Origin of the sequence: Vibrio tapetis subsp. tapetis (genome assembly GCF_900233005.1) — a bacterium.
GTDB lineage: Bacteria > Pseudomonadota > Gammaproteobacteria > Enterobacterales > Vibrionaceae > Vibrio > Vibrio tapetis.
On sequence record NZ_LT960611.1, the window covers coordinates 2,133,606 to 2,191,276 of the forward strand.

Here is a 57,671-nt window from a genome sequence, read left to right on the forward strand (position 1 = left end):
CGATATATAGCCATTCATCTGCAGCCAATTCAATTTGTACCACTAATATTGGTGGATTGATCGGCTGTAAAGTTAATGTATGGTGAGCCCATGACTTGGGTAAATCACTTAAATAAATGTCATTTTTCAGTATTCTTAACTTATCTGGCCGAGAGAATTCCACACTAATGTGATGCGCTTTTGGCAACTTCTGAGCCAGGACCGTTTTTACCGCACCGATTGAAGCCTCTTTTAGAGGTGAACTTTTAATCGGCTCGATCGTAAGGTGTTCATCATTAAATGAAACGAAAAAGCGCGTTCCGCCCATATTACGGATCTGATCCAAGACTATGTGACGATACTCAAGAGGCAGTGATTGGAAGAAGTTCACGGTGGAGGCAAACATAGTCGCCATACTTGAAGACGCAGAGCGGATACCTTCAAGTTCACGACTTTTCGATTGTGAGTACCAAATCATCGTCGCTATCCCCTGAGCGACCGCAACCGCCAGCAAGGTCAGCCAAAGCGTTCGACCAACCAATGAGCGAGGCCAGCGCAATTTAAGCATTATTTAATGCTCAAAGGTAACTAACGCGGTAAACATATAGCCATTACCGCGCATCGTTTTAATGAATTTGCTGCCATCATTACCAAAACGATGTCGTAATCGGCTAAGTTGCACATCAATACCGCGCTCAAACGGCATCGCCTCACGGCCGCGAGTGGCATGTGAAATGGTGTCTCGATCTAGGATTTCATTAGGGTGAGATAAAAACAACATCAACAAAGTAAAGTCACTACCCGAGAGCTCTACCACTTCGTCAGACTCACTGTTAATGGCTTGGTGAGATAACGTATCGAGTTGCCAATGACCAAACAAAACTCGTCGAGGTAGGCCCGAGTTCGGCTCTTCTTCATTGACATGCACCCGACGTAATAGCGCTTTTATTCTAGCAATGAGCTGCCGCGGGCTAAAAGGTTTAGCAATGTAATCGTCTGCCCCAATTTCGAGACCAATGATTTGATCCGTTTCTTCAGAAACAGCGGTGAGCATGATAATAGGGACATTGGAGTGTTTACGAATTTTCTGACACAGAGCAAAGCCATCTTCACCCGGTAACATCACATCAAGTAAGATTAAATCCGGATAACTATGCTCGGCTATATGAAGATCAAGCGCCACTCCATCTTCAACCGTAGAGACACGAAAGCCCAATTTAGACAAATATTCTTCTAGAAGTTCTCGAATTTCACTGTCGTCATCTACCACTAAGATATGGGTTTTTGCCTGCATAACCGATCCTTTCGTTATTCACAGCCGATTGAAGATTGGCCCAATACTAGCGTCTTAGCGAAAGCATAAGGTATTTTTATAGGCAAACTTTGAAGTCGTTATCAGCAAAAGAAAAAGTGTGACCTAAGCCAATATGCAAACTAGGCATGTTCGGCCAGTTTCTCTAATAAGAACTCCTTTTTGAATGGCTTGGCTACGTAGTCGTCCATACCCGAGGTAAAGCACTTTTCTATATCTTGGTCTAATACACTGGCGGTCAATGCGATGATTGGAGTTCGAGAAAACCCTTGTTCTTTTTCCCAGCCTCTCATGAGCTCAGTGGCGGTAAAACCATCCATAATTGGCATCATGCAATCCATCAAGATCGCACAATATCGCCCTCCTTGCTGTAGCATCACTAATGCTTCTTTACCATGATTAGCTATTTCAAAGGTATAACCGGCTCTGTCCAATACCAAGGATACTACCTGTTGGTTTACTTTGTTGTCTTCCACAACCAAAACACACCCTTTATTGTTTGTGGATATCGCCAATTCTTGCGTGATCGATCTTTGCGTGGGTGACAAGTGTGCATCATTGTTAACTGAGGAGTGATCGGGTGTCTGCGTAGACGACAAACTCGTTAGGTCATCGTCTACCGCCTGAATGCTCTCGAAGGCATTCACTAAAATATTTCGAAGCCGATGGCCAAATAAAGGTGTCGTAATGATGCCGACAACCAATTTATCCAACTTACTGACGCCGGATCGATTGTTGGTGCAGATGAAAATGGTGCTGTTTAATGGTAAGTCAGCACGCACTTGGTGAATCATACCGTCGGCGTCATCCCTCTGGCATATAATCACGCCATCATAGCAACTTAGATCCAATGAGGGCGAATACGTTGCAGCTTGAACAACCGAAATCCCTTGATAGTTCAGCTCCGAGAGCAATAAATCGGCATACGGCAAGCCATTATCAAACATTAAAAATTTCATTCCGACCAAACAGGTTAGCTGTTGTCGAGCCTTCACTACCTCAACATCGATCAGAAAACTAAACGTACTACCGACGTCTTTTTCTGATTTAACAACCAAGCTGCCATTCATCATTTCAACCAACTGATGTGAGATTGAAAGCCCCAAGCCAGTACCGCCAAAATCTCTGGTTATCGAGCCATCTTCTTGAGTAAATGGAGTAAAAATTGCCGTTTGTTTGTCGGCATCTATTCCTATCCCCGTATCACTGATTGCACAATATAATTGGCCTTTACTTTCATCTATAGGGTCATACTTCAACATTGCTTTAATTGAACCATTCAAGGTGAATTTAACCGCATTGCCTAATAGGTTCAGTAGTATCTGCCGCAGCCTGTGCTCGTCTAATTTCACTTGGGGTAACAAGTTCGGGTCGATATCAACGTTTAAGGCTAATCCTTTCTCTTGCGCTTTAGGCATCACAATCGAAAGTGTGTCGTACAGCAACTCTTTGACATTGCAATCGCTTTTGACCAGGACCAAATTACCAGATTCGATTTTAGACAGGTCTAACACGTCATTAATGAGCATTAACAAAGTTTGAGATGAGGTTTCAATGGTTTGTAAATATTCAATCTGAGCGGGGTCGAGTTTGGTATCGGCCAAAATCGAAGACATCCCGATCACACCATTAAGAGGAGTACGAATTTCATGGGACATATTGGCTAAAAAGGCACTCTTGGCAATATTCGCTCTCTCTGCTTCCTCTTTGGCCAAGACTAAGCCATCGTGATTTCGTTGCCGATCACTTAACAAAATATTGAGTTGAGTACTGAATATCGTTAACTCATCATTACCATTCATCGGCACTCTCAGGGCATTATTTTGGGTTGCCTCAACCTTGCCTAAGGTATGAATAACCAATGAAAGATAATTAATAATTCGTCTGGATACGTTCACACCGAGATAACTAAAAACCAATAATGAAAAAATAATGACAATCGATAAAACCAACACCATTGTGTTTTTAGTTTCTATTCGTTTATCGATATCTTCAATTAAGCTTTTGGACACTTTATTGACTACAAACTGTATTTTTTCATACCGCTTATCAAATGCAGAAAGCCCTGTTTCAATGAGTTTTTCCGTAATTTTCCCATCTAAAATGGCTTGTCGTAATTGATAACTCTGGATAAAAGCGGGATCAGAAAATGCGTCCCTTAATAGTTTTATTTGTTCGGCATCTGCATTGATAGATATAAACCGTTCAATAGTAAATTGCTGTCGCTCAGCTACAGACACCAACTGCGTCAATTTATCTTGGTCTGTAGGCGTATTTAATAACTGCCTCACGTGGCCATTTTCTTGCTTAGACCATAACGAAAGCCATTGTAATTGATAGAGAACATCGAGTTTTTGTTCAATATTGATATCTTCGATATCTAGCCAAGACTTTTCCAACAACGTAATGAGATGCTCATTGCTTTCATTGATCCAAATAGACCATTCGCTCAACTCCTCAACGCTCAGGTCGGGATACTCACCAACGGTTTCTGCAAGCTCATTGATCGCTTGGGTAACGTCATCTTGTGATTCTCGTTTAAACGCCAACGGTACCAACTCTTCCAATGCCGCTAGTTCTCGCTGCAAGCCTTGTTCAATGCGTCGATAATCATTCGATTTAGATGAAGGGCTATTGACACTGAGAGCGTGAGTTTGTGACGAATATGATGATACGCCACTCAAAAGAGAGATCCGGTTAGACACCAAATTAAGCTCTTGAATGTACTGATACGATTTATGAATTTCTAAGCCAGCCAAAACGCTACTGATTGCTAACGGGAGGATCACCAAAACTAACATCTTAGTTTTGATTGATATCCTGTCTATCAGGCTCATACACGCTCCTTTATTGTGAACATGAGCAGATTTTTTATTATTGTATTTGTGGTTCTAATATTTAGATCTAGTCTTAATACTAGAACTAATCATGATGGCTGGAAAGAAATTAAATGCCAATGGACTTTCGCACCTTAACTCTATCTATTGGTAGATATTTTATAATATCCCTTTGGTTACTATTGTTCCCGACGAAATTGTTAGCTGACGACATTCAAGATATTGAATTTGCAGTCTTTTCAATGAATGGAGAAATACCACAACTCAGTAAGAATACCGCTAAGATGATATATAAAGGGCGAACAAAAAAACTCAATGGCAGTATTAAAATCGTTCTTGTTGATTTACCAGAGTCATCCATTCACAGAGAAGAATTCTATAAAATGCTATTAGGCCGCTCAATATCGCAAATGAATGGCTATTGGGCCAGCCGCTCATTTTCAGGTAAAGGACACCCACCCGAAGAGCTTGATAGTGACGATATTAAAGCCATTATCCAATGGCTTAATCAGAACCCAAATGGGATCGCCTATGCGCCTGTCGATAAAGTACCCGAAAATGCCAATATTTTGGTGACTATTTTGCAAGGAGGTAAGCAATGAAATTACGCTACCTTTCTTTTGCGGTCATGACAGCAAGCTTGCCGACTCACGCTGCGATAGAACTGGCTGATGGTTTAACCTTAAGCGGCTTTGGTTCTACCTCCATCACTCGTAGTGATAACGAAAACGCCTTGTTCGTTAATCGCCAAATAGGCGATAGCACATGCTACGACTGCGACACAATCTTTGGTCTTCAGGTTGATTATAATGCCACCGATGAACTGCGCTTTTCCACTCAAGTAGTGAAGCGCCCACAAGACGAATGGTCAGAACCTGAGTTGGAATGGCTATATGCTAGTTATGAATACAACAATCTAACGGGCCATATCGGCCGTCAACGTTTACCGCTATTTTTGGCATCCGAGTACTACTTTGTTGGCCATGCTTATCTTTGGGCAAGGCCACCGCAAGACGTCTATGACAGTATTTTAGGGTTTACATCTTATGATGGCATTTCTATCGACTGGCAAACCTTCTTGTCTGACTCACTCGAATTAATTGTGACCCCTTTCTATGGCATTTCCTCTGTTGAGACCATCCCTTATGGTCTAGTACAGCTCGAATTAGAGAGTGATTATTCTGTCGGTCTCGCCATCGACTTAACAGGGGTAGATTTTCGAGTACATAGCGCAATTATGCACAATCAATACCAAATTCAGAAAAGGCCCACCGAGCAGCTGACGATCTACACACTTGGCGGCACTTACTCATTGCAACAATGGCAGATAATTGCAGAAATAGAACACGATGACCAACAGACCGCGTGGAATACTAGCCTAGCTTATCATTATGATGATTGGTCGCCTTATATCACCTATGGCGAAAGCCACCATAGACGCAAAGCTAACAATACGATCATTGGTATAAGACACTATTTAACGCCGCAGGTATCCATCAATGCTGAATGGCAAACCGTAAGGATGACTCAAGAGGCATACCAAGACGGGCATAATGGCCACTTCGGGTTCCCTCCTATTTACTCCGGTTCAGACAAAGACGCCAGCTTATATACCGTCATGGCAAACTTTGTTTTCTAGCGTTCATTGACACATCAAACTTATATTCTGGTTTTACCTGAGTATTGCCTTTCGAAAGTGATGTTTCTATTCAATTGCGTCACCTAATAACGAAAAAAAGCGGCTCTTCACATACGATGAAGGGCCGCGCTACTTAGATACTCTTTGTTAGATATTCTTTGAAACTCAATTAAGGCAATCGCGTAATGATTGCTTACGCCTTAAACTGGCCTAACAATCCACTGACTTCCGTACCAACACGATTAAGCTGCTCGGCTGATTCTGTCGTCTCGATCGATTGCGTCAATGTTTTATCTGAAATATCAGACATTGTATTAACGTTAATGCTTACTTCATCTGCAGCTGTTGCTTGCTGACCTGCTGCACTGGAGATATGTCCAATCGAATCATTGATTTGTGCAATAAACCCATCGATAGAGGTCAGTGACTCCTCTGCTGATTGCACCTGAGCAGCCGTTTCTTCCGCACTTGCACGGCTCTTCGTCATGGCTTGACTGGCGCTTTCAGACCGCTGCTGTAAGCTAACAATGATGTTTTGAATTTCCTGTGTCGACTCTTGAGTTCGTGAAGCTAATGAGCGAACCTCATCTGCTACGACCGCAAATCCACGCCCTTGTTCACCTGCCCGAGCGGCTTCAATTGCAGCATTCAAAGCAAGTAAATTGGTTTGTTCGGCGATACTGCGTATAACATCCAACACGGAACCAATTTGTTCACTATCAGCGCGTAGCTGCTCAACGGTATCACTCGCATCCGATATTTGTTCAGACAAGCTTTGCATCGACGTCGCCGCCTCTACCACTACTTTTGTTCCCTCACTTGCCGCATTTGCGGTTGACTGAGAAAGCTCTGATGCTTGAACGGCGCTATTACTCACTTCTTGTGCACTGGCCGACATTTGCGTCATGGCGGAAGCGGCGAGTTGCGCCTGAGATTGCTGCTCTCGTACTTCTTCTTGTGTGCTATTGGCTTTATCGGTTAGCTCTCGCGCTGACGTTAACATACTGCCCGATGCCGTGTTTAATTTCGCAATCGTGTTTTGCAATTTGTCCGCGAAGGTATTGTAGTTTTTCGCTAATAGAGCGAGCTCATCACGCCCGTGCTCTGGAATTCGTATCGTCAAATCGCCTTCACCTTGGGCAATGTCAGCCAAGACGCTATTAGTGCCTGCAAGTTTCGTTACAATCGCTTTAGTTACCATGAACGAGACCACAACCCCCAATAGAATGGCACCAGCAGCCACGGTAAAGAGCATGGATGTCGACTCTTCTGTGTGCTTTTGAGAAGTGGTGGCGGCCAGTTTCATCGACGCACTGATTGAGGCTCTTAAATCCGCTATTTTGACGGCAATTTGAGGACCAATGGTATCGAGGGTGTTAATCCCTTCGTTACGATCATAAATCATTGTGGCTACGCTGTTTGAAGCCAATTCATATTGATTAAGTAGCGTTTTTGCTTCTTCGGTTAATCGACGTCGACCTGGGTTTTCTAAGGTACTCAATAATGTTTCCATTTCCGCTTCAGAAGCAGCAAACTCTTTATTGAAACGGTCGACTTGTGCAGGCTGGTTCTCTACCAAGAATTTAGATACGTAAAGACGAGAAAGTAGTAAAGCACGAACCGCTCGCCCTGCATGATAAGCTGCGACCACATCGCCATCTCGCTTTGCTGAATCCATAACCTGAGTTAGCTTACGCTCGATTTCGGGACCGTTTATATTGAGTGTCCCTTGAACCAACTCATTACGGCTACGCATATTTGAGATGACGGTTCCGGTAAACGTATTCAAATATTCCGTTTTCATGCCTTCTATCGACTTCAACAAAGCCACACGTTCTGGGTTTTGAATTTCTTTGAAAGCTTGTTCTAAGTCTTTAGTCCACAAAGCCGCTTGTTCATTAAACGTACCAATGAACTTTTCATCACCTGTTTTAATGTAATTTTTTACCGTCAATCTCAGTCCATATACCGCATCAGTTAATTCTGCGGCCAATTCAGTATCCGGCGCTAAATCAAACGATATTTTTTTTATATCGTCGGATAGGTTACCCAACAAATTTGAACTGATGACAGCCATTGCAATCAAAATTGCGATTAATACCGCAGGGGGAAATTGATAGCTTCTTGGATATTGAGATATTGTCCAAACCCATTATATTCACTCCGTTAACGAGAAAGCCTTTTTATTGTTGTCTTTTAAAAGTAGCAAAGAATCTCGTTTATACAGCTGATTAGTGACAAAAACATTAATTGAGCGATAACAATGTTAACCCTGCCATAACAGCAGTCACTTTACTGGTTGATTTATAATAGATTTGAAATAATAACTGCCAACCCATTTAGCCCCTTACTCCAGTCTCCCTGCTCAGTAAAATTAGCGGTACTAAACCGAATACAATGGTCAAACTGATTCTGAGATCCAAACATGGATCCGGGTAAGATGCTGATCCCTTTTTCCTTACATAACCGACAGGCTTCATGGCTATTAAAACCTTCGGGAAGCGTAAGCCACATCAAAAAAGAACCTTCGGGCTGTGTTAAGTGATAGCGACCAATCAGGTTTTCATGTTGATTAAGAGCACAACTTAGCATGAGATTAAATCGTCGTTGGTTCTGCTGATAAACTCGCCTCACTCGGCTAAGATGAGTTTTGTACTTTCCTGTGGTAAGGAAATCGGCAACAGCAGACTGCATCAAGTTCGAGCCTCCCATATTTTCACACAATTGATATTTATCTATCTGAGTATGGTATCGACCTGAAATTAACCATCCTACTCTCAATCGAGAATCCAATGTTTTAGACAAAGAGTTTACGTAAATCACTCGGTCTTGATCATCGAGAGAATAAAGACTAGGAATCGTTTCATCTACACATAGTCCGCCAAATACGTCGTCTTCGATAATCGGAAGATCACCCGAAATTTGTAATAGCATTTTTCGTTTATCCAATGGTAAGCGCGCGCCTGTCGGGTTAGTAAAGTTTGGCGTAATCAACAGTGCTTTGATCTCCCATAATCTGAGCGCTTCCTCAAGAGCAGCAGGTTCAATTCCGCTACGGACGCAGCTTGGTATTTCCAACACTTTTAACCCCAGTGCCTCCATTAATAATAAGTTGCCGAAGTAGCAAGGCGACTCTACCGCAACGATATCACCAGGCTTAGTTAACGCACGTAATGCAAGACTAATCGCCTGCTGCGCTCCGTGAGTCACTAAGATGTTTTCGCTTTTTGCCGGAATGCTAAGATCTAAGCTAATCTTCAACAATTGCCGTATTAGCCGTCCATCTCCGGGGGGTAATTGGTAATGACTGGATATATTACTTTGCATCCGACTTTGTCTTGCTATTTCTGCATACAAACTACGTATGGACGGGAAATCAGTATTAGGATGAGCAGATCCGGTCGGTAATATTTCTTTATAGTCGGGGTAAGTTAGCAATGTACGGGATAAAGTCAGTAAATCGATTTCTTTCGGCTCTTGAACACTGCGATATTGGTTTTGATAAGGGGCTTTCTTCACTCGATAGCCTGATTTCGCCACTGCGTAAATTAACCCAAGCGCTTCTAACTCTTGATAAGCTCGAATGACGGTATTTTTACTCACATTTAGATCAAGACCGAGCTGTCGAATAGAAGGGAGTTTGTCTTCAGGTAAATAGACGCCATTATCCATTCCATGACGCAGATGTTGCTCGACCCGTAAATACTTTTTCTCTCCAATCATCTGTACCCTCCAAACTAATCAAATCTGTGCCTTACCAAGTTAGCTGTACCCTATTACAGTAACAGAATGTTAAACAATTGATACAAAGGTTCGCCATGCTAATTCGAATGATCCCGTTTATTTTTGTCGTGCTTTGGGCATCCGGATTTATTGGTGCTCGATTTGGTGTTCAATACGCGGAACCCGCAACCTTACTTTTGGTTCGTATGGCCGCTAATGTTATTTTGTTTTTAATTCTGGTGACGGTATTACACCGCCGAATTCCAACAGGTAGCGCATTTTGGCATAGCTGTGTGGTGGGCATACTAATTCACGGGTTTTATCTTGGAGGCAGCTATTTAGCCATTGATATGGGGATGCCCTCTGGTTTGTGTTCACTTTTAGTTGGTACACAACCTATATTGACCGCTCTAATATTAGTCAACGCGACACAAGAGCGTTTCAATAGTGCTCAATGGATCGGGCTCGCTTTAGGGTTTATCGGCATCAGTTTGGTATTAATGGGCAATATTGAATGGCAGTCCGAAGACCAAAAATGGGAAGCGGTTATGGCCTCAGGTCTTGCTTTGTTAGGCATAACACTTGGAACCCTCTATCAAAAAAGATTCTGCCGAGGGGTCGATATGGTTGGTGGTGCTGCGGTTCAATACCTTGCAGCGGCAGTGTTATTTCTCCCATATGCAATGACCTTTGAAACCATGCAAATAGAATGGACGATGGAGCTAATCCTTACGTTAGTCTGGCTAGTGGTTGTGCTGTCTTGCGTTGCTTTAATGCTACTTCTGTACATGGTCGAACATGGTGCCTCTTCAAGCGTCGCTTCCGTGTTTTATTTGGTTCCCCCAGTTACCGCGATACAAGCTTGGTTAGCGTTCGATGAAAGCTTTGATGCCTCTGCAGCATTCGGTTTTGGTCTGGCAGCGATTGCGGTGTATTTAGTGGTGAAAAAGCCAAACCTAAACCTGGTGAAGAAAGCTTCTATAACGAGTAGCTAAATTAACGTGAATACAAAAAAGGTCTACCGAGTAATTCAGTAGACCTTTAGTTTTATGCCATCAAACAATGCTATTGTTTCTATCGAATTTTAGAAAGATCATCTTGAACCATGGCGTTAGATTGCTCATGGATGGTGTTGATTCTTACTCTGTTTTCTAGGTTAGCTCGCTCATATTCAGTAAGATAAATATCACTATGTATGTGCTCTGCAATCATCTTCACCATCAGCTTGTTATTGGTATAAAGCCCCATGGTTTCATCACGATGAGAAAACGCGAGCGCTAACTTCATATCTGCAACAAGCATGAATCGATGCGATGGGTAATCCTGTTCAGGATCTTCTGAACGGGAATACATTTCCATTTTATCGTGCGGTGTTTCCAATTTATTAAACGAGAAGCCTATCACTCGTACGCCACGCTCTATCGCTTCACACAATTCTCGCTTGAACAGGCTCAAACGAAAGTCTGAATTTAGGTAGATTTCAACGTGAGATTGGTTAATCAGCTCTTTGGCTTTTTGCACTAAATTGTCATAGCCCGAAACGTTGTATACAAACTCCTTCTCTTCTTGAAGTGCCATTTTAGAGAGCTCTTTCTTGAGAATGGCGATGTTTGTAATTGTCTTTTTCTCAATCTGGCTGAAAATTAGATCGGGAGATTTAGCTTCATATTCTTTGGTATCTCCGTCCGAGAGAAAAATAAAACCATTGCTGTACAAATTATCTATTGAAGAATAGACCGACGAACGAGACAACGAAATTTCTTTAGCAATTTTGTAACCACTAGAACGTCCGTTTTTTAGCAAGGTGATGTACACCATGGCATCGGTTTTGGTAAAGCCAAAATCCATCAATTTGGTTACAATTTCTGACACGAACTGACCTCTAATACTATTCATTAACCTTCTTACCTAAGACTACCATTACCAACAATTTGACTCTAATTTTTTATGAATGAAGTGTCGCACCATAAGCACTAGAAAAGTGACCTAACTCTGAACAAGATACGAGTGGAATATCTGAGTTATTACAATAACGCCCCAACGCGGCTTTTAAATCGAACGCTAAGGCCGGATAACGACTTATCATTCCATACAAGACCAAACGTGTTGGACGCAATTGCGAAATTTGAGATGACAATGCCCGTGCTAATTGGTCTACATACATCCGATAGATTCTGGTCGCCTGCATGTCATACCGTTCTAAGGCATCAAAGATTTCTTGCACGGTTAGATTTTTAAGCACCAATTGATGATACTGACGTTCTAAACCGCTAATGGACAAAAACTGATCAATGCAATTCTCTTTACCGCATCGACAAATGGGGGTTAACCCATCGTTAAGCGCTTCATAATAAGGCAATGGCGAGTGAGCCCAATGAGAAAAATCGACGTCGCTCGTTGCAACGGCATGTGGCCGCGCCGTTGAAAAACCGATACTGCAATCCGTATCCAGTACCACCGTCATCAAGCGTTCATTTTTGTTTGCCTTATTTCGTTTCATTTCGCTTAGCGCCGCCGCTTGTGCACAGGTAATTGGCGTTTGATTCCAATCGTATTTACGTACATGACTCAATAATTTGCTTTGTATTTTTTCTCGAAGAGGAGTGCCCTGTCCAAATCCGAATTGCAAATACTCAGAAATACTTATCCCTATGCGCTCGATCGCGCCATAACGAAACTGATGATTCGAAATTCTGACATTCAAACTCGAAACGATGGTATCCACCGAATGCGGTGTTTTGTATTTGGACTCCAGTAAGGTCTCGCCACCTGTGGTAACGAGCACCATACGTATCCAATCGCTTTCGATCGACACTCCAAGCTTCAAACTAGTTTACGCCATCAATGTGATAACCAAACCCTTCTAGGTTTATCTTAATACCCTCAATTATCAGGCATTTGGCTTTTGAAGAGTTGTTAAGTACAAAACGCAGATCGCCACGCTTGTAAGCAACGCAGTCCTCGTCGGCAAGCGGTAACCACTCGATAGAGGCTTGATTGAACTCTGGGTGTGACTTACGCAACTCAATCATGGATTGAATAAACGCTTTGAAATCCAAATCTTGCTCCGAGGCATCCCAAGGCATGCATTTTCGATTGCCCTCTTGCCCCATTCCACGTCGCCCATCGAGGCCTATCTCTCCACCATAATAAATGCATGGAGCCCCCACTTGGGTAAACATGAATAAGTACGCCAATTTGGCTTTTGCCTTGTCACCGTCACACAAGCTGATAATACGTGTTGTGTCATGGCTATCCAGCAGGTTGAACATCGCTTCATTGACGTTTCGAGGATACGAAAGATACGACTGGCTGACTCCATCCATAAAGGCTTGTTTGTCTGTTGTGCCTAACGCAAAGTAATCCGTCACGGCTTGCGTCAATGGGTAGTTCATTAAAGAGTCGTATTGATCTCCCCGTAACCAAGGCATGCCTTCGTGCCAGATCTCACCTAGGATATAGCAATCCGGTTTGATGCCTTTAACGACTTGGCGAAAATCTCGCCAAAAGGCATGATCGACTTCGTTCGCAACGTCCAAACGCCAACCATCGATATCAAACTCTTCAACCCAGTGTTTTGCCACATCGAGCAAATAAGCCCGACATTCTGGATTTTCCGTATTCAATTTAGGCATCTCAACGACGTTAGCAAACGTCTCATAGTTCAAGTTCCAAAAATCCCACTGATCTTTTGGTGTGTCTGGGTACACTGGAAATTCATGGATCCAGAACCAATCCGCATAGTTGGAATCCTGACCTTTTTCGACAACATCTAACCACAATGGCGACTGGTGCCCAATATGGTTAAATACCGCATCCAACATCACTTTCATGCCGCGTTTGTGCGCTTCTTTCACCAGCGCTTTAAACGCTTCATTGCCGCCGAAATGCGGATCAACATTGTAATAATCTACCGTGTCATATTTATGGTTCGCATTCGCGGTAAAAACCGGGCAAAAATATAAGCCGTTAACGCCCAATTCTTGCAAGTAATCAAGCTTATCCAACACGCCCCATAAGTCGCCACCCATAAAATTATCCGAGACAGGCGTGCTGCCCCAAGGCATCACATTTGATGGCGAAATCTCAGGCCGACCGTTCGCAAATCGTTCAGGGAAGATCTGATACCAAATCGTATCTGGCACCCAATTTGGTGTTTGCAACACATCCTTTGGATTGATGTAAGGGAAGCAGTAAAAATTACTCAGATTACTTAGCTCAATTTCTGCCTCACGATCATCACTTAAATCGGCACATTTTCTTTCACCAAACAGGATTTTTTCACCCTCTTTTCCATAAAGAATGAAACCGTAGCGGCTTCTGCGTTTTGGTGGTTTAAAGGCTGCAAACCAATGATCATGGTATTCCGTTGTGCCCTCTAAAACCATTTCGACTTCATTACCACCGACCCACCCGTGGGCATCACTGCCCCCTAAATTACCGCCATCTAAGCCGCCTTCGGCCCAATGGTAAGGGTCACCTATCCATAGTGACACTCGCTCTACTTCGCCTTTTGCACTGCGCAGTCGAATATGCAGTGTCTCTTTATCGTAGGCGTAACTGTCCGCACTCTTTGCCGAGTGGGTCAAAGAACTTTTAGTAATCATGTTTTGTATTTCCTAATTATTATTCTTTTACTGCACCGCTGACGAGACCGGTGGTGATGTGTTTTTGAGTCGCGACAAATAACAGGGTTATCGGTACTGCGACCAATAGTGAACCTGCGGCAAACAAGGTAAAGTTTTCTGCAGAGTTAGATGAAATCCAACTGAATATACCTATCGCCAATGTCATTTTTTCTTCGCTGCGTAATATCAAGGTTGGCAAAATAAAGTCCATCCAAGGGCCGGTAAATGACACCAAACCGACGAACACTAAAATGGGCTTTGCCAACGGCAATATGATTTCTAGGAAGATGGTCATATGCCCAGCGCCATCAATTTTTGCGGCTTCATCTAACGAGGTGGGTATCGCATCAAAATAGCCTTTAACTAACCACACCATAAATGGAAGAGAACCTGTGACATAAACAAACAGCAAACCGATATAGGTATCAATCAAGCCCATTTTTGAGAGCAAGATATAAATCGCGGTCATGGATAAAAAGGCTGGGAACATTTGCAATACCAAAATGCTCATCATGATGTTCCGCTTACCTTTAAAACGGTAACGCGAAAACACAAACGCCGTCATGGTGACGATAACCAAAGAGATCAGCATATTTGATGTCGCTAAAATAAAGGTATTTTTGTACCACTCAAAATAAGGCGTATCGGTGAACAACGCACTGTAATGCTCCAGAGTAAATTCAATATTACTAAAGGAAGTACTGAACAAATTGTTGCCTTTTTTGAACGACGCCAAAATCGTCCAAATCACAGGCCCTAGTACCAATAAGGCATTCAGGGTTAAAAATAGGTAGACGATCAACGTCCCTAGTTTCTCTAAAATTTTACCCATAATTACATGCCCACATCGTCTTTAAATGAGTTCATTCTTCTAAACTGCCATATCGCGATGCCAGACAAGAATAAGAAAATAATAATCGAGATCACCGATGCAATTTGATATTGCTGGAAATCAAGAGTCAGTTTGTATATCCAAGTAATCAAAATATCGGTATGACCTGCAAAACGATACTCAGGGTTAATTGGGCCACCTTCGGTTAATAGGAAAATAGCGCCGAAGTTATTGAAGTTATGGGCAAACGTCATCACCAAAGAAGGCGCAACTTGGTGCAATACCATTGGCAAGGTTATTTCCCAGAACTGCTGAAATTTATTGGCGCCATCCACTTCGCTTGCTTCGTATAGATCAGCAGGAATATTGGTTAATGCTCCGGCGATCAACAGCATGAAATAGGGTGCTCCCACCCACACACTCACCGCTATAACAGTAAACTTGGCGAGTATCGGGTCAGACAAAAATGCAACAGAATCAAACCCCCAGCTATTTAGCGTTGCGTTAACAGGCCCGACTCCATTAAGCAATAAACGGAACATCAACAAAGTAACAAAAGCCGGGATTGCATAAGGTAGAATAAAGATAAAGCGCCATGCTTTCTTCGCTTTAATCTTCTTATTCTGCAAGGCCATCGCAAGGATGAAACCAAAGCCACACGTGCATATTGTGGCAAAAAATGCCCAAAGTACTGTCCAGCTAGCAACACCAAAGAAGGTACTGGACCAAATCTTTAGCTCAAACAGCGAAAAGAAGTTCTTAAAACCGACCCAATCAACCAAATTTCTTGGCGGTATATGGTTTGGTGCCGAGTAGTTAGTAAACGAAACCAACACGGTGATGACGATCGGCATGATGATGAATGCAATACTCGCAATCACAGCAGGAGACAGCACAATAAACGCAAACTTACTGTCATAGATTTCCTTTAGCTGTTGCCACACAGACAAAGAGGTGCGCTCACATACTCGTGCATCTTTCACGTTAACAACGTAAATACAGGCAACAAGGAAGAGGGACATCAGTCCGATCACCCCTTCAACTAACATGAAGATTGAATGATCGCCGGGTATCACCTTAAAGCCCTTACGAACTTGCGCGACATCACCTAAGCTCACGAGCCCTTTTAGCATCACAACTAAATCAGGTAGCATGAGCAAGGTAAGAACCTGCAAGGCAAGAAAGAGCACCCCTTTAACCCAATGCCCCTTTTGAATCTGAGTCGCGCCCATTATCAAAATCGAGGCAGGCACTTTTGGCACCACTTTGGTATCAGTTAACTGCATAAATCCTCTTTATTCCTGTAGCTGAATCTGCTCTTGGATAATTGAATATGCTCTGTCTAATGCTTCTTTTGGCGTTTTATTACTTACCCACAAAGCGGTAATCGCACTCGCCATTGGCGACCAAATGAAGCCCATTTCTGGAATCGACGGCATCGCATCGGCATAATAACTTTGAGTGATGATCGCGTAGGTTGCCTCGTCGGCATCCACAATGATTTCTTCAAGTACTGACTTGATAGGTGGAATAGATTGGGTCATTTCATAACGCTTGGTCAGCATTTTAGGCGACGAAATATAATCGGCGAATAGTTGAGCAGCACGCGGGTATTCCGTGTATGAAGACACGACCGCTAAGCGTACGGTTGAAAATGTTCTTGGTTGCTGGCCATCCAGTGTTGGCATTGCAACAACGCCGAAATTCACACCCGAATTCTGATAGCCTTGAATTGCCCAAGGGCCATCAATAATCGCTGCAACTTTTCCCTCGTTAAATAAACCACGGCGAACCTGAGGGTTGCGCATGTCGTTTGGATTTGAGTTATTGGCTGCTTGCAACGTTTTCATCGCCGCTAGGCCTTGTTGTGCCTTTTCGGAACTGATGCCAATATCCTTTGCATCTGTACCTTGCTTACCAAACTCATACGCTCCATATAAACTCACAAACATTCGTGATTCGTAGTAATTCTGAATATCCCAAAGTAACGCGTACTTATGCGCTTTCTTGTCATTAAACGTCTTGGAAAATTCCACCAACTCTTCAAACGTCTTTGGGGGATTAGGTAAGAGGTCTTTGTTATAGAACAACGCGGTGGTGGCAAAGCTAACCGGAAAGCCGTAATCGATACCCTCCGCTTTTGCAGCTGCAATCGCATTATCCATAAACGTTTGTTCTATTCGCTCAGCTGAGACTAAGTTTTCCATCGCGCCACCAGCAACAACCAAGCGGCCAAGTAGGTCATGCTCTATTTCCGCTACATCTGCAACGCGTGCTGAACCGCCGTCTTGAATTAGGCGTGATGCTGAATCAATGGGTGCTAACCCACGAAAAGAGAAGCTCACGTCGTAGCCAAAGTCTGCATTAAATTCCTTTGCCGCATACTCCATATAGTCGACGGTTGTCTTGTCTGTCCAGATGAGTAGTTCAGCGCCTGATTCCGGTTTTATTTCTTCAGCATTGGCCATGCCTCCCATAAATACCGACGCTAATAAAGCAGTTGCTAATAGATTTTTGTTCATGCCTACACCGTTTCCGTTACATGTGGTAGTTCATAATGTACTACTAGATTAATTCTGTTCAAACGTAAGTCAATATTTAATCGGAAAAACCAAATGACAATTGTGACAAGCATCACCATTACAGTGGTTAAAAGGCTTTATAAGCAATATTCCAATCGCTTATTAAATGAATCAACCTTAAAATAACGAACACAAAACCCAATCGCTCGGTGAATCCAAAACACCAATATTTGTGACGCAAATCAACAAAACAAAGCTACGTTAGTGACCAAACTCTCATTTAGGAACGACTAGGGAAGAAAAACAAATTTAAATGCAGAACAATAATTAGGCGTTCGACGTGAACTACTAATTTTTTAATTGGTCTTAGCTCTTACTCGCAACTCTGGATGAGTTGATAAGGAAATGTTGTGAACAAAACATTAATTTCGGTATTGGTGGCAAATGCACTTGTTGTTAGTACCTCTGCTTACGCTGCAAATAATCAACGTGGATTTACAGTCGAAGACAGTATCTACGATTCTGTTCTAAACGATGCAATGCAATTTGGCGGTCATATTGGTACATCGTATGAATACGAAGAAAAAGACGTTACTGATTTCGCTTCTTGGGGCGGGGATTTTACTGAGAAAACTAAGACCCATGAAATATTTGGTGTGTTCTATAAGAACTCTAAATGGGATTTATCGGCTCTATATGCTCTTAAACAAGTCAATCGAAATAAAACAAGTAAGAAATCCAATGATTCAGAACTAGAGGAATCTTTCAAACACCTAATGTCACTAAACAAAGGCTTTGATCTTGGTGACGGTTGGACTACTGGATTGATCTATGACTTGGAATACACTCGCGGGAAAATCTATAGCACGAGTGGTACGAAAGGGTTAGGGATCAGTAAAGCTGAGCACAGCGTGCGCCCTTATCTAACTTATTGGAATAACGAGTACAACGCGGGGGTCTATACCAACCTTGAGTATCTTTACAATGATGAAGACAAAAATTCATGGGGTACTCGTCAAGAGAAAGGTTACAGCTTCTTAATTAAGCCATACAAACGCATGGGTAACTGGGAGTTTGGCGTAGAACTTTATTACCAAATCAAAGATAACGATGCGAAAAACGGCGATGGTACTATCAACGAAGTCAGTGACTTCACGGAAAAGTATGCTGAGCCAATTGTACAATACAGCTTTGAAGACGCTGGTGCCCTTTATGTCAGAACTCGCATCGGTGAAAACAAAACAACTGTCTCTGATGGCTGGGCAAAAGATTCAGAATATTTCAAAGATATTCGTAAAGCGACAGTCGGTTATGAACAAGCCGTTGGCGACGACTGGTTAGTCAAAGCCGAATACGAATGGGCAAAAGACAAAGAAACGTTCACTCAAAAAGAAGGGGAAGAAAAAATCGTTGAACAAAACACTTTCTTCCTCCAAGCGCTTTATCGTTTCTAATTTAACTTAAAGAGAAGACATTATGATTAAAGTTTCGGAACTTGCCGCTATTATCGGGGGAGAAATAGTTGGAGATGGCGTAAATGAAATTTCATTTATTCGCCCTATTCGTAGCCACGAAAAAGGTGGCTTAGCGATCGTATTCGCTAAGAAAGATCTTAAGGCAATTTCCGAAACTTTCGCTGATGTCATCATCGGCCCAAAAGATGTATTAAAAAGTGACGCAAAAGTAAAAATCGTCATCGAACAATTAGACACAGAAAAGCTAAACCACTTATTAAAACTGTACAAGGTTCATAAGTATCAGCTTTTCGATCAAGGAAACACCTCAGAATCACCTGACGTCTATGTAGGTAAGCACTGCACCATTGGTGAACATTGCCATTTCATGCCTGGTGTAAAAATCATGAATGGCGTAACCATTGGCAATAACGTGGCTATCCATGCCAATACCGTCATTAAAGAAGGCACCATCATTGGCAACAACGTCACCATCGATTCAAACAACTCTATTGGTAACTTTAGCTTTGAATACATGGCCGGAAAACGTAACCGATACGAACGAGTAGAAAGTGTCGGCCGAGTGATCATCGAAGACGATGTGGAAATTGGCTGCAATAACACCATCGACCGAGGCACCCTTGGCGACACCATTATTGGCCAAGGCACTAAAATCGATAACCTAGTGCAAATTGGCCATGACTGCCACATCGGCAAACACTGTTTACTCGTGTCTCAAGCAGGGTTTGCAGGCCATACCATCTTAGAAGATAACGTGATTGTTCATGGGCAAGCAGGCACGGCGGGCAACTTAACCATAGGCAAGAACTCGGTGGTTAAAGCTAAATCTGGCGTCAGTCACTCATTCCCAGAAAACAGCGATCTATTTGGTTATCCAGCAAAAGATGCGCGCGCTTATTACAAGAATTTAGCGGCACTAAACCGCTTAACTCTGAGCCATGATAAAGCAAAGCAACAGAACAAGAGTAACCCGACCACCGAAGAAACAGCCGCGCAGGCGCGCAAAGGGCTGTTCGCCAACTTATTCAAATAACAAGCATAAGGCGATACGTAATGATGGATGACAACTTTAATTTGATCGAATCTACGATACGACTCGATAAGCACAATTTATTTCTTGAACTGAATGACGGTAGCCGCCTGTTTCTGCCAAAAAGCCAACAAGAAAAACTCCATCATTATGTAGACCAGAAAGTCGATTTCGGGATCCGCCCTGACTTTATATCCATCGCTGAAGAAAACGATCAATTGAATACTATTCATGGCGAATTGACCTCGCTTGAAACCAAAGACGGTTTTCAGCTTGTTCATTTTAAAATCGCCCACAAAGAAATGATATCTCGCCTTCGCTATAGCGCCCTAGCCGCTTGCGATATCGGGCAATCGTTGCGCTTTAATTTTGATACCTTTTTTAGCCACATATTTGACCAAGATACTCAAGTTAACCTGACCATTTAATATCGATATACAAATAACCATTAGGTGAATAATGATGAAACGTACATTAATTTTAACGGCTCTTTTATCTGCAACATTAATGGGTTGCGCTAGCACCAGTGAAGAAGCAACGACAGCACAAATTGCGTCAGGCCCATTTGCTGACTGTAACTTGCCAACGGTTGAAGAACGCGGGCCAATTCGCCCTTCTTTATACGTCGTAGGCACCTTCGCCGAAGGCCAGTGGATGCACAATGAAAACCACCAAATGGCGCACAAAGGCGACGGTATTTACCAAGTTGTCAGCCAAGAAACAGCCGGTAACGTAAGCCTGCAATTCGCGACAATGAGTTGGAACCCTCAATACACCGCAGCGGGAATGGAAATGACCGTCGGTTATGAAAAACAACTCAAGCGCGGTGGTTTCGCTAAGAACACCGTGGTCAACATTCCAGAAGACGGAAAATACCTTTGGAGCATTGAAATCTCTAAAGACAAAAAACCCGTACGAGCACTCGTAATGAAGTGCCAGTAAGCTTTTTCACTCTGGCGCGTTAGCTACTGCCGTTAGCGCGCCTTTGTGTCTTTACCCAGTGAATCATTGAAATCACTCAGTAAATATACAGTTATTGGAAACACCACCGAATGCGGAGTATCAAATGGCAACGGTAAGCCTACGCAAAGTAGAAAAACAATATGAGAACGGTTTTAAAGCGGTTCACGGCATTGACCTAGATATCAAAGATGGCGAATTCATGGTTTTCGTTGGGCCATCAGGCTGTGCAAAATCCACGACTCTACGCATGATTGCAGGCCTTGAAGACATCAGTGGCGGCGAAGTGTTTATCGGTAATCAAATCGTTAATACACTTCCTCCCAAAGATCGTGGTATCGCGATGGTATTTCAAAACTATGCCTTGTACCCACATAAAACCGTATTCGACAACATGGCATTTGGCCTAAAAATGCAGAAAAAGTCGAAAGAAGAAATCAAGCAGCGTGTTGAAGAAGCCGCTGAAAAACTTGAAATAACGGACTTACTGGATAGAAAGCCAAAAGAGATGTCTGGCGGGCAACGTCAACGAGTCGCGGTTGGTCGCGCTATTGTGCGTAAGCCAGAAGTCTTTCTTTTCGATGAGCCTTTATCTAATTTGGATGCAAAGCTGCGTGTATCAATGCGAGTTAAAATCGCTCAACTCCACCAGTCTCTCAAAGAGGAAGGCAATCCAGCGACCATGATCTACGTAACCCATGATCAGACGGAAGCCTTAACCCTTGGCGATCGAATTTGCGTGCTAAACCAAGGCAAAATCATGCAAGTCGACACGCCATCTAATTTATATAACCGCCCTGAAAACAAATTTGTCGCCAGTTTCATTGGTTCTCCTGCCATGAACTTGGTCGACACCGTTTTACGTCAATCTGGCGAGGACACGTTTGTTGAAATTGCGCCCGATGTGCGCATGTACATTCCACTCGATAAGCAAACCAAACTGCAAGACTTTATTAATAAGCCCGTCTGTTTTGGTATTCGCCCTGAACATATCTCTTTGGCAGAAGAAGGCGACTCATTCAATGCATTTGAAGGCGAATTAACGGTTGTTGAGAATATGGGTAACGAGAAATATCTTTACTTCAAAATTGGCGGAAAAGAGCTGATCGCCAGAGTGAACAACCAAGATATCACCACCTCAGATATTGGTAAGAAATTCCGATTTAATCTAAATACGGAGTTTTGCCACATATTTGATTTTATATCAGAACAGAACCTTACGATTTAATGGAAACCAATTTATCGCTTTTTAACTAAACTGATTCGGGGGAATCACCATGAAAAAAACAACCATATTATGCACCGCGATACTGGCCTCTTTGGCCGCGAGTGCATCAATGGCAAATGTTGTAGATACGAACTCGGTCTTGGCTTCAGCAAGTCAAGCTCAAGCCAGTGAGACATTTTTAGACTTCCGACAAGAGACAATCTACTTTGTTTTTTTAGATCGTTTTAGTGATGGTGATTCCGCGAACAACACAGGTAATAACCCTGCAACTTATGACCCCAACAACCTCAAGAAATACGTTGGTGGAGACATCCGTGGCCTTATTAATAAACTGCCATACCTAAAGTCGATGGGCGTAACCGCTATTTGGATTACTCCACCCGTTGATAACGCAGACAACACAGATAAACACGGCGGCGCCGGATACCATGGTTATTGGGGGCGCGACTTTTTCCGCGTAGACGAGCACCTTGGCACAATGGATGACTTCAAAGAGCTCACCGCTAAGATGCACAGTTCTGAGTACAACATGAAAATGGTCTTGGACTACGCACCTAACCATTCTAGTGGTAATGATGAAAACGAATACGGCGCTCTATATCGCGATGGACAATACATAACGAACTATCAAACAGACGTTGCTGCTGGTACTGACTGGTATCACCACAACGGTGGCGTTACTGACTGGACTGACTGGAATCAAGTCCGTAACTACAACTTATTTAACTTATCGGATTTCAATCAAGCAAACCCGGCCGTTTATAAGTATCTATTAGACGGTTCCAAGTTTTGGATAGATGCCGGTGTCGATGCAATTCGAATCGATGCAATTAAACATATGGATAAAGCGTTCATCCAGAAATGGACAACCGACATTTACGATTACTCAAAAACAATCGGCCGCGAAGGATTCTACTTCTTTGGTGAGTGGTTCGGAGCCAGTGCTAATACAACGGAAGGGATCGATGGTTACGCGATTGATTACGCAAACACTTCAGGTTCTGCCCTTCTCGATTTTGGTTACCGAGATACGATGGAGCGTCTGCTTACTAATCGTCCGGGTAATACGATGCAGACCCTTAACGACTATTTAGTAAAACGTTCAAACGTATTTAGCAGTGATGATTGGCAAGTGGTCTTTTTGGATAACCACGACATGGCGCGAATCTCGACCGCATTGCGCTCAAACGCAAGTACTTTTGGCCCTGGCAATAGTGAACAAGGGGGTAATCAGTCTGCTGATTTTGCTAAAAAGCGTGTCGAGTTGGGCTTAGTCGTCACTATGACCGTCCGAGGGATCCCAGCCATCTACTATGGTACTGAACAATATGCGGCAAACTTTACCACGAACGCATTTGGCCAAGTGGGAAGTGACCCTTACAACCGTGAAAAAATGCCAAGTTTTGATGAAACCACCGAAGCATTTGGAATCATTAAAGCGCTAGCCGATCTACGAAAAGTCAGCCCTGCCATTCAAAAAGGCAGCTATACGCAACGTTGGGTTAATGACGATATCCTTGTTTATGAACGTAAATCAGGAAATGACGTCGTTGTCGTTGCTGTTAATAAAGGCAACAATCAGTCAATTAATGTCGCAAACCTTGGCTTAGCGAATGGCTCTTACACCAGTTTGGTAGGTAGTGATGTTGTCTCGGTAACATCTGGCGCAGCAACACTTCATTTAGACCAAAATGAATCTATTGTTTTACACGCTAAAGGCAGTGATGAAACCAATCTTGTTGATGTGACCTTCACATGTAACAACGGCCAGACTTCATTCGGGCAAAGCGTTTACGCAGTGGGTAATCAAACTCAATTAGGCAGTTGGTTGCCAGCAGGTGCCATTAAACTCACACCGACAAACTACCCTTCTTGGCAGGCAACGATTTCAGTCCCTAGTGCCGCGAATATCGAATGGAAATGTTTGAAACGTTCAGAAGCTAATCCTACCGCATCGGTAGAATGGCAAAGTGGTGCGAATAATACGTTCAACAGCAGTCAAGTAACATCGAGCACTGGCGCCTTTTAATCAATGGTCTGTTTAGACTATTAATGTAAAGGTTACGTTGGTAAGAAAATATCCAAATTATGCGCCGTGATTACGCATGAATATTGGGTATTTTTAAGTGATGTTTAATCTACGAATACGTCAGTTAAGCGCTTTGAACCATAAAGCTGCCTAGCTGGCGTCCTTTTCTATTCAGGATTTGTCCTTTACCTGATTGTTGGCAATAGTGAAATTCAAGGTCAATATCTGAAACTTTTCCAAGTACCAGCACGTGCCTCTTTAAGATATCGCTATTGAGTTGGTGCATTTTCGACGTCCAGAAGACGTTGTTTTCTCTAATATTAAAATCTACTGTCATATCTCTCTTATTTTTTGCTTACGTTGTGGTTTTTTTGAAACCAGAATCTCTTACGACCGGCTGAACGTGCCATATTTGTCCTCTCTTAAATTAATTATTGAAATACGCATTTTGAATAGCATTAAATAACAGGCTCAGAACTCACCGACTGGTACTTCCTTAACAGGAAATAAGTCGAAGGATCAGAACAAGCGATTGCTATCTTGCACACATATTTTAACGGGTTATAAAAATTATCGAATCTGAATTTGAAGCTAAGGGAAACACTAGAACTGCTACTACGAGGAAGTTGGAGGGTTTTGCTTTACTTTTTTCTTTCAATAAATGGCTCTGCTATCAGAGCGGGGAGGACTATCCCATAAGAGTTTCAATTTGTAAAGCGATTATTTAAATTATTTCACAACAACAGAGCGCTCACTAAACCAACAAAAATACTCGAAATCAACCCACTGAATTTCGAGCATTATTACTTCTTTTTGGCGCTAAGAGCGCTTTAATACTAGCTTGTCCTTCACAGAGCTCTTCTTACAAAACGTTAAGTAAAAATAGCCCATCAACAGAAAAGCACATGCGGTCGCGCCAAAGCTCACATAAAGAGTTGTATAGTAATTATATTTTTGTGCGACTAGCCCTACTGAAACGCTAGACAGCAAAATACTCACCTGCATCAAGTTTGAAAATAATGTCGACGCAACACCGAGTTGATGTTTCATTCTGTCCTGCAGCGCAACCATACCGAGAGTCGCAATGATTCCGATGAATATTCCGTTGACTATCTGCAGCGCAAAAAACTGCCACATCTGGCTCGACATAAGCATGCCCATAAAAAGGTCGCACCAACAGCAGAAGCCACCAACAGCAGCCGATACACACCAAACCTTTCAGACAGTCGACCCGCTTTAAGCATAACTGGGATCTCGCAAAGCGCCGCACAACCAAAAAGCATCCCCGCCCAACTCGCCCCGACACTCAACTCTTGGCTAAAATACAGTGGCATAGAGGTAATATATAGATTATTTGCAGCGAACATCGCCAATAAAGCTGCACTTAGCAATAAAATAGGCCCATTTTGATACCATTTAAAATCGACTTTTTCAGCAGTCGACGTCTCCTTTGTTGTTTCACCATCAGGCAGAAAAAAGTACACCACAACAATAGTAACGACGACCATCAACCCCGACGCCATGAACGACGCGGAAAATCCAAATGCCCCTTTTAAAACAAACGCAATCGGCGGGCCGAATACCCATGCGACCGCCATCCCTGCGCGCATCGTAGAGAGAAATGTCACCCCATTTTCTTTCAAATATTCATCGGCGTACTCGCGCCCAAGAGCAAACAATTGACCGTAAATAGCCCCACTTACGCTTCCGAAAAAGAAAGCAATACCAACAGCAAGATAATAATTATCTAAAAAGGCGAAGCTCACCACGGTGATGAAATAACAGCTAAACGCCACCAGCAAGATTCTTTTTCGTCGCCAACTTTTATCGGAGTTGTAAGCAATAAACTGAGACATCACAACCGAGCTTACGACCGCTAAGATCATATACGCACTTAGCATGTAAGGGGTTGCGCCCAAATGCTCAACCATAAAAACACTTGAGAGAGGATAGAAAAATGAGCCACACAAGCCTGATGCAAAGGTAGTCAAAATAAATAGCATAGCGGTTCTGTCAGCAAACATACGGCCTCCGTTGTTTGATTAAATAAACAATTAACATTCCATCAAGTGTGGCCACACCCATGATTTGCGTTCATTTTAATCAAGAACGACTCGCATTATTGATAGGAATCCGTCGTCAATTGATACTTTTCTCCCAAATTACCGTCAATTATTGAATGAATAATATATATTATTGATGAGATAACGATTAAGGCACGTCATGAAACCGCGTATAGAAAGCATAAGCAGTAAAAACAATTTCAACTGGATGGTGAAGGAGTATTGCTGTTCAGTACCTAAGGCTGAGTTTCAATGCCCATGGCATTATCACAGTGAATACGAGTTGGTCATTTACCGCGATCCATGGGATGCATTTCAAGGGACTTGCTTTGTCGGGGACTACATCGGACCAATATTTCACAATACCTTGGTCTTATATGGCCCAGGATTACCGCATATGGTGGCGGGTAAAATAGACGGTTCAGAAGACAAGCCTCAACATTCACTGATCTTATGGTTCAGCCATGCCTGGATTGAGTCAATCCTTAACAGCGCTCCGGAATTCGCGTTATTCAAGAGCATACTCCGGCGCTCAGGCCATGGTTTGCAATTTAGCAAAGTCACTTCCGATAAAGTCTACCAACTGCTGTCGGGCATTAACGAACTTGCACCACATCACCAGTTTTTACGCTTAATAGAGAGTTTAACCTTACTCGCTGATGACAATAAAAGTATAGAGATGTCGGCTCGAAGTTATGGAGCCACAGAGCATTTTGAAGATAACGAACAACATAAGAAAGTCGAACTCGCTCGGCAATACTTGGAAAATAACTATCAAGATCCCATCAAGATCCGCGATTGCAGTCGTGTACTTCACATGAGCGAAAGCTCGGTTTATCGCTTATTTGAACGACACTTCAATGAGAGTTTTTCTGAGCACTTGAAAAGCTTCCGAATAGGTAAGGCGTGTGAATTGTTAGTCAATTCTCAAGTCCCTATCTCGCTAGTCGCAGAACAATCTGGCTTTACTAATTTGTCCAATTTTAATCGTCAATTTAGAACCATGAAGGGCATGACACCAAGGGACTTTCGAGTACAGTTTAATCGATAGCAGCATAGTGACCAAGTTTAGGGGGAATTCCTCCAATAAATAGTCCAATTGCGACTATACTTTTAATTGGCTACAAGCATCATATTGATTTAAATCAAAGAGCAATACGATAAGAAATACCCCCCATTATGTAAAGAAAATGTTGTAAACCCCTTCAAAGCCATATTTTACGCATTGTATGAACTCGACCAATTTTAATATCGATTTTTGTCATAAAACCCATCGAGAATTTGCGTTTTATTCCTTTATTGGCTTGCTCTAACTTACCAACCAAAGCACATAAAAATAAATGTGTAACTCTAGTGAGAAAATACGAACCAGCCAAGGAAGAAACTATGAATAAGCAACTCACAGTATGTGTTTTAGCCTTCATATCAATAAACGCATATGCTCAACGCCAAGATCAAGAACCGATTAAAGTCATCAAGATGGTTGATGGTTTAAATATCCAAAAAGTAGAATTAGGCAAAACCTTATGGTTTGAGCCAAGGCTTTCTGCTTCCAATACCATCTCTTGTAACTCATGCCACAACCTAGCAAAAGGTGGTGTAGATAACCTCCCAAGCTCTATCGGGTACAAATGGGCTATCGGTCCGATTAACTCTCCAACTGTATTCAACTCTGACTTAAACTTTGTACAGTTTTGGAATGGACGCGCGGAAAATTTGCAAGCTCAAGCGGCCGGTCCAATTGAAAATCCGCTAGAAATGGCGCTAACTCATGAACTCGCTATCGATACTCTTAAGTCTATCCCTGAATACCGTACTTGGTTCAAACAAGCTTACAACACAGAAGATTTCGGAATCACTGAAGTGACCGATGCCATTGCAACATTTGAAAAAACACTACGCACACCCAATGCACAATTCGATAAATGGCTACAAGGTGACGATAGCGCATTAACGTCCGTTCAGTTAGAAGGTTATCAACTGTTTAAATCGAAAGGATGTACAGCGTGTCATAGTGGTCCATTGGCAGGAGGTGAAATGTATCAAAAAATGGGGCTAGTAAAACCATTTGATACTAAAAACCCTGATGAAGGGCGTAAAGCTATTACAGGAGAAGAATTCGATAAATTCGTGTTTAAGGTACCAACTCTTAGAAATGTGGAACTAACCTATCCGTACTTTCATGATGGCTCAGTATGGGATCTTCAACAAGCAGTAGAGCTTATGGCAAACATTCAGTTAGGCCAGAAGCTAACTAAAGATGAATCAGGAAAAATCACTGAGTTCTTGAAAACTCTAACAGGTGAGCAGCCTCAAGTAATACTGCCTAACTTGCCTCCATCGACGATTGAAACCGCTAGACCAAAGATATAAATGTCTAACGATAGCTCTTAATTTCAAACATAAACGACAAAAGCCTGACAACTCTAGGAGTTATCAGGCTTTCTAAATGTGGTACGCCCTGAAGGATTCGAACCTTCGACCACATCCTTAGAAGGGACGTGCTCTATCCAGCTGAGCTAAGGGCGCGCTACAGGGAAAGGATTATACGAGTTGAGCGCCCAAGGTCAACGGGTTTATCTAACATTCTGATCTGAATGGCCAAAAAAAAACCATGCCGATGCTTTTTACAGCATTCATTAGTAAAGCAATCGATTGCCTAATGGCATTTGTCACACTTTTTTGCGACAATGTGCGCCAGTGTTAGTCCCATTATCTAAAGGAATACCATGACTGCTCAAAATATCGATGGAAAATTGATTTCACAAACGGTTCGCTCTGAAGTAGCGGCTCGTGTAAAAGCTCGTACTGATTCGGGTTTGCGAGCACCTGGTCTTGCCGTGGTTCTTGTTGGTCAAGATCCAGCATCTCAAGTTTACGTTGGTAGTAAACGTCGCGCGTGTGAAGAAGTTGGCTTTGTTTCTAAATCTTTTGACCTTCCAGCAGACTCCACTCAAGAAGCACTGCTAGAGCTAGTAGATCAATTAAACCAAGACAATGAGATCGACGGTATTTTGGTTCAACTGCCACTACCAGCAGGAATCGACGACACTCAAGTATTAGAGCGCATTCACCCTGAAAAAGACGTCGATGGTTTCCACCCTTATAACGTGGGCCGTTTGTGTCAACGAATTCCTAAATTGAGGTCTTGTACGCCAAAAGGCATCATAACGCTACTCGATCGTTACAACATTGAATTACGCGGAAAGCACGCTGTGGTAGTTGGCGCTTCTAATATCGTTGGCCGTCCAATGACAATGGAACTATTACTTGCGGGCTGTACAACGACAACTTGTCACCGCTTCACAAAAGATTTAGAGCATCACGTTCGTCAGGCTGACGTTGTTGTTGTGGCAGTTGGTAAGCCTAACTTCATCCCTGGCGCTTGGATCAAAGAAGGCGCTATCGTGGTCGATGTAGGCATCAACCGTTTGGAGTCTGGTAAGCTTATCGGCGACGTTGAGTACGACGTTGCTAAAACAAAAGCAAGCTTCATTACACCAGTACCGGGTGGTGTTGGGCCAATGACAGTGGCAAGCTTGATAGAGAACACCATGATTGCTTGTGAACAATACCACAGCGATAAATAACTGAATCTGGCTCACTAAAAGCCAGATGATAAAAAGGCTCACCGTTTTGCGGTGAGCCTTTTTTGTACCCGTCCATTGATTCGGTTAGGTACTACACGCCAGTGTTTTGTAGGCTAACACGCACATCGCTTCAATACGGTAGTACGTGCAGCCCTAGATTTTTTAGATTGAAAGAATGACACCAGCAATCGCGGCACTCATTAGGTTAGCAAGGACACCGGCAGTAATCGCCTTAGCGCCATTGTTAGAAATATAAGTGCGTCGTTCTGGCACTATGCTTCCAAGGCCACCAATTAACATCGCCATAGTGGAAATATTAGCAAAGCCACATAGTGCGAAAGTCACAATGGCTTGCGAATGTTCGCTTAACTGGTCTTTCACTTCCATCAATTGAATAAACGCAACGAACTCGTTAACCACCACTTTGTTACCAATCAATGAACCCGCAACGATCGCTTCATTCCATGGGATTCCGAGTAACCAAGCTACAGGAGCAAAAAGGTAGCCCATAATTAGGCCAAAGCTCAACTCAATACCAAACCATGAGCCGACGTTACCTAGTAAACCATCTAACAGGGCTATCACACTAACAAAAGCAAGCAGCGTTGCACCAACCGCTACCGCGATACGTACACCCGACATAGCACCATCAGCCATCGCTTCAACAACATTTGCTGCTCGTGGAATCTCAACGTCATCCAGATCATTCACTTGCACGTCATCCGGGCTTGGCGGAACCAAGATTTTCGCCATTAATAACCCTGCTGGAGCAGACATAAACGCAGCAGTAATCAGGTAATTTAAATCCACGCCAAGTGACGCGTAACCAACCAAAGTGCCACCCGCTACCGAAGCAAGTCCACAGGTCATCACGGCAAAAAACTGAGAGTCGCTCATTTTGCTCAGATAAGGTTTAACAACTAGGGGAGCCTCAATCATGCCAACAAAGATATTGGCAGTCGCCGAAAGTGATTCCGCACGGCCAGTGCCCAAAAGTTTTTGCAAAGCGCCACCAATAAGGTTGATGACTCTTGGCATTAAACCAATGTGATAAAGTGCTGAAATTAGAGCCGAGAAGAAGATGATCACACCCAATACATTGATGGCGAAAACAAACCCATTACTTCCATCTGCTAAGCCTCCAAATAAGAACCCAATCCCGTGCTGTCCGTAATCGATCAAGCCAGATACGGCTCCGGTCACGCTATTAAGCGCATTTTTGCCTGCTGGCAAATATAAAACCAGGTATGCAAAAAATATCTGTAAAAGAAAGGCTAAACCTACCGTGCGTAATGGGATATTTTTACGATTGGTTGATAGCAACCAAGCGGTAAATAAAATAGCAATGATGCCTAATATTGAAGTCATGTCGCGTCTTCTTGGGGTTATAAAACAGGAAAGACGCGCATTGTAAGAGCGAAATTAGCAGATGCAAGTTAGGCTTGTTAATGATTTGAAACAACTTGGTCAGCACAAAATTCAAACAACAGTAACGTACTGATTTAATAGAATTATCAGTAACGTATTTACCAACTATTTCCATATGGAAAAAATATTTCCCACCATAGAAACAATCGTTTGCTTTTTATCTTATTCGCTAATTCAATTGAATCGTTGATTGTAGCGATCTATCCCAGTATGGCTCATCTCCTAAATGCTGTTTAAGAAAATCAATAACCACAGCAAGCTTCTTCGGTTTGTGCTTTCTGCTTGGATACACCGCGTAGAAGGTCATCTTTTGATTTGCTCGCCAGTCTGGTAATAACTGAAGCAACTCCCCTTTGCGAAATTCGTCTTTAAGCAAGTAAGTCGCTAAGTAAGCAATACCCCAACCTGATATTGCGGCATTCCGAACCGCTTCCGCCAAATCGACTTGATAGTTACCCGAGACGTTAATCCATAATTCTTCGTCTTCCTTGCTAAAGCTCCAAGTACTGTAATCTCTCTGGCGGCTGTGATAAATCAAGCAATTGTGTTCCATCAGATCTTGAGGCTGATATGGCGTACCGCACTTAGCCAAATAATCTGGTGAAGCCACCAACACAAAGCGTGTCTCGGTGAGCCTTTGCGCCACATAACCATCAGGCAATTGCTCAAGATTCGTTATCCATAAATCGAGGCCTATTTCGACCATATCGACATAGTCATCGAACAGGCTAACTTCGATCTGTAATAACGGGTAAGCGAGTTGCAGCTCCTCAATTAAGGGAATGATATGCAATGTACCAAACGATTGGGCAATGCCAATCCTTAATGGCCCCGAGACTTCATCTCGTTGGTCTTCAACCAAGTTTGCCGCATCTTCCATGGCAGCCATCAACGTTGTACAGCATTGATAAAACTGTTCACCCGTCGGCGTTGCCGATACAGTACGGGTTGTTCTTTGTACTAGTTTGACCTTAAGTTCCGATTCTAATTTAGCAATTTGCTTACTAACGTGAGAAACCGATACATTGAGTTGCTTTGCTGCAACAGTGAAGCTTCCATGCAAGATCAAATTGTAAAAAATCACCATTTGACTGGCTCTTTCTGTCGACATGTTCAATCCTTAGCATTAAAAAAGGGCTCTTACAGAGCCCTCTTATTTCACATTTTTATTCGTCAAATTTAATTCTATCGGCTAAATGACTAACGGCTAACGCAAAGTAATAAGAGCGATTCCATTTCATCAATACCTGATAGTTATTATAGATGAGATAAGATCGGCCATTTACGTCATCAGGCATAATAAGCCAAGCTTCGATATCCGTATCCGGTTGAGGCAACGCACCGCCATTCATACGCGTTACGCCAAGCTCTCCCCACTGCGCTAAAGTCTTCGCTTTATCCTGTTGACGACCTTGCAGATCACTATCTATTCCTTTAGGAACCAAAACTTGGCGCCCCCAAGTATAGGTATCATCCCAGCCCGATTGCTTTAGGTAATTGGCAGTAGACGCAAACACATCAGCTTTTGTGTTCCAAATATCCTTTTTCCCGTCACCATTACCATCCGCTGCATACGCAATAAATGAACTCGGCATAAACTGACACTGCCCCATCGCTCCGGCCCATGATCCTTTCATGTCTTGGGCGGCAATATGGCCTTGTTCAAGTATCGTTAAGGCTGCCATCGTTTCTTTACGGAAGAAAGCTTCACGGCGTCCGTCATAAGCTAACGTCGTTAACGCATCGATCACACTATAACCACCGGTAAACTTACCGAAATTACTTTCAACGCCCCACAAAGCAACAATGAAACGGGGCTGAACACCAAACTCCTCACCAATCTGTTTCAATTCCGTGTAGTGTTTGCTGTACAACTGCTTAGCCTGTTTCACTTTCCAGTCAGGCACCGCTCGCGGAATGTATTCGTCCAGAGTCAATCGCTTTTCAGGTTGATTTCTGTCCGCTTTTACCGCTCGCGGTTTGTACGTTACATCGACAAATGCACTGCTTAAGGTTTGTTCAGAGATCCCTTTCTGTCTGGCTTCGGCTTTTAATTCACTGACGTATTCATCAAAAGTAGGTTTCGCCATTATTGATGTGGATAAACCCAGCCCTATAATCGTTGTTATGATCTTCCTCAACCTAACTCTCCTTTCGCATGTTGGCTTGCTACGAGCGTGCAGCCTTTTGCTCTTTGTATTTTTCTAATTGGTTTTCAACTGGCGGTGGTACTTGTAAAAAGAATCCATCCGTCTTCAGTGATTGTTTCACTTTCTCAATATCTACTTGAGCTAATGTTCTGCCATCCATCTTAATCACCATCACGAACATCGGTGTGCCAAACACCTTTTTCAGTTCTTCTGGTACGTCAGAGAAATCGTCTTTTTTTGGCACGTAGAGGTACATACCTTCTTTCTTGCTGCTTTTGTAGATAGAACACAACATAAGTAACCTATTTTTAATCCTTTTGTTCACACATAAAGTTAAGTTTTCGCAAACTTTATGAGATTTTGGTATGAAAGCACCTATTTGGCAATAAGATTGCTTGATGAGGCTAGTTAACAAATATAACATGCTTACATCTCTTGGCTATCGTAATAGCATAACGTTTGAAGAAGTAAGATGACCACAACAACAGATTTAAAAGGAAGCAGTTTCACCTTATCTGTTCTCCACTTATCCGGAAATCAAGTTGAAGACAGCATTACCTTCCTCAATCAAAAGGTTGAGCAAGCGCCTGCTTTTTTTGCTAATGCTCCGGTGGTACTAAACGTCGAACTCGTTTCAGGTGACATTGATTTTCATGCACTGAAAACGGGGGTTCTCAATGCAGGAATGATTCCAGTTGGTATCGCAGGTTGTAAAGACAGGCGTGCACAAGATTCAGCAAAACAAGCTGGCTTTGCGTTGATGTCGGCTAGTAAGTCGCCAACCAGAGAACCTGCAAAAATGGCTCCAGTTAAAATAATTCGAACTCCGATTCGTTCTGGCCAACAGGTGTATGCCAAAGATGGGGACTTAGTGATCTTAAGCCACGTTAGCGCAGGCGCAGAAGTTATTGCCGATGGCAGCATTCATATTCACGGCACATTGCGTGGTCGTGCGATTGCCGGAGCGAGTGGTCAAACGCAAGCCAAGATAATTTGTAACGATTTGCAAGCAGAGCTGATTTCCATCGCTGGAAACTATTGGCTTAGCGACAAAATTGAAAGCGGGTATTGGCAGAAGAAAATCATGTTTGGCATGATTGATGACCAACTGCATATCGACATACTCAGTATTTAAAAATAATAAGGAATTAATGATGGCACGCATTATTGTTGTTACATCAGGCAAAGGTGGCGTAGGTAAAACAACCTCGAGTGCAGCTATTGCTTCTGGTCTTGCCCTTAAAGGCAAAAAAACCGCCGTAATAGACTTTGATATCGGCTTACGTAACCTAGATCTCATCATGGGTTGCGAGCGTCGTGTTGTTTACGACTTTGTAAATGTAATCAATGGCGAAGCAACGTTAAATCAAGCACTCATAAAAGATAAGCGTACCAGCAATCTTTTCATTCTACCCGCTTCTCAAACTCGTGATAAAGACGCGCTAACGAAAGAAGGCGTGGAACGCGTGTTTCAAGAAATGGACGAGATGGGTTTCGACTTCATTATCTGCGATTCTCCCGCAGGTATCGAGCAAGGCGCGTTAATGGCGCTATACTTTGCAGATGAAGCCATTGTTACCACCAACCCAGAAGTCTCTTCAGTACGCGATTCAGACCGTATCTTAGGTATCTTGGATTCAAAGAGCCGACGTTCAGAATTGGGCCTTGAGCCAGTTAAACAGCATTTATTGCTTACTCGCTACAACCCTGCTCGTGTAACGACAGGCGAAATGTTAAGTGTTGAAGATGTTGAAGAGATTCTTCATGTTCCGTTGATTGGCGTGATCCCAGAAAGCCAAGCTGTACTAAACGCGTCTAACAAAGGTGTACCGGTGATCTTCGATGAAGAAACTGATGCTGGTATGGCTTACGGTGACGCAGTAGAACGTTTACTGGGTGAAACTATTGAATTCCGCTTTTTGACTGAACAGAAAAAAGGCATCTTTCAACGTCTATTTGGGAGCTAGTTAATTATGTCACTGCTGGAGTTTTTCCGACCACAAAAGAAAACATCCGCGAATGTTGCCAAAGAGCGCTTGCAGATCATCGTTGCTGAACGTCGTAAAGAAGGACAAGGTTCGCCATCTTATTTACCTCAATTAAAGCAAGACATTCTCGAAGTTCTTAAGAAATACGTAGACGTAAACCCTAACATGGTTGAAGTATCGCTAGATCAGAGCGATACCGATTTGTCCGTGCTAGAGCTGAACGTTAAACTGCCTGACGAAGAGAAGTAATTTTTCCATTTCGAGCTAGCACAAAAAAGCTCTGGTTTTCGCCAGAGCTTTTTTAATTTAGCGTTCACTTAAATGACTAGTTAATCAAAGTGCTTGATTAGCTTCTCGCCTAAGACTTCCAAACGCCAACCTTGCATGGTGTCTGGTAGAGTGCTTGGATCGCGGTCTTTCTTCCATACCCAAGTAAACACTTGATTGAGCTGCTTTTTAGACGCTAAGAATTCTGTTGCTAAGCCGGTTGCTTGCGCAGCACGCTTTACTTCATCTTTTAGGTCTTTAAACAATTGCTTATAACCAGGAAGATCCATTAAACGGTCAATGGCTTGCGGCCACTCTTCTTCTGGTACTAACTCGCCTTCTTTTACCATCGCGATCACTCGATTGCCATGGCGTCTAATTTCTCGAAAATCAAAGCCCTCTTGCTCCATTTTCTTCAAGCTCTTAATGTTTAAACGAGCGCATTCAAGCATATCTTGTTCACGGAACACAAAGTTAAGTGCCAAATCACGCTTAATGGCTTCTTCGACACGCCATTTAGCTAGAATTTGGAGGGTAGCTAACTGCTTTGGCTGTAATTGCCAAGCGCCCTTTACATCGATGTAAGCGACGTCTGGTACATGACGTACAGCACGCTTACTAACGACTAAATCAGATTCTTGCTGCACGGCTTCCCACCAGCCAGCCTCTTGCACTGCGACTTCAAGCTTTTGATAAATAGGCTGCAAATAAAACACATCGGCGGCCGCGTATTCGAGTTGCTTTTCAGTCAGTGGTCTTGCTAACCAGTCTGTTCGAGCTTCGCTTTTGTCCAACTCGATATCAAGATACTCTTTCGCTAGGGCAGCAAAGCCTGTCGACAAACCATGGCCTAAAAACGCCGCCATGATTTGGGTGTCAATCATCGGGGTTGGCATGGTTCCAAATGAATGCGCGAACACTTCTAAGTCTTCACCACAGGCATGTAACACCTTTACCACTGCCGTGTCTTTCAGCAACGCGGTGAATGCACTCATATCGTCGATTTCTGTCGGATCAATTAATGACAAGTTTTCGCCATCGAAAAGTTGGATCAGCCCAAGCTGCGGAAAATAGGTACGTGTGCGAACAAATTCGGTATCCAACATAACGGTATCAACTTCTCTGGCAAGTTGACAAACGCGTTCTAATTCAGTTTGGTTGACAATGATTTGATAATTCACTGGCTTCTCTAAGTTAAAAAAGGGCGGAACGGCACTAAACATAAGACATCGAGTAGGGTGAGGCGTCTCCGCCTCATCCCTCTCACAGAACCGTACGTACGGACCTCGTATACGGCTCATGCACATTTCCATTCAGCATAATGGCTGAACACATATCCTGTCCTAACGTGTTCAAGATTCACTAATCCAAGGTCGTTAAACCATTGATTTGGCATCGAGTAACTGGCTAATGGACTCGCAGCATTTCTCCAACTATCCATACAGATATACCTGAATGACCCTTCGTAACCTAGCTGTCTTAGCCTGCGGTGGAGTCGGGTCGGTTTTTTTCCATAATCGTAATTGGACGCTGCGAAGTCTTCGCCTTAACCACGCGGCCAGTTTCTTAAACTCCCTGTTGGCATTCGCTATTCGAAAGTACTGGCTGAACCCTCTCAGAAGTGGATTCAGTTGTTTAATGACTTCTAACAATGGCTTACCGCCATTGCGTCTTGTCACTCGCTTCAACTTTCCTTTGAACGTCGACATTTTCTTTGGCTGAATACGGCTATAATGGCTACCGATTTCTATTCCAAGGAATTTCACACCTTCGCCGCTGTGCGCTATGTGTGATTTGGTTTCGTTCACCGTTAACTTGAGCTGTTTTTCCAGGACCTTCGTTGCCTGTACTTGCGCATTTTCTGCACCTTTACGGCTGCGACAGAAGATCAGTATGTCGTCGGCATAACGGACTATTCGATGTCCTCGCTTTCGCATCTCTTGATCAAACGCATCCAGATAGATGTTCGCTATCAGTGGGCTTATTACTCCACCTTGCGGACTACCTATCTCGGTATGCTGCCACTCTCCATCAACCATTACGCCACTTTTCAGGAACTGTTTGATGAGCTCCAGTACGCTACTGTCTGTGACTCGTTTCTTAATGCTTTTTAGAATAAGCTCGTGGTCGAGCTTATCGAAGCACTTCGATAAGTCCATATTGTTGCATTCCGTATCGACGGATGAACATCGTCGCTTTGTTTATAGCATCGTGACAACTTCGATTCGGTCTATACCCAAAGCTGGATGGGTGAAACTGCTCTTCGAAGATTGGGGTTAATAGATCATTTAGAGCTTGTTGGACAACTCTATCCCGTACTGTTGGGATCCCAAGTAATCGCACCCCACCATCATCTTTCGGTATTTCTACCCGTCTGACGGGTTGAGGGGTGTATCGCTTGGTTTTGAGTTCCAGAAGAAGTTGATCTAGGTTATCACTCAGATTTTGGGCGTAGTCGCTTAGGCTCTGCCTATCTATTCCGGCCGCGCCTTTCGCTTTCCACACTTTTTTAAATCCTTTATAGAGTCGCTCTTTGTGGAGCAAGTGACCATATAAACTGTAGTAAACTCTCAACTTTTTCCTTTAGATTGTGTGCCGTGTGGGGACAAATGCTCTCTCACAGTGTTGGTGTATTTCACTCCACTCTCTAGCCTTCTAGCTCAATGGCAATTTACTAGAGTGAGTCAGAGTTACTCCCTTGTACGGTTTCTCGCTTCAGTGCTTTGCTTTCACAAAGACCGAGACGGAATACCTCGATAGCTAATCAACTTGTATACCACTGAAAAAAAAACATCTGCTCATCACAGACTTAAAATGTACTTCATCCCTTCGCAACACCAGATTGCTTTTGGCAAAATGTTGTCCCATCAGACGTGTTACTGATGGTCAGCTCAGTTTTATCCTCCACACCATTACTGGGCTTCACCGGCCGAGCTTTACTCACTACTACGGATTCATCTGCCACCTCGCACCAACATAGATCTTGGCTCTCGCCTTGAGTTTATGCTTCCGACGTTTGCTCGGATGTGGTGTCAGGCTTCCCCAGTTACTGCACTGGCTCCCTGTTAACAATGCCACCCTCAAGCACAATCTAGGTCTGATTGAGTATCGGGCTTCACGCTATTTTGCACGCTTACCCACCTAAATTGCCGAATCAGGTTCACTTTCGTTGTGTACTGTTAACTTCCTATCGCTTCCTTCAAACCCTGCCGTTGGCCAGCAACGCCCTTGCGATTCGGATTATCTTCCCCTCAATCAGGGTGATTTAGGCTTCTTTCAGCCTAATGGGTTTGCCAGCTTCGCTGGGCAAACAAAAAAAATGCCGACTATTGTCAGCATTTTAGCATTGTTACTTAGAAGTTGCTTAGGAGTTTGATTGCTCCGCTATTTTAGCGTCGTTTTCTTCTCGTAAGATTCTACGTAGAATCTTACCAACATTACTCTTTGGAAGCTCTTCTCTGAATTCGATCTTCTTAGGGATCTTGTAACCAGTAAGATGCTCACGACAATGCGCAATCACTTCTTCTTTAGTTAAACTAGGATCGCGTTTCACGATGTAGACTTTAACTATTTCACCAGACACATCATGCGGTTCACCAATCGCTGCAAGTTCTAGCACCTTGCCGTGCATTGAAATCACTTCTTCGATTTCATTCGGGTAAACATTAAAACCAGAAACTAAGATCATGTCTTTCTTGCGGTCAACAATATGCAAGAAGCCTTCTTCATCAAATTTTACGATGTCACCCGTTGATAACCAACCGTCTTGATCAATCACTTCTTTCGTTGCTTCAGGGCGCTGCCAGTAACTTTGCATCACTTGCGGGCCTCGCACTTGAAGTTCACCAACGCTCTCTGGTGTGCTTGGCAGTACCTTGCCTTCATCATCGATAATACGAGCTTCAGTCGAAGGTACAGGCAGGCCGATAGCACCATTATACGCTGACGAATCATGAGGGTTAGCCGCAACAAGAGGGGCGCACTCGGTAAGGCCATAACCTTCCAGAAGGAAACCACCCGTAATTTGCTTCCACTTATCGGCGACTGATTTTTGCACCGACATACCGCCGCCTACAGAAATGTGCAGGTTGCTAAAATCAAGTTCTTTAAAGTCTTCGTTATTAACCAGTGCGTTAAACAATGTATTCACACCAGTAATAGCGGTAAACGGATATTTTTGCAGTTCTTTGATGAACCCAGGAATATCTCGAGGGTTAGTGATAAGCAAGTTACGACCGCCCATCTCAATAAACAGCAAGCAGTTAACGGTTAAAGCAAAAATATGATAGAGCGGCAATGCGGTAACCACCAGCTCTCGTCCTTCAGACAGCATAGGGCTATAAGCACCTTTCGCTTGCATCACATTAGCAATCATATTTCTGTGAGTTAATACTGCGCCCTTAGCCACACCGGTTGTACCACCCGTGTACTGAAGAAATGCAATATCGTCACCAGACATAAACGGCTTCACATATTGAAGACGACGACCTTTGTGTAACGCTTTACGAAATGAAATAGCATTAGGTAAATCGTATTTTGGCACCATGCGCTTGACGTACTTCACGACAAAATCGACCAATGTACCTTTTGCTCTTGGCAGCATTTGCCCGAGACTGGTCAACACAACATGCTTGATAGGTGTTTTATCAACAACCTGCTCAAGTGTGTTAGCAAAGTTCGACACAATCACGATCGCTTTGGCGCCCGAGTCGTTCAATTGATGCTCTAGTTCACGAGGTGTGTAAAGCGGGTTTACGTTCACGGCGATAAGGCCCGCACGCAGAACACCAAATAGTGCAATTGGATATTGCAGCAAGTTTGGCATCATGATCGCAACACGATCGCCTTTTTTAAGCTTTAAGTCGTTCTGCAGGTAAGCGGCAAATGCTCGGCTACGTTCTTCCAGTTTACGGAATGTCATTACAGAACCCATATTCATAAACGCGGGCTGATCTGCAAATTTGTTGACGGATTGCTCAAACATTTCGACTAACGACGGGTATACGTCTGGGTCGATGGTTTCTGGAACGTCACTTGGGTAGCGATTAAGCCAAACTTTATCCACGAATAACTCCTCAAATAATGGCTGACTGTTGATTTAATAAATTATGTTTCTATTACAACATAGCCGCAAGAGTTGAGCACGGAACTCTCAAACACTTGTTTAAATTTTGTTAACTAAATCTAGAATTATCTTTACAACTGCGTCAGATGACTCTAAATGACAATGATGCGCCCCGCTTACTGTGTGGGTAATCGCTTCATTGCCGCCTATATTTTTTAAATACTCAACGCCTTGATCACCCAGAATAATTCGGTGAGGGCATTGAATATCTCCTGTCAGCGTTGCTGCTTGTTCATTGGTCATTCGGTACAGGGAGTCACTTTTCAGTTTGGGATCATGACGCCAAAACCAACTGCATTCGATTTGGTCGTAGCGCAAATCTCGTTCGACAATCGGCGCGATGAGATCTTTTTCCACACCTGTCGAGATACTCCTAAGGCCGAATGCCTGCTCTTTATTGGCCAGAGACCGACTCGTTTTACGACGAATACGCTCTCGACTTTTGACTCCTCGCCTCAAACGCTCAGTGGCATTTTGGCCTTCTTCAGCCAAAGGCCCCACACCTTCAATTTGAACTAATGCAGCAACTTGTTCAGGAAACGCGGCACTATAGCAACTCGTAATCAATGCACCAAGAGAGTGCCCCACTAAAATACGTTTAGTTGCTGGAATTTCATGCAAAAAGCGATATAAATCGTCGATGTAGTCGTGAAAAGGGTAAAAATTATCGGGATCTTTATGGCTAGATAAACCATGACCTGGCAAATCAAGCGCGACTAGGTGCAAATTCGGCTTTATCGTGTGCATCAGCCGCATCACTTGGATGAAACTTGCGGCGTTGTCTAACCAGCCATGAATAAAAACGACCGAATAATCGGCCGTTAATCTGTTTCCCAATTCAATGGCTGCAATCTGTTTGCCATCATCAAGTGGGTAGTTGGTGTTTTTCATTGGCACTTCAGTATCATTTCACTTCTTTGATCACTCGGCCACGGCTCGGCCCCATGCGAACATCATGACAGTACAAACCATAACAGGTATCTAAATAAGAACCCGCATGATCGATGGCAACCCACTCTTCAATTCGCCATAAGTGCTCACCATAGGCGTGCAGTACGGGCATTTGATGCTCAGACTCACCTACCCTCGCCAATTCTAGTCCTTTTGCTTTACCGACAACGGAAACTAAGCGGCCCTCAGAATAGGTGACAGGATCTAAGAATCCATCAACATACACAACAAATCGACCGTTTGCCTCTTTGCCTATATTCGGCTTACCGACATCATTAATTGGCATGTTCACCAATTCCAATCGGGTTTGGTTTTCTAAGTTAGTGGTTTTCGCAATTATTCCGCCAAGGCGCACATCACCTTTGTATGCTTCGACTTGTTGAGTCCAGGTCGAGAAGTCGGTAATGACACGTTCAGATTGAGCGTTCAACTGTTCAGGTAATGAAGAACAACCGCCAAGAAGTATGAGTGAGAGTAGAACAAAAAGGGAACGATGCATGGAATAAAGGCTCCAGTTGAGAATTATTCTTAATATAACAGAACGTTGGGGTCAGATGTAGATATCGACCCCCATTAGCTTCATAAGTTCCTCTCGCTTGGCTTGATTCATGATGCTCATGTACTCTTCCATCGCTTTACGAGAACGTCCTTCGGGTAAATCATATTGAAGTTCAGCGCGATGAAGTTCTGACTCATCAACATGACGAATCGTATGGGCTACGGCATTGGCCACCTTGGTGGGTTGGCCGACACCTGTATGCGTCTGTTCAGCTTTTACCTTCGCTTTTTTTTGCGTTTTCTTGGTATTGCCGACCAGCGCAGGAGGTAATCCATTAATTGAAACCATTCGCGCCTACTCTTATTTTCTATGTCTATTGTACGTGTACTGCCGTTTACTCTCTGCCCGGCAGTTTCTTCCAAGCGACGGTATCACGCAGATAAACAGGGCTCGCTTCTTCCGCGGTAACCGTATTGCCTTTCGCCAACTCAAATTGAGCCAACAGCGCCATATCTTGTGCTTCAGGATACAGCACGTCACTGTCTTGCAGTACTAGAGGTAGCGGCATGATGCTGTCTTGATATGCGTCCCAGCCAGTGCCGGCTTTAAGCCATGTATTTGAGTCGTCTTGAACCAGTTGCGCCAAATCTTGTGGCGGTATGACACATTCAGGCTCACTCGCCAACCACTCGCCACTTTCTTGACGGGTAAATCGTCCCCAATACACTTCACTCATACGGGCGTCAATTGCACACGCTACATAAGGCGTGTTGTGCTTGCGGTAAGTCGCTTGCGCCATTGCTTCTAGCGTCGAAATTCCGATCATAGGAAGATCTGCTCCGAATGCTAAACCTTGTGCAATTCCAATGCCAATTCGTACGCCAGTAAAACTACCCGGACCTCGGCCAAACGCCAATGCATCCAGATCTTGCAGACGAATACCCGCTTCATTTAATACTTCATCTACCATAGGTAGAATTTTCTTAGTGTGATCACGAGGAGCCACTTCGCTTCGAGCGTACAGCTGGCCATCGACTAATAGGGCAACAGAACAATTTTCAGTTGCGGTATCCAATGCAAGAATTTTTGCGTTCATTAACGTCTCAATCAATATTCGTTGTAGATGTAGATGAGATAGAACCAAGGAATTCGCTCACTTGTTCTAGATCTCGTGTTCGTGGGATGGGTGGTAAGCTTTGCAAAAACACCCCTCCGTAATCGCGTGTCACTAAACGATTATCACAGATAATCAAAGCGCCTTGATCTCGCTTATCTCGGATCAATCGCCCCACTCCTTGTTTAAGAGTGATCACCGCATCAGGTAATTGTACCTGCGCAAACGGCTCTCCGCCTCTTAACCTGCAATCTTCAATTCGCGCTTTTAGTAACGGATCATCTGGCGCAGTAAATGGCAGTTTGTCGATGATAACACAGCTTAGAGCATCGCCTCTAACGTCTATGCCTTCCCAAAATGCGCCCGTTGCCACCAACAAAGCATTTCCCAACTCCATAAATTCAGCCAACAGTTTTTGTTTACTGGTTTCCCCTTGCATTAAAACCGGGATCGACAAGTCGTTACGAAATCTCTCAGCCAACTCTTTCATCATGGCGTGAGAGGTGCATAAAAAGAAACAACGACCATTATTACCTTCAATGATTGGCCCTAGCATTTTGGCTAATTTGTCAGCCATACCCGGGCTGTTGGGTTCTGGTAGGTAACGAGGCACACAAAGCTTTGCCTGTGTCTGATAATCAAACGGACTAGGCAATGAAAATTGATCTGTTGGCGTTAAACCAAGGCGCTGGGTAAAGTGACTAAAGTCATCTTGTACGGCAAGTGTTGCCGAAGTGAACACCCACGCACCTTGCTTCAGGGCAATTTGTTCTTGAAATTTATCAGCGACTGAAAGCGGTGTAATGTGCAAGGTAAAATGGCGTGGCGTACATTCAAACCAATAGGAATACCCCGTGATACTGACATCACAAATACGATCAATACGGGCTTTAAGTGCATTAGCGCGCTCAAATGCCGTATCCAGTAACTGACTTCGGCCCAGCGCAATTTTCAGCACTTCAATGGCTAATTCTAAGCCATCTTTAAGGCGAGTCATCTCTGAAATCACCGCTTGGCACTTCAATGCTTCCCGCCAATTACCACGTAAACCGGGCTCACCAAGGATAATTCGCATGTCCATTGCTGATTGCACTAGTCTGTCGGCAACCTTTTGTAACTGCCGCATATCCTTTGCTTCAGTGCGATAACCTATTTCAATGTCTTTCGCTAACTCTTGAAGTTGCCGGCTTGAGGTCGATGACCCAAAATATTGGCTTGCGATATCAGGTAGCTGATGGGCTTCATCAAAAATAAATACACCCGCCTCTGGTATCAATTCGCCAAAACCGGTTTCCTTAATGGCGAGATCAGCGAAAAACAGGTGATGATTCACCACAACCACGTCAGCATCCATCGCTTTCTTACGAGCTTTCAGTACAAAGCAATCTTGATAACTTGGGCATTCTTTGCCTAAGCAGTTGTCATTACTAGAGGTGATTGTCGGGATTATTGGGCTATCTTCGGCAATATCATCACAATCCCCTAAATCGCCACTTTTGGTTTCTGATGACCAACTACGAACTTTCACTAACTGCGTTAACAATGTTGGATCAGAGTGCTGAGTATGGCTTTCAATCATTTGTCGACTAAGGCGGTCTAAACAAAGGTAGTTAGAACGGCCTTTTAGCAGCGCGACATTGCCGTAAAACCCTAGCGAACTCACCATTAAGGGTAAATCTCGGTGAAAAAGTTGTTCTTGGAGGTTTTTAGAGCCCGTACTGATGATAATTTTCTTTTGGCTCAACAAGGCTGGAACCAAATACGCAAACGTTTTGCCTGTACCAGTACCGGCTTCAACGACGATTTGGCTTTGATTTTTAATTGCCTTTGCTACCGCTTCTGCCATATCGGTTTGTGCTTGGCGGGGTTGGAAACCCTCAATGGCCTTGCCAAGTGCTCCTTGAGCTGAAAACGTTTTTGCAATGGGGCTGGTAGCGCTCATAAAATTCAAATACTGGCTGATATCAAAAAGAAAGATTATGGCAGGTTTAAATACAGAACTCTAAAAGTTTCACCCCGGTCAGGTAGAGAGCAAGTACAAATGGGAAATACAGCGCGAAAAGAAGAGACTAAAAGCGTGGCTCTTAGTAAACAAGGTGGGTAGACGACTTAAAGATAAGTAAGAGCCGGTAGCGTCAGTGACGAGGCTGTAACAGATTCTGTGTAACTGCCATTTAGTTAACGTGTTTATCGAGACGTTCCTCGAACTCGATAATAAACCGACTCATAGCCTGACGCCAGTTTTGAATGGGCATCGTCCATTTCTTGCTGGCGTCTTTGATTGCTAAGTACACCATTTTGGTTGCGGCCTCATCGTTAGGGAAGATCTTCCGCTTTTTTAGTGCTTTACGGATCACGCTATTGAGAGACTCAATAGCATTGGTTGTGTAGATGGCTCTACGGATATCTTCTGGGTAGTTGAAGAGCGTGTTGAGGTTCTGCCAGTGATTGCGCCAGGACTTAGATATTTGCGGATATTGCCCATCCCAGACTTCGCCAAAGCGCTCCAGTTCGAGTAGAGCCTCATCTTCTGTAGTAGAGCGATACACTCGTTTCAGGTCGGCAGTCACCGCCTTATAGTCTTTCCAAGACACATACTTCAATGAGTTCCGCACCATATGGACGATACAAAGCTGAATATGCGTTTGGGGGAAGACAGTATTGATAGCGTCAGGAAAGCCCTTCAATCCATCTACACACGCAATAAGGATATCTTCAACACCACGTTGATTGAGTTCAGTTAGAACACTCAGCCAAACTTAGCCCCCTCGTTTTCGGCTATCCACATGCCCATTAGCTCTTTCTGACCATCGGTGTTAATACCTAAAGCAAGGAAAATCGACTTATTGATGATACGCTTGTCTTGACGGATCTTGACCACAATACAATCGAGATAAACGATAGGATAAATGGCATCGAGTGGCCTTGATTGCCACTCCACTATTTCTTCTATCACCGCATTTGTGACGCGCGATACGAGGCTGGGTGATATCTCCGCACCGTACCACTCATCGAAAGCGTTTACGATGTCGCGCGTACTCATTCCTTGGGCGTAGAGCCACAAGATTTTGTCATCCATAGAGGTAAATCGTGATTGGTGTTTTTTGACTAGCTTGGGGTCAAACGAGCCAAGGCGATCCCGAGGTGTATCGAGTTCAAACTCGCCATCTTCGGTTTTTACGCGTTTGCTACTCTTTCCATTGCGGCTATTATTCGATCTAGAGGGTTGGTGTTTTTCATAGCCAAGATGCTCATCCATTTCCGCATTGAGTGCGGCCTCAACCGTAATTTTTTTCAGCATTTGGCTGAACTCAGTTAAGTCCTCAGGGGTTTTAATTCCTTTTGCTGCTTCCTTGGCGAAAGCTTCAAGCTCTTTCTTGTTCATATTGCCTATCCTTAGCCTTTAAGGCTTAGTTTAGGCAATTACACAGAAATTGAGACAGTCTCGATTCATGAAATCTACGATCTTCCTATCACCTGTAGGACGAAGTCTGACCTGTTACCCTGTTAACCTTGCTCTTTCTGCTTTACATCGAGTAGGGTGAGGCGTCTCCGCCTCATCCCTCTCACAGAACCGTACGTACGGACCTCGTATACGGCTCATGCACATTTCCATTCAGCATAATGGCTGAACACATATCCTGTCCTAACGTGTTCAAGATTCACTAATCCAAGGTCGTTAAACCATTGATTTGGCATCGAGTAACTGGCTAATGGACTCGCAGCATTTCTCCAACTATCCATACAGATATACCTGAATGACCCTTCGTAACCTAGCTGTCTTAGCCTGCGGTGGAGTCGGGTCGGTTTTTTCCATAATCGTAATTGGACGCTGCGAAGTCTTCGCCTTAACCACGCGGCCAGTTTCTTAAACTCCCTGTTGGCATTCGCTATTCGAAAGTACTGGCTGAACCCTCTCAGAAGTGGATTCAGTTGTTTAATGACTTCTAACAATGGCTTACCGCCATTGCGTCTTGTCACTCGCTTCAACTTTCCTTTGAACGTCGACATTTTCTTTGGCTGAATACGGCTATAATGGCTACCGATTTCTATTCCAAGGAATTTCACACCTTCGCCGCTGTGCGCTATGTGTGATTTGGTTTCGTTCACCGTTAACTTGAGCTGTTTTTCCAGGACCTTCGTTGCCTGTACTTGCGCATTTTCTGCACCTTTACGGCTGCGACAGAAGATCAGTATGTCGTCGGCATAACGGACTATTCGATGTCCTCGCTTTCGCATCTCTTGATCAAACGCATCCAGATAGATGTTCGCTATCAGTGGGCTTATTACTCCACCTTGCGGACTACCTATCTCGGTATGCTGCCACTCTCCATCAACCATTACGCCACTTTTCAGGAACTGTTTGATGAGCTCCAGTACGCTACTGTCTGTGACTCGTTTCTTAATGCTTTTTAGAATAAGCTCGTGGTCGAGCTTATCGAAGCACTTCGATAAGTCCATATCTACGACGTGTTGCATTCCGTATCGACGGATGAACATCGTCGCTTTGTTTATAGCATCGTGACAACTTCGATTCGGTCTATACCCAAAGCTGGATGGGTGAAACTGCTCTTCGAAGATTGGGGTTAATAGATCATTTAGAGCTTGTTGGACAACTCTATCCCGTACTGTTGGGATCCCAAGTAATCGCACCCCACCATCATCTTTCGGTATTTCTACCCGTCTGACGGGTTGAGGGGTGTATCGCTTGGTTTTGAGTTCCAGAAGAAGTTGATCTAGGTTATCACTCAGATTTTGGGCGTAGTCGCTTAGGCTCTGCCTATCTATTCCGGCCGCGCCTTTCGCTTTCCACACTTTTTTAAATCCTTTATAGAGTCGCTCTTTGTGGAGCAAGTGACCATATAAACTGTAGTAAACTCTCAACTTTTTCCTTTAGATTGTGTGCCGTGTGGGGACAAATGCTCTCTCACAGTGTTGGTGTATTTCACTCCACTCTCTAGCCTTCTAGCTCAATGGCAATTTACTAGAGTGAGTCAGAGTTACTCCCTTGTACGGTTTCTCGCTTCAGTGCTTTGCTTTCACAAAGACCGAGACGGAATACCTCGATAGCTAATCAACTTGTATACCACTGAAAAAAAAACATCTGCTCATCACAGACTTAAAATGTACTTCATCCCTTCGCAACACCAGATTGCTTTTGGCAAAATGTTGTCCCATCAGACGTGTTACTGATGGTCAGCTCAGTTTTATCCTCCACACCATTACTGGGCTTCACCGGCCGAGCTTTACTCACTACTACGGATTCATCTGCCACCTCGCACCAACATAGATCTTGGCTCTCGCCTTGAGTTTATGCTTCCGACGTTTGCTCGGATGTGGTGTCAGGCTTCCCCAGTTACTGCACTGGCTCCCTGTTAACAATGCCACCCTCAAGCACAATCTAGGTCTGATTGAGTATCGGGCTTCACGCTATTTTGCACGCTTACCCACCTAAATTGCCGAATCAGGTTCACTTTCGTTGTGTACTGTTAACTTCCTATCGCTTCCTTCAAACCCTGCCGTTGGCCAGCAACGCCCTTGCGATTCGGATTATCTTCCCCTCAATCAGGGTGATTTAGGCTTCTTTCAGCCTAATGGGTTTGCCAGCTTCGCTGGGCAAACAAAAAAAAGGCCCCGCCAAATTTGGCGGGGCCTTTACGATCTTACTTAGGTACGTTTCGTGCTAGCGAAAACTTATCTCAATTAAGCGGTCGCTTTTTCTTTTTTCGCTTTAGTGGCTGGTTTTGCAGCAGCTTGGTCTTCTGTTTTCTTGATAACAGTCGTACCTTCAAACGTTTCGCCTTCAACAAATGCTTTACCGTAGTAAGAAGCGGTTAGCACTTCTTTCAGCTCACTGATTAGTGGGTAACGTGGGTTAGCACCTGTACATTGGTCATCGAATGCTTCAACTGATAGTTGGTCAAGTTTCGCTAGGAAATCAGCTTCTGGAACACCAGCTGCTTGGATTGATAGCGGGATATCAAGAGCAATTTTCAGTTCTTCTAACCATGCTAGTAGACGTTCAATCTTCTGAGCAGTACGGTCACCAACTTGGCTTAGGCCTAGGTGGTCTGCAACTTCAGCGTAACGACGACGAGCTTGTGGGCTTGCGTACTGAGAGAACGCAGTTTGCTTCGTTGGGTTGTCATTCGCGTTGTAACGAACCGTGTTAGAAATCAACAATGCGTTAGCTAGGCCGTGTGGTACGTGGAACTCTGCACCCACTTTGTGAGCCATTGAGTGACATACACCAAGGAAAGCATTCGCAAACGCAATACCAGCGATGGTTGCCGCATTGTGAACTTTCTCACGAGCGATTGGGTCAGCAGCGCCATTAGCGTAGCTTGATGGTAGGTATTCTTTAAGCATCTTAAGCGCTTGAAGAGCTTGACCATCTGAGTATTCGTTCGCAAGAACTGAAACGTAAGCTTCTAGTGCGTGAGTTACTGCATCGTAACCACCAAACGCTGTTAGAGACTTAGGCATGTTCATAACAAGGTTCGCATCAACGATAGCCATGTTAGGAGTGAGTTCGTAATCTGCTAGTGGGTACTTAGCACCAGTTTTGTCGTCTGTTACAACAGCAAATGGCGTTACTTCAGAACCTGTACCAGAAGTAGTTGTTACACATACTAGCTCTGCTTTTTCACCCATTTTAGGGAACTTGTAGATACGTTTACGGATATCCATAAAGCGCATTGCTAGTTCTTCAAAGTGAGTTTCTGGGTGCTCGTACATTACCCACATGATCTTAGCCGCATCCATTGGAGAACCGCCACCTAGAGCAAGGATCACGTCTGGTTGGAAGCTCTTCATTGCTTCAGCACCTTTCTGAACAACAGAAAGTGTTGGATCTGCTTCAACATCAAAGAATGTTTGAACTTCGATACCTTGAGCTTTAAGCAATTTAACGATTTCGTCAGCGTAACCGTTGTTGAATAGGAAACGGTCCGTTACTAGGAATGCACGTTTCTTACCTTCAAGATCGCTCATTGCGATTGGAAGGCTGCCACGACGGAAGTAGATAGACTTAGGTAGTTTGTGCCACAACATATTTTCAGCTCGCTTCGCAACAGTTTTCTTGTTGATTAGGTGCTTAGGACCTACGTTTTCAGAGATAGAGTTACCACCCCATGAACCACAACCAAGAGTTAGAGAAGGCGCTACGTTAAAGTTGTAAAGGTCACCGATACCACCGTGAGTAGTCGGGATGTTTACAAGGATACGTGCAGTCTTCATCTTGTCACCGAAGTAACGAATACGGTCTGCGTTTGTATCTTGGTTAGTGTAAAGACCAGATGTGTGACCGATACCACCGATTTCAACCATTGTTACTGCTTGTGCTACTGCGTTCTCGAAAGAAGAAGCACGGAACATACCAAGAGTTGGAGACAGTTTCTCATGAGCGAACTCGTCGTCGTAAGATACTTCGCCAATGCCTTCACCAACAAGAATCTTAGTATCAGCAGGAACTTTAACACCCGCCATTTCAGCGATTGCCGTTGCAGGTTGACCAACGATTTTTGCGTTTAGGTTACCGTCGATTAACAGTACTTTACGTACTTTATCAGCGTCTGCTTTGCTTAGTACGTGAGCTTTGTGAGTAGCGAAACGCTCTTTCACTTCGTCATATACTTCGTCCATAACGATAACTGCTTGCTCAGAAGCACATACAACACCGTTATCGAATGTTTTAGACATAAGAACTGATGCTACAGCACGTTTGATGTCTGCAGTTTCATCGATAACAACTGGAACGTTACCAGCACCAACACCGATTGCAGGTTTACCTGAAGAGTAAGCCGCTTTAACCATGCCTGGACCGCCAGTTGCAAGGATAAGAGCAATGCCATCGTGCTTCATAAGAGCATTTGAAAGCTCTACAGATGGTTGGTCAATCCAACCGATGATGTCTTTTGGTGCGCCCGCACCTACTGCTGCATCAAGAACTAGCTTAGCTGCATCATTCGTCGAGTTTTTAGCACGTGGGTGTGGCGAGAAGATGATGCCGTTACGAGTTTTAAGAGAGATTAGAGATTTAAAGATTGCTGTAGACGTTGGGTTCGTCGTTGGAACGATACCACAGATGATGCCTACTGGTTCAGCGATAGTCATTGTGCCGAACTCTTCGTTCTCTTCTAGAACGCCACAGGTTTTTTCGTCTTTGTATTTGTTGTAGATGAATTCAGACGCGAAGTGGTTTTTGATTACTTTGTCTTCAACAATACCCATGCCAGATTCTGCTACCGCTTGTTGCGCTAGAGGAATACGTGCTTGGTTAGCTGCTAGAGAAGCTGCTCGGAAGATTGCGTCTACTTTCTCTTGTGAGAATGTTGCAAACTCTTCTTGTGCTGCTTTTACGCGAGCGACTAGAGCATCTAGTTCAGCCAAATTTGTTACAGGCATAATGAATCTCCTAAAGAATAAAAATTATTTAAAAACTATTTATTAAGGTAGCAAGTTTTGTTGTTAAACCTTGAAATCATGAAGATTCTTTAAACTGACATACTTAGTAAATTGCTTTCAAAACTGAGTATAATCTTTCAATCTTGTAAAATAATTGACTCAGATCAGTTATGTAAAATTAATTGCGATAAGTTATTTAACAAACCAATCAATAAGCACTTAAATCACTAATTATTAACGATAAAGTTATTTATTTTTAGCAGTGCAAAAAATAGCCCATTAGACATCGCTAAATCAAAGCAAGCTTACTACCCTGTAAAAAAGTTTCATTTTTAACCAAAATACAACCGTGGACATCAGTGTCCGCGTGCTACAGGCTAGTATATAGGATGTGATATTCATCACCACACATGTCACACTATTTTATTGAAACTGTGCGCATTGTTGCATTTTTACATAAAAATACTTTTTATGTATGTTTGTGTCTAATTTATAGGAAAAGTTAATAGCCTTGTTATCAACTTAACTTAACCGCCAAATTTTTTGTCAAAAGGGACAAAATTTATCTCGTATTTCACTTAAACTTGACTAAAATCGAACTCGATTTACCCGAGCTGAATTAGAGGCTCTTCTCCTCTATTTTATCCTGTGTTCTATTGAGACCTTCTCATCATGCAAACTATCGAATTCGCTATCTACTTACAGTTTTTTCTAGGCTTAGTGGCCGCCGTCAACCCGGTTGGCATCATGCCGGTTTTTGTATCACTGACTAACCACATGTCGCCTGAAGAAAAGATTAAAACAGCCACTACAGCTAACATTGGTGTTTCCGTAATATTGATTGTGTCTCTTATCGCTGGTCAGGCGTTACTCGATATGTTCAGTATTTCATTGGACTCATTTCGAGTGGCCGGTGGTTTACTGCTTATGAGCATTGCTTTTTCAATGATGAGCGGAAAGATTGGTGAGGATAAACAAAACAAGCAAGAGCAGACCGAGCACATCAGCCGTGAACAAATAGGTATTGTGCCTTTGGCTATGCCTCTAATGGCGGGGCCGGGTGCAATCAGCTCTGTTATCGTATTTGGTTCTCGTTACCCAACTTGGTTCGATACGTTCGCCATTGCTATCACCGTTATCGTTTTTTCTTTTTGTAGCTGGTTGCTGTTCCGCTCTGCGCCTCTGATTGTCCGTTTTCTTGGCCAAACGGGGATCAACGTTATCACCCGTATTATGGGCCTAATTTTGGCGGCACTGGGTATCGAGTTTATCGCTAATGGTGTGCGGAATCTTTTCCCAGGTCTTGCGTAACCCTAGCCTCAGGTAATAGTAACCCTACCTAGCCAGATAGATCTCGCTATCTGGCTTGCTACTCTGTTTTTCTCTCGTGATCAGTTAATATAGATCCATTCGCCCAAATTTTCGTTTAAAGCACATGGCCAAACATTCGTTAAAACATCATTTGTACGTCATCATCTTTGGTACGCATACTAAAGGTGGCCGTTGGTTCGATATTTCCCTGATCGCGGCTATTTTAGTATCGCTTTGCGTATTGATCGGCGACTCCGTCCTCGCGAGCGATTCCGAAATATCACACCTATTCTTATACGCAGAATACGGGTTCACGGCGCTCTTTACGGTAGAGTATCTATGCCGACTTTATTGTTCGCCTAAGCCGAGTGCCTATGCAAAGAGCTTTTATGGCATTATCGACTTACTGGCTATTCTTCCGACCTACCTAGCATTCTTCTTCCCCGGCGCCTCTTTCATGGCGGTTATCCGTCTATTAAGAATCATGCGAATCTTCCGAATATTGAAATTGATGCGGTACTTGCAAGATTCCAACCTTCTATTACGTTCGCTTATCATGTCACGCAGGAAGATCATCATCTTCTTCAGTACTGTCGCTATCTTGGTCACAATCTTGGGATCCATGATTTACGTTGTAGAAGGGCCAGAAAACGGATTCACCAGTATTCCTCAAAGTATCTATTGGGCAATTGTCACCATTACGACGGTGGGTTATGGCGACATTGTTCCTCATACTCCACTAGACAAAGCACTTGCTGCCTTTACTATGTTATTGGGCTACTCCATTCTCGCTGTACCCACCGGGATTATTACCGCCGAATTAAACCAAGAAATGAATGCGCACCGCAGTTTAGTCAAATGCCCTAACTGCTCTCGCAGTGGGCACGAAACAGACGCACTGCATTGCAAACACTGCGGAAGCGAATTGGCGACACCTGAAGATAGAGTTGTCCCGATAGAAACCGACAAGCCTTAGGGAAAACGGGGTTAACGCATCTCAATACCCGCCAAAAACAAAAAAACGCTTCTAATTTCTATATATAGAAGCTAGAAGCGTTTTTCTTATCGACTGAGTGTCGATAGACAATCAGATCTTATTTTTCAGCAAGTATGATTCTCAACGTACGGCGAAGTGGCTCGGCAGCACCCCACAATAATTGGTCACCTACCGTAAACGCATTTAGGAAATCATCACCCATCGACATTTTACGTAAACGACCAACCGGTACAGACAAGGTGCCGGTTACTTTAGCTGGAGTCAGTTCTTGCGCCGTGATGTCACGATCATTAGGAACCACTTTAACCCAGTCATTGTGCGTTGCGATCATTTCTTCGATTTCATCCATCGGGATGTTCTGCTTTAGTTTGATCGTAAGTGCTTGAGCATGACAACGCATGGCACCGATACGAACACACGTACCATCAATGGGTACTGGAGAGTCTTGAAGACCTAAAATTTTGTTGGCTTCAACTTCGGCTTTCCATTCTTCTTTGCTTTGACCGTTTTCACGCTTTACATCAATCCAAGGGATCAATGAACCGGCTAGAGGCACGCCAAATTGGTCTGTTGGGAAAGAAGAAGAACGAAGTGTTTCTGCGACTTGGCGATCGATGTCTAGAATTGAACTTGCAGGGTTAGCCAGTTCGCTGCCAACGCTGTCATTGATAACACCCATTTGAGAAATCAATTCGCGCATGTTTTTAGCACCCGCACCAGAAGCGGCTTGATACGTCATTGCGCTCATCCACTCGACATGGCCTTTTTCGTATAGGCCGCCGAGTGCCATCAACATCAGGCTTACTGTACAGTTACCACCGACGAACGTATTCGTCCCAGAATGAATGCCTTGTTGGATTTGACTCAAGTTTACTGGGTCTAGAGTAATGATTGAGTCGTTTGCCATGCGTAACGTAGAAGCGGCATCGATCCAGTATCCTTTCCAACCCGCTTGACGAAGAGCTGGGTATACTTTTTCAGTGTACCCACCACCTTGACAAGTAATGACTGCATCCAATTGTTTTAGGCTGTCGATATCAAATGCGTCTTGCAGCATACCCGCATCTTTACCTAATGCTGGTGCTGGAATACCAATTTGTGATGTGCTGTAAAATACAGGTTCAATCAGGTCAAAATCCTTTTCTTCAACCATTCGCTGCATTAAAACTGAGCCAACCATACCTCGCCAGCCAACTAAACCTACTTTCATCATCTCTACGCTCCCTGTGTTCTTTAAAATATGCTTTCCCCATCTATAAAAGTTTCTGTTATGGAAAACAACCCTTTTTAGATGAAAAATGTAAAAAAAACGTTCGGAGGGCTATTTTTCTACTTTTTCAATGCACTTTCTTTGGTTTTTTTACCCACAAAGTACCCCAATGCGAAAGGCGCAAAGAAAATCACTAAAACGAATAAGATAAAATAGATGAGTACACTTTTTATAAGCTCGGTAAGCTCTTGAATCGCTAAAGTCACGACGTCTTTTGACAATTTATCCATGTCTTGGGTGAGCATCGCTCGTTGCTCCGCCACCACTGCTGCGATTTCTACTCGCTCTCTTGATACCATGCTGTCAAAGGCTTGCCTCTCTTGAGTTAACTTTTCGAGTTTCTGATCCGTCATGAGATCGATGTCGGCAATTAAGGGTTGCAGCTCCTTACTCATTTCTTGAGCTAAGTACCTCATATACTCTGGATTATTGGTGACAAAATCTTGGAATTTATACGACGTCTGAGTGATGCTGTCTAAAGTTTGATTCAGCTTTTCGCCACTTAGCGTGCTGTTTCTGGCGATCAGCTCAGCTTTCCACGCCATAATTTTCGGTGTTTGTTCAGAAACAAGACTCAGTCGGTCAGAAACATCCCCCAGAGCTTCGGGCATAGAACCCAACGTGGAGACCGCTTCACTTTCATCAATACCTTGCGATGTTAACCAGTCATTAAAGGCAGGAGAACGGCGAAACCAAATATCCGTAAAAGGGTGCTGCTTTGCAAAGTTATGACTGAATGTTCGACTTGATTGATACGATTGCTTGCTAAGAAGTTTACTGGCTAAGGAGTCAAATTGGAGCGCTAACGCATGCGATGCAGACTTTGCTTCCCCCGAGACGAACAGGCTTTGACCAGCTTCGGTTGAAAAGAACGCATCCATCTGCAAGGTGAATACCCATGAATCAATCAAGCCAGCCATTGGCGAAACTTGATAAGCCGAGTTTTGCATACCCTCGAGCGCGTAAATTTGCCATAACAACAGGTTCGACTGATAGGCGGTATCACTTTGATCGGCTTGTCTAGAAAGTTGCTCAGCGGCATCCTCTACTTGAGTAAAAAACGACTTCGCATATTCACGAGTCAAAATTCTCATATTGAGTTCTTGTTTCGTTAAAGGCACTGAGTCAGTTTCTAGCTTTAACTCAAACACAGAGCAGCCGTTGATTAATAGAACCGCTAAAAAAACTATCCAATGCTTGTTAAAACAACGCATCATATCAAACCTATCTAGGAAATTATCGCAAGCATTCTAGTCTCAACCTTATTAAAGGTATAGAGATAAAGAGTAGCAAAGCAGATAAAAAGACCTACTTAACGGTTTTCAGATAAACCAATACCTCAGCCACAACCTGAGACAGGTCATTTTCAAGCTCCGTGAGTAGATCAAGTGGAAGCTCAGCACACTCTTCCAGCATTTTTTCCAACTTAAGTGCCGTGCTTTTAAGGTCGGCCGCCCCCAAGTTACCAGCAACGCCCTTAAGACTATGCGCAGCACGCAATGCCATCACCCGATCTTTTGCAAAATACGTCTTAATTTTTTCGGCATCATTTTGGTGGTCAGCTAAAAAAACGTCCAAAACCATGACAACGGATTCAGTGTCTTGATCAAATGTTTCGAGCATATAGTCGATATCTAATTTGTTGTCAGGCTTATTCTTAATCGGCATCGCTTTTGGTGCTACGGCAGCTACGGCCTGGTTGGTGTCACTCGATATCTGTTTTTCTGCAACTTGGGATTCTACGGGGTGATCTTGCGCTGTTGGTTCTCGTGCCCGTGTGGATTGATTGTGTTGCAACACGTTTAATTCAAAGGGGTCTGTCGTGTCACTCGGTGCAATGTTCGATGAATTGTTTAGCGAATGGTCTTTCTTTGTCTGACCAATCAGCACAGTGACAAAGATAACTAAGAAAGCAAAAAATCCAGAGAAGATCGAAATATACAGTAAACCACTTTCGTGTTGGGCATAGTCAGCATCCATCCTGCTCACTTCATTTTTTATGGTGCTATCCAGCAAACCAGTCAAAATAATTGTAACTTGAGCTTGCTCAGCTAATACCGAAGACGTCAACGACAATAGCGCTTGGAGTTTTTCCTTATCGGGAGAGGTGAGTAATTTTGAACGAGTTAGCAGTGATTCAAGGACGAGATAGTCAACGTCATCGGAATGCTCTCTTGCATAAAAGGCCGCGAATAAAAAAGAGCCAAGTTCGTGATAAAGCGGTAAGGCCTCAGACTGTTTATCGTGATGAGCCTGATGCTCTATTTCAACCGACAAACCTCGTTGGTTTAGCTGCAAACTAATATAGTCGCTGGCCT

General features: G+C 43.5%; 47 protein-coding genes, 1 tRNA gene and 2 pseudogenes (2 of these 50 cut by a window edge). 17 read left to right on the top strand and 33 right to left on the bottom strand.

Annotated elements, in window-relative coordinates; translation table 11 throughout:
• From VTAP4600_RS09465 to VTAP4600_RS09475, 3 genes are all read right to left on the bottom strand, one after another.
• Window positions 1-547 carry the 5' portion of an ATP-binding protein gene (locus VTAP4600_RS09465; RefSeq protein WP_102522575.1) on the bottom strand. 893 nt of this gene lie to the left of the window's left edge, so the window shows 547 of its 1,440 coding nt (coding positions 1-547); its start codon is at window positions 545-547; the stop codon falls past the left edge of the window.
• A 3-nt stretch (window positions 548-550) separates the two neighbouring features.
• The gene (locus VTAP4600_RS09470; protein ID WP_102522576.1) at window positions 551-1,273 is read right to left on the bottom strand and encodes a response regulator; all 723 of its coding nucleotides are present in this window, start codon (window positions 1,271-1,273) and stop codon (window positions 551-553) included.
• Between the two features lie 140 nt (window positions 1,274-1,413).
• Entirely contained in the window at window positions 1,414-4,128 is a 2,715-nt protein-coding gene (locus VTAP4600_RS09475) for a hybrid sensor histidine kinase/response regulator (protein WP_102522577.1), read from the bottom strand.
• 182 nt (window positions 4,129-4,310) lie between these two features.
• Between VTAP4600_RS09475 and VTAP4600_RS09480 the strand changes: the two genes are divergently transcribed.
• On the top strand, window positions 4,311-4,730 hold the full coding sequence (locus VTAP4600_RS09480) for a hypothetical protein (RefSeq protein WP_231897779.1): 420 nt from the start codon (window positions 4,311-4,313) through the stop codon (window positions 4,728-4,730).
• On the top strand, window positions 4,727-5,767 hold the full coding sequence (locus VTAP4600_RS09485) for a hypothetical protein (RefSeq protein ID WP_102522578.1): 1,041 nt from the start codon (window positions 4,727-4,729) through the stop codon (window positions 5,765-5,767). Before VTAP4600_RS09480 ends, VTAP4600_RS09485 begins: the two co-directional genes overlap by 4 nt.
• Before the next feature lie 193 nt (window positions 5,768-5,960).
• On the opposite strand, the gene VTAP4600_RS09490 is transcribed toward VTAP4600_RS09485, so the two are convergent.
• Both VTAP4600_RS09490 and VTAP4600_RS09495 read right to left on the bottom strand, forming a co-directional pair.
• A complete protein-coding gene (locus VTAP4600_RS09490) occupies window positions 5,961-7,844 on the bottom strand; it encodes a methyl-accepting chemotaxis protein (RefSeq protein WP_102522579.1) in 1,884 nt (627 codons plus the stop codon).
• Window positions 7,845-8,071: 227 nt separating this feature from the next.
• Window positions 8,072-9,490 (bottom strand): aminotransferase-like domain-containing protein, encoded by a 1,419-nt coding sequence (locus tag VTAP4600_RS09495; RefSeq protein WP_102522580.1) that lies wholly within the window; start codon window positions 9,488-9,490, stop codon window positions 8,072-8,074.
• A gap of 95 nt (window positions 9,491-9,585) precedes the next feature.
• Here VTAP4600_RS09495 and VTAP4600_RS09500 point away from each other — a divergent pair, with 95 nt between their 5' ends.
• Window positions 9,586-10,485 carry a DMT family transporter gene (locus tag VTAP4600_RS09500; RefSeq protein ID WP_102522581.1) on the top strand — a complete coding sequence of 300 codons (900 nt, stop codon included), beginning with the start codon at window positions 9,586-9,588 and terminating at the stop codon, window positions 10,483-10,485.
• 79 nt (window positions 10,486-10,564) lie between these two features.
• Here VTAP4600_RS09500 and VTAP4600_RS09505 read toward each other — a convergent pair whose 3' ends face one another.
• The 6 genes from VTAP4600_RS09505 to VTAP4600_RS09530 form a co-directional block, all read right to left on the bottom strand.
• Window positions 10,565-11,362: a TrmB family transcriptional regulator gene (locus tag VTAP4600_RS09505; RefSeq protein ID WP_102523954.1), complete on the bottom strand. Its 798-nt coding sequence runs from the start codon at window positions 11,360-11,362 to the stop codon at window positions 10,565-10,567.
• 73 nt (window positions 11,363-11,435) lie between these two features.
• Entirely contained in the window at window positions 11,436-12,305 is an 870-nt protein-coding gene (locus VTAP4600_RS09510; RefSeq protein ID WP_145958574.1) for an ROK family protein, read from the bottom strand.
• A 13-nt stretch (window positions 12,306-12,318) separates the two neighbouring features.
• On the bottom strand, window positions 12,319-14,097 hold the full coding sequence (locus VTAP4600_RS09515) for a glycoside hydrolase family 13 protein (RefSeq protein ID WP_102522583.1): 1,779 nt from the start codon (window positions 14,095-14,097) through the stop codon (window positions 12,319-12,321).
• A 19-nt stretch (window positions 14,098-14,116) separates the two neighbouring features.
• Entirely contained in the window at window positions 14,117-14,950 is an 834-nt protein-coding gene (locus tag VTAP4600_RS09520; RefSeq protein ID WP_102522584.1) for a sugar ABC transporter permease, read from the bottom strand.
• 2 nt (window positions 14,951-14,952) lie between these two features.
• Window positions 14,953-16,236 carry a carbohydrate ABC transporter permease gene (locus VTAP4600_RS09525; RefSeq protein ID WP_102522585.1) on the bottom strand — a complete coding sequence of 428 codons (1,284 nt, stop codon included), beginning with the start codon at window positions 16,234-16,236 and terminating at the stop codon, window positions 14,953-14,955.
• Window positions 16,237-16,245: 9 nt separating this feature from the next.
• Complete coding sequence (locus VTAP4600_RS09530) at window positions 16,246-17,472, bottom strand: sugar ABC transporter substrate-binding protein (RefSeq protein WP_102522586.1); 1,227 nt, start codon at window positions 17,470-17,472, stop codon at window positions 16,246-16,248.
• 410 nt (window positions 17,473-17,882) lie between these two features.
• On the opposite strand from VTAP4600_RS09530, the gene VTAP4600_RS09535 reads away from it, so the two are divergent.
• The 6 genes from VTAP4600_RS09535 (at window position 17,883) to VTAP4600_RS09560 (ending at window position 24,194) form a co-directional block, all read left to right on the top strand.
• Window positions 17,883-18,926, top strand: coding sequence for a porin (locus VTAP4600_RS09535; protein WP_102522587.1), 1,044 nt, complete (start codon window positions 17,883-17,885; stop codon window positions 18,924-18,926).
• A 22-nt stretch (window positions 18,927-18,948) separates the two neighbouring features.
• Window positions 18,949-19,980 (top strand): UDP-3-O-(3-hydroxymyristoyl)glucosamine N-acyltransferase, encoded by a 1,032-nt coding sequence (locus tag VTAP4600_RS09540; RefSeq protein WP_102522588.1) that lies wholly within the window; start codon window positions 18,949-18,951, stop codon window positions 19,978-19,980.
• A 20-nt stretch (window positions 19,981-20,000) separates the two neighbouring features.
• On the top strand, window positions 20,001-20,405 hold the full coding sequence (locus VTAP4600_RS09545) for a hypothetical protein (protein WP_102522589.1): 405 nt from the start codon (window positions 20,001-20,003) through the stop codon (window positions 20,403-20,405).
• Window positions 20,406-20,439: 34 nt separating this feature from the next.
• On the top strand, window positions 20,440-20,919 hold the full coding sequence (locus tag VTAP4600_RS09550) for a glycosidase (protein ID WP_102522590.1): 480 nt from the start codon (window positions 20,440-20,442) through the stop codon (window positions 20,917-20,919).
• Between the two features lie 124 nt (window positions 20,920-21,043).
• Window positions 21,044-22,165 carry an ABC transporter ATP-binding protein gene (locus tag VTAP4600_RS09555; protein ID WP_102522591.1) on the top strand — a complete coding sequence of 374 codons (1,122 nt, stop codon included), beginning with the start codon at window positions 21,044-21,046 and terminating at the stop codon, window positions 22,163-22,165.
• A gap of 49 nt (window positions 22,166-22,214) precedes the next feature.
• Window positions 22,215-24,194 carry an alpha-amylase family glycosyl hydrolase gene (locus VTAP4600_RS09560; RefSeq protein WP_102522592.1) on the top strand — a complete coding sequence of 660 codons (1,980 nt, stop codon included), beginning with the start codon at window positions 22,215-22,217 and terminating at the stop codon, window positions 24,192-24,194.
• Between the two features lie 124 nt (window positions 24,195-24,318).
• Here VTAP4600_RS09560 and VTAP4600_RS09565 read toward each other — a convergent pair whose 3' ends face one another.
• From VTAP4600_RS09565 to VTAP4600_RS09570, 3 genes are all read right to left on the bottom strand, one after another.
• Window positions 24,319-24,531, bottom strand: coding sequence for a hypothetical protein (locus VTAP4600_RS09565; RefSeq protein ID WP_102522593.1), 213 nt, complete (start codon window positions 24,529-24,531; stop codon window positions 24,319-24,321).
• A gap of 482 nt (window positions 24,532-25,013) precedes the next feature.
• A complete protein-coding gene (locus VTAP4600_RS26200) occupies window positions 25,014-25,343 on the bottom strand; it encodes an MFS transporter (protein ID WP_231897780.1) in 330 nt (109 codons plus the stop codon).
• A complete protein-coding gene (locus VTAP4600_RS09570) occupies window positions 25,304-26,218 on the bottom strand; it encodes an MFS transporter (RefSeq protein ID WP_231897781.1) in 915 nt (304 codons plus the stop codon). Before VTAP4600_RS09570 ends, VTAP4600_RS26200 begins: the two co-directional genes overlap by 40 nt.
• A 199-nt stretch (window positions 26,219-26,417) precedes the next feature.
• On the opposite strand from VTAP4600_RS09570, the gene VTAP4600_RS09575 reads away from it, so the two are divergent.
• Both VTAP4600_RS09575 and VTAP4600_RS09580 read left to right on the top strand, forming a co-directional pair.
• A complete protein-coding gene (locus VTAP4600_RS09575; protein ID WP_102522594.1) occupies window positions 26,418-27,308 on the top strand; it encodes a helix-turn-helix domain-containing protein in 891 nt (296 codons plus the stop codon).
• Window positions 27,309-27,643: 335 nt separating this feature from the next.
• Complete coding sequence (locus VTAP4600_RS09580) at window positions 27,644-28,630, top strand: cytochrome-c peroxidase (RefSeq protein ID WP_102522595.1); 987 nt, start codon at window positions 27,644-27,646, stop codon at window positions 28,628-28,630.
• Between the two features lie 79 nt (window positions 28,631-28,709).
• Here VTAP4600_RS09580 and VTAP4600_RS09585 read toward each other — a convergent pair.
• Window positions 28,710-28,786 (bottom strand) — tRNA-Arg (locus VTAP4600_RS09585).
• A 200-nt stretch (window positions 28,787-28,986) separates the two neighbouring features.
• On the opposite strand from VTAP4600_RS09585, the gene folD reads away from it, so the two are divergent.
• Window positions 28,987-29,847, top strand: coding sequence for a bifunctional methylenetetrahydrofolate dehydrogenase/methenyltetrahydrofolate cyclohydrolase FolD (folD, locus tag VTAP4600_RS09590; RefSeq protein ID WP_102522596.1), 861 nt, complete (start codon window positions 28,987-28,989; stop codon window positions 29,845-29,847).
• A 162-nt stretch (window positions 29,848-30,009) separates the two neighbouring features.
• On the opposite strand, the gene VTAP4600_RS09595 is transcribed toward folD, so the two are convergent.
• The 4 genes from VTAP4600_RS09595 to VTAP4600_RS09610 form a co-directional block, all read right to left on the bottom strand.
• Entirely contained in the window at window positions 30,010-31,215 is a 1,206-nt protein-coding gene (locus tag VTAP4600_RS09595) for a NupC/NupG family nucleoside CNT transporter (RefSeq protein WP_102522597.1), read from the bottom strand.
• A gap of 229 nt (window positions 31,216-31,444) precedes the next feature.
• Window positions 31,445-32,386: a LysR family transcriptional regulator gene (locus VTAP4600_RS09600; RefSeq protein WP_102522598.1), complete on the bottom strand. Its 942-nt coding sequence runs from the start codon at window positions 32,384-32,386 to the stop codon at window positions 31,445-31,447.
• Window positions 32,387-32,441: 55 nt separating this feature from the next.
• Complete coding sequence (locus tag VTAP4600_RS09605) at window positions 32,442-33,416, bottom strand: lytic murein transglycosylase (protein ID WP_102522599.1); 975 nt, start codon at window positions 33,414-33,416, stop codon at window positions 32,442-32,444.
• Window positions 33,417-33,444: 28 nt separating this feature from the next.
• The gene (locus VTAP4600_RS09610; protein WP_102523955.1) at window positions 33,445-33,720 is read right to left on the bottom strand and encodes a YcgL domain-containing protein; all 276 of its coding nucleotides are present in this window, start codon (window positions 33,718-33,720) and stop codon (window positions 33,445-33,447) included.
• 177 nt (window positions 33,721-33,897) lie between these two features.
• Between VTAP4600_RS09610 and minC the strand changes: the two genes are divergently transcribed.
• Genes minC through minE form a run of 3 tightly spaced genes read left to right on the top strand, consistent with a single transcriptional unit; the run spans window position 33,898 to window position 35,662 of the window.
• A complete protein-coding gene (gene minC, locus VTAP4600_RS09615) occupies window positions 33,898-34,560 on the top strand; it encodes a septum site-determining protein MinC (protein ID WP_102522600.1) in 663 nt (220 codons plus the stop codon).
• 19 nt (window positions 34,561-34,579) lie between these two features.
• Window positions 34,580-35,392 carry a septum site-determining protein MinD gene (gene minD, locus VTAP4600_RS09620; protein WP_102522601.1) on the top strand — a complete coding sequence of 271 codons (813 nt, stop codon included), beginning with the start codon at window positions 34,580-34,582 and terminating at the stop codon, window positions 35,390-35,392.
• A gap of 6 nt (window positions 35,393-35,398) precedes the next feature.
• Window positions 35,399-35,662, top strand: a complete 264-nt coding sequence (gene minE, locus VTAP4600_RS09625) for a cell division topological specificity factor MinE (protein WP_102522602.1) — start codon at window positions 35,399-35,401, stop codon at window positions 35,660-35,662.
• Window positions 35,663-35,742: 80 nt separating this feature from the next.
• Here minE and rnd read toward each other — a convergent pair whose 3' ends face one another.
• The 11 genes and pseudogenes from rnd to adhE form a co-directional block, all read right to left on the bottom strand.
• A complete protein-coding gene (gene rnd, locus VTAP4600_RS09630; protein WP_145958589.1) occupies window positions 35,743-36,861 on the bottom strand; it encodes a ribonuclease D in 1,119 nt (372 codons plus the stop codon).
• A gap of 116 nt (window positions 36,862-36,977) precedes the next feature.
• Window positions 36,978-38,254, bottom strand: a pseudogene (gene ltrA / locus VTAP4600_RS26595) (group II intron reverse transcriptase/maturase).
• A 790-nt stretch (window positions 38,255-39,044) separates the two neighbouring features.
• A complete protein-coding gene (fadD, locus tag VTAP4600_RS09640; RefSeq protein WP_102522604.1) occupies window positions 39,045-40,745 on the bottom strand; it encodes a long-chain-fatty-acid--CoA ligase FadD in 1,701 nt (566 codons plus the stop codon).
• Window positions 40,746-40,844: 99 nt separating this feature from the next.
• Window positions 40,845-41,696: an alpha/beta fold hydrolase gene (locus VTAP4600_RS09645; RefSeq protein WP_102522605.1), complete on the bottom strand. Its 852-nt coding sequence runs from the start codon at window positions 41,694-41,696 to the stop codon at window positions 40,845-40,847.
• A 13-nt stretch (window positions 41,697-41,709) separates the two neighbouring features.
• Complete coding sequence (locus VTAP4600_RS09650; RefSeq protein WP_102522606.1) at window positions 41,710-42,255, bottom strand: Slp family lipoprotein; 546 nt, start codon at window positions 42,253-42,255, stop codon at window positions 41,710-41,712.
• A 51-nt stretch (window positions 42,256-42,306) separates the two neighbouring features.
• Entirely contained in the window at window positions 42,307-42,603 is a 297-nt protein-coding gene (locus tag VTAP4600_RS09655) for a chromosome partitioning protein ParA (protein WP_102522607.1), read from the bottom strand.
• 46 nt (window positions 42,604-42,649) lie between these two features.
• Window positions 42,650-43,351, bottom strand: a complete 702-nt coding sequence (tsaB, locus tag VTAP4600_RS09660) for a tRNA (adenosine(37)-N6)-threonylcarbamoyltransferase complex dimerization subunit type 1 TsaB (protein WP_102522608.1) — start codon at window positions 43,349-43,351, stop codon at window positions 42,650-42,652.
• Between the two features lie 7 nt (window positions 43,352-43,358).
• Window positions 43,359-45,311 carry a DNA repair helicase YoaA gene (locus VTAP4600_RS09665; RefSeq protein WP_102522609.1) on the bottom strand — a complete coding sequence of 651 codons (1,953 nt, stop codon included), beginning with the start codon at window positions 45,309-45,311 and terminating at the stop codon, window positions 43,359-43,361.
• 232 nt (window positions 45,312-45,543) lie between these two features.
• Window positions 45,544-46,754 (bottom strand): annotated as a pseudogene (locus VTAP4600_RS09670) (IS256 family transposase).
• Between the two features lie 215 nt (window positions 46,755-46,969).
• Window positions 46,970-48,253: a group II intron reverse transcriptase/maturase gene (gene ltrA / locus VTAP4600_RS09675; RefSeq protein ID WP_102521018.1), complete on the bottom strand. Its 1,284-nt coding sequence runs from the start codon at window positions 48,251-48,253 to the stop codon at window positions 46,970-46,972.
• Between the two features lie 819 nt (window positions 48,254-49,072).
• Window positions 49,073-51,775, bottom strand: a complete 2,703-nt coding sequence (adhE, locus tag VTAP4600_RS09680) for a bifunctional acetaldehyde-CoA/alcohol dehydrogenase (protein ID WP_102522610.1) — start codon at window positions 51,773-51,775, stop codon at window positions 49,073-49,075.
• Window positions 51,776-52,447: 672 nt separating this feature from the next.
• On the opposite strand from adhE, the gene VTAP4600_RS09685 reads away from it, so the two are divergent.
• Window positions 52,448-53,086, top strand: coding sequence for a YchE family NAAT transporter (locus VTAP4600_RS09685; RefSeq protein WP_102522611.1), 639 nt, complete (start codon window positions 52,448-52,450; stop codon window positions 53,084-53,086).
• 124 nt (window positions 53,087-53,210) lie between these two features.
• Window positions 53,211-54,062 carry an ion transporter gene (locus VTAP4600_RS09690; RefSeq protein WP_102522612.1) on the top strand — a complete coding sequence of 284 codons (852 nt, stop codon included), beginning with the start codon at window positions 53,211-53,213 and terminating at the stop codon, window positions 54,060-54,062.
• A gap of 118 nt (window positions 54,063-54,180) precedes the next feature.
• On the opposite strand, the gene asd is transcribed toward VTAP4600_RS09690, so the two are convergent.
• From asd to VTAP4600_RS09705, 3 genes are all read right to left on the bottom strand, one after another.
• Complete coding sequence (gene asd, locus VTAP4600_RS09695) at window positions 54,181-55,293, bottom strand: aspartate-semialdehyde dehydrogenase (RefSeq protein WP_102523956.1); 1,113 nt, start codon at window positions 55,291-55,293, stop codon at window positions 54,181-54,183.
• 119 nt (window positions 55,294-55,412) lie between these two features.
• Window positions 55,413-56,567, bottom strand: coding sequence for a chemotaxis protein (locus VTAP4600_RS09700; RefSeq protein WP_102522613.1), 1,155 nt, complete (start codon window positions 56,565-56,567; stop codon window positions 55,413-55,415).
• A gap of 94 nt (window positions 56,568-56,661) precedes the next feature.
• Window positions 56,662-57,671: the 3' portion of an Hpt domain-containing protein gene (locus VTAP4600_RS09705; protein ID WP_102522614.1), read on the bottom strand. The gene runs 316 nt beyond the window's last position; 1,010 of the gene's 1,326 nt are visible here — the last part of the coding sequence; its start codon lies beyond the right edge, outside the window — the gene reads right to left on this strand; its stop codon occupies window positions 56,662-56,664.

What these genes read in the sequence shown, in the direction of transcription:
- VTAP4600_RS09470 (WP_102522576.1), bottom strand. Translation starts at nt 1,273, where the DNA reads ATGCAGGCAAAAACCCATATCTTAGTGGTAGATGACGACAGTGAAATT.
- VTAP4600_RS09475 (WP_102522577.1), bottom strand. Translation starts at nt 4,128, where the DNA reads ATGAGCCTGATAGACAGGATATCAATCAAAACTAAGATGTTAGTTTTG.
- VTAP4600_RS09485 (WP_102522578.1), top strand. Translation starts at nt 4,727, where the DNA reads ATGAAATTACGCTACCTTTCTTTTGCGGTCATGACAGCAAGCTTGCCG.
- VTAP4600_RS09490 (WP_102522579.1), bottom strand. Translation starts at nt 7,844, where the DNA reads ATGGCTGTCATCAGTTCAAATTTGTTGGGTAACCTATCCGACGATATA.
- VTAP4600_RS09495 (WP_102522580.1), bottom strand. Translation starts at nt 9,490, where the DNA reads ATGATTGGAGAGAAAAAGTATTTACGGGTCGAGCAACATCTGCGTCAT.
- VTAP4600_RS09500 (WP_102522581.1), top strand. Translation starts at nt 9,586, where the DNA reads ATGCTAATTCGAATGATCCCGTTTATTTTTGTCGTGCTTTGGGCATCC.
- VTAP4600_RS09515 (WP_102522583.1), bottom strand. Translation starts at nt 14,097, where the DNA reads ATGATTACTAAAAGTTCTTTGACCCACTCGGCAAAGAGTGCGGACAGT.
- VTAP4600_RS09520 (WP_102522584.1), bottom strand. Translation starts at nt 14,950, where the DNA reads ATGGGTAAAATTTTAGAGAAACTAGGGACGTTGATCGTCTACCTATTT.
- VTAP4600_RS09525 (WP_102522585.1), bottom strand. Translation starts at nt 16,236, where the DNA reads ATGCAGTTAACTGATACCAAAGTGGTGCCAAAAGTGCCTGCCTCGATT.
- VTAP4600_RS09530 (WP_102522586.1), bottom strand. Translation starts at nt 17,472, where the DNA reads ATGAACAAAAATCTATTAGCAACTGCTTTATTAGCGTCGGTATTTATG.
- VTAP4600_RS09540 (WP_102522588.1), top strand. Translation starts at nt 18,949, where the DNA reads ATGATTAAAGTTTCGGAACTTGCCGCTATTATCGGGGGAGAAATAGTT.
- VTAP4600_RS09545 (WP_102522589.1), top strand. Translation starts at nt 20,001, where the DNA reads ATGATGGATGACAACTTTAATTTGATCGAATCTACGATACGACTCGAT.
- VTAP4600_RS09550 (WP_102522590.1), top strand. Translation starts at nt 20,440, where the DNA reads ATGAAACGTACATTAATTTTAACGGCTCTTTTATCTGCAACATTAATG.
- VTAP4600_RS09555 (WP_102522591.1), top strand. Translation starts at nt 21,044, where the DNA reads ATGGCAACGGTAAGCCTACGCAAAGTAGAAAAACAATATGAGAACGGT.
- VTAP4600_RS09560 (WP_102522592.1), top strand. Translation starts at nt 22,215, where the DNA reads ATGAAAAAAACAACCATATTATGCACCGCGATACTGGCCTCTTTGGCC.
- VTAP4600_RS09565 (WP_102522593.1), bottom strand. Translation starts at nt 24,531, where the DNA reads ATGACAGTAGATTTTAATATTAGAGAAAACAACGTCTTCTGGACGTCG.
- VTAP4600_RS26200 (WP_231897780.1), bottom strand. Translation starts at nt 25,343, where the DNA reads ATGTCGAGCCAGATGTGGCAGTTTTTTGCGCTGCAGATAGTCAACGGA.
- VTAP4600_RS09570 (WP_231897781.1), bottom strand. Translation starts at nt 26,218, where the DNA reads ATGTTTGCTGACAGAACCGCTATGCTATTTATTTTGACTACCTTTGCA.
- VTAP4600_RS09575 (WP_102522594.1), top strand. Translation starts at nt 26,418, where the DNA reads ATGAAACCGCGTATAGAAAGCATAAGCAGTAAAAACAATTTCAACTGG.
- VTAP4600_RS09580 (WP_102522595.1), top strand. Translation starts at nt 27,644, where the DNA reads ATGAATAAGCAACTCACAGTATGTGTTTTAGCCTTCATATCAATAAAC.
- folD (WP_102522596.1), top strand. Translation starts at nt 28,987, where the DNA reads ATGACTGCTCAAAATATCGATGGAAAATTGATTTCACAAACGGTTCGC.
- VTAP4600_RS09595 (WP_102522597.1), bottom strand. Translation starts at nt 31,215, where the DNA reads ATGACTTCAATATTAGGCATCATTGCTATTTTATTTACCGCTTGGTTG.
- VTAP4600_RS09600 (WP_102522598.1), bottom strand. Translation starts at nt 32,386, where the DNA reads ATGTCGACAGAAAGAGCCAGTCAAATGGTGATTTTTTACAATTTGATC.
- VTAP4600_RS09610 (WP_102523955.1), bottom strand. Translation starts at nt 33,720, where the DNA reads ATGTTGTGTTCTATCTACAAAAGCAGCAAGAAAGAAGGTATGTACCTC.
- minC (WP_102522600.1), top strand. Translation starts at nt 33,898, where the DNA reads ATGACCACAACAACAGATTTAAAAGGAAGCAGTTTCACCTTATCTGTT.
- minD (WP_102522601.1), top strand. Translation starts at nt 34,580, where the DNA reads ATGGCACGCATTATTGTTGTTACATCAGGCAAAGGTGGCGTAGGTAAA.
- minE (WP_102522602.1), top strand. Translation starts at nt 35,399, where the DNA reads ATGTCACTGCTGGAGTTTTTCCGACCACAAAAGAAAACATCCGCGAAT.
- VTAP4600_RS09645 (WP_102522605.1), bottom strand. Translation starts at nt 41,696, where the DNA reads ATGAAAAACACCAACTACCCACTTGATGATGGCAAACAGATTGCAGCC.
- VTAP4600_RS09650 (WP_102522606.1), bottom strand. Translation starts at nt 42,255, where the DNA reads ATGCATCGTTCCCTTTTTGTTCTACTCTCACTCATACTTCTTGGCGGT.
- VTAP4600_RS09655 (WP_102522607.1), bottom strand. Translation starts at nt 42,603, where the DNA reads ATGGTTTCAATTAATGGATTACCTCCTGCGCTGGTCGGCAATACCAAG.
- tsaB (WP_102522608.1), bottom strand. Translation starts at nt 43,351, where the DNA reads ATGAACGCAAAAATTCTTGCATTGGATACCGCAACTGAAAATTGTTCT.
- VTAP4600_RS09665 (WP_102522609.1), bottom strand. Translation starts at nt 45,311, where the DNA reads ATGAGCGCTACCAGCCCCATTGCAAAAACGTTTTCAGCTCAAGGAGCA.
- adhE (WP_102522610.1), bottom strand. Translation starts at nt 51,775, where the DNA reads ATGCCTGTAACAAATTTGGCTGAACTAGATGCTCTAGTCGCTCGCGTA.
- VTAP4600_RS09685 (WP_102522611.1), top strand. Translation starts at nt 52,448, where the DNA reads ATGCAAACTATCGAATTCGCTATCTACTTACAGTTTTTTCTAGGCTTA.
- VTAP4600_RS09690 (WP_102522612.1), top strand. Translation starts at nt 53,211, where the DNA reads ATGGCCAAACATTCGTTAAAACATCATTTGTACGTCATCATCTTTGGT.
- asd (WP_102523956.1), bottom strand. Translation starts at nt 55,293, where the DNA reads ATGAAAGTAGGTTTAGTTGGCTGGCGAGGTATGGTTGGCTCAGTTTTA.
- VTAP4600_RS09700 (WP_102522613.1), bottom strand. Translation starts at nt 56,567, where the DNA reads ATGCGTTGTTTTAACAAGCATTGGATAGTTTTTTTAGCGGTTCTATTA.